Here is a 57,268-nt window from a genome sequence, read left to right as displayed (position 1 = left end):
CCGGCGTGATGGAGAATCTGCTGCGCGCCGTCCTCGCCGCAGCAGGCCGCGCCGTGCGCCGACAGCGACCGCGATGAGGCCGCTGAGGCCGGTCCCCTACCGGCTGTACCGCGCCGCGCGGAAGCTGCTTCTACGGGCCGTCATCAATCTTGTCTCCGCCGCCGCTGCAGCCGCAATCATCGGTGTTCTGCTGCCGCGCCCCCAACCCGACAGCGGCGACAAGTCGACAACGTTAAAAATAATCGAATTCATCACCTCAGGACTGCTCTGGATTATCGCCACCACATCGATGCTTGTCCTCGTCGGCGTGGCTGTCCTGCAGGCCTACGCTTCCATCGCCGGCGTAGCGCCTCCGGGCGCGGGACGCGACCGGAACAATCCACTCTGATTGACCTTCCCGTACTGCCGACCACATCGGCTCCCTATCGCCGCCAGTGGCCGGACACGGCCTTGGCTGACGCGAAGACGTCCGAATAGCCATGCCCCTGCATAGGCGGTCGTCAGCAAAGACGTCGAGCAGGCGTGCAGCGGATGGGCGGCATGCTGGCGGGTCGACGCGCCTGCGATCCTCTTCCCATCCGGCACGGCCGTCGCGCCGCTCCCCGAAATTAAAGCAGCTACGTGGTGTCGTAATCGTTCATTCCTGAATGAACGATAAGCGGGCTATCCGGGGACCCGGGAAACACACGCTTCAGCTCAGCTCGAGGTAATCCCGTCAACCCCCGTCAACCCCTGTCAACCCCATTACCTCTCCCCAAATCGCGGATTACCGGGCACGGTCGAATGGTGATCGGGAAACGATCGAATCTGTAAATGCCGGCTCCCTGGAATCGGCCACTGACCGCCAGATTCTGTCGGCGTACTCGCAGGTCCGACTCGCTCGATCACCCGGCCGCCGCTACGGCCGGGCCCGCACCAGCAGCCCCGTCACGCCTGGCAGGCGCGGCTGGCTCGCGGGTTCCAGCGACCAGTTCCTGGGAGAGACATGCCGCCAACCGCCGCGTCGGCACCGACCGGCGCACTCGAACTCGCCGAGACGACCCCGTCCTACCCTGCTGCGCTACCACCGCCGCCCGCGCTTGCGGACATCCGTGCCGCTGCTCATCAGCGCGTGGCGCCGCAGCCGAGGCCGGTACCACACGAGTTCAGGCCAGCCGAGCTCGCCGAACAGGCGTGGCGCGACGCGGCCGCGCTACCCACGGGCGCTCTGCTGGCGGTCTCCTCCGCCGACGGCGGCGTCGGCCGCTCCACCGTGGTGGCCGCGCTCGGCAGCCTGCTGGCGCTGGCCACCCCTGACCCGGTGGTCGCGGTCGACGCCAACCCCCGCCCGTGGGGCGGCCTGGGCGAACGCGTCGGCCCGGGGTCGGGAACCGTCTGGGACGCCGTACGTGAACTGCCCCGCCTGGGCAGCCGCACCGAAGTTGAACGGTGGACGCGCCGCGGCCCGAGTGGTCTGCTGGCCCTGGCCGGTGAAGTCGAGGTCACCTCGCACCGACACCCGCCGGCGCACCACGAGGCGCTGGCCGTCGCCGACACGCTGCGCACCCTGTATCCGCTGGTGCTGCTCGATCTGATGACGGCCGAGGCCCGCGGCGTCTGGCGAGCCCAGGCCGGCGCTTCAGCGGCGCTGCTGGTCGCCCGCGCGACCGCGGAAAGCATCCAGCACACCCTGCGTCTGATCGCCTACCAGCGCAGCGACCGCACACCGCAGGCGCCGGCCGCGCCGCTGCTCGTGGTCGTGTCCACCTCCCCGCGGACCTCCGGCGACGTGCGGGCGGTGCTGCGGCAAGCGGGCAGCGTGGCCGCCGCCGTACACGCCATCCCGTACGACCCGATGCTGGCCGACGCGGCACCGATCGACGCCCGGCGCCTCGCGAGGGCGACCCGCCGCGCGCTGCTGGAACTGGCCGCCGACATCCTGCACCGCTGCACGGCCCCGCTGACCGGCGTGATCGTGGGTGCGTCGTGACACCCGCGATGGCGTGGTTCGCGACGCAGGCCAGCACCATGCAGGTGCGGGCGGCGGGTGACCCGACGCCGACCTCGACCGGCTTCGACTGGAACCAGGTCCACCCCGATCCGGCCGCCGTCCCGAAGGCAGACCTGTTCTACAAGCTCGCCAATGCGGCCCTGTTCCTGGGCGTCGTAGCCGCCCTCTGCGGGCTGGTGGCCGGAGCGATCGCGTTCGGCGTGGGCCCGATTTTCGGCGCCCACATCATCAGCGACCGCGGCAAATCCATGATGTGGAAGGCCGGCCTGGTCGCGATCGTCGTGGGGTCGGCGACCAGCATCATCGCCTGGCTGCTGATCCAGTGAGCGCCCTGCTGGTACCGGCGCCACCCCGCCACCGCAACCGTGCCCGCCGCGTCCTGCGGACGCGGATTGTCGCCGGTGCACTCGCCGTCGTCGTGGCGCTCGCCCTGATCCTGACCTCCGGCGCACGCCGAGCCGCCGCGGCACCGGTCCCGGGGCCGAGCCCATCAGCGACGGCCGGCGCCGACTGCGCGGCAAAAGCCCCGGGCCACGTCGCGTGGTGTATGCCGTGGGCGGTCCACGTCGCCACCCCGCCGTCGGGCGCGAAGTCGCACTGGGTCACCGACTGCTCCAAGGCCACCGATGACAAGGACCGGGAGAGTTGCTGGGCCGCCTCGGTCAGCCTCGCGGGCACCCCGAAGGCGGGCACGCCATCGGTGCTGGGCGACGGCCCGAGCACCAACGGCCTGAAAGCACTCGTCAACTGCAACCAGCTATACAGTCCGGGCACCGACGGCCAGCAATCGCCGTGGATGACCAAGTACTACGCCTGCCTGAGCCAGGCAGCCGCGTGGGCGGCGCAGTCCTATGACCCGCGACCAACGGTGGACTGCGGCACGATCGACGTGCCCTGCCAGGTATCCAAAGGCGCCCAGGAAGGCATTCGGTCCGGGATCGAGGGCCTGATCGACCTGTGCGTGCAGGGCGTGGTTTTCCTGCTGTCCAAGATCGCGGAATGGGTGTTCAGCACCACGGCGATCGCCGCCCCTGACCAGGCGTTCTACTTCACCTACAACTCGGTCGCGGGCGTCCTGGTCCTGCTGATCTTCATCTTCTTCATCCTCTCGACGATCATCAACGGGCTGCGCGTCGGCACCGGGCCGGGTCCGCTGTCGACCCTCGGCGGTCTCGTGCGCGCGATCCTCGGCGTGACCTTCGCCGGCGGGATCGCCTACACGATCGTCGGCGCGTGGGACCAGGCCACCAACGCACTGCTGGACCACAACGCCGCGACCACCTTCGACGGCCGCCAGTGGAGCAACGCGTTCACCGCGCTGGCCGGCGACACCTCGACGATGTTCGTCGCGTTCGTGCTGTCGATCATGGCGTTGCTCGGGCTGATCCCGCTATTCGTGATGATGCTCTTCCGCGGCATCCTGGCGACCGGCGCGGCCCTGTTCGGCGCGTGGGCGATGGCCGGGCAGGCCATGAACGAGACCCGGCACTGGGGCCGCCGCTGGTTCTGGACCGTCAACGCCCTGGCCTCGTCGAAGTTCGCGATCGCGGCCCTGTGGGTCTACGGCAGCCGCGCGGCCGACGAATCCGATCTGTGGACGGGCCTGAAAGCCGTCCTGCTGATCTGGCTGATGCTGTTCTGCCCGTACATCCTGCTGCGGCTGACGGCGATGGTGGACGGCTACCTGTCCGACGTCAACGCGCACGGTCTGATCTCGTCGGCGGATCCGGTCGGGCTCGGCGGCTCCTTCATGGACGGCTGGAACGCCAACAGTCCTTCCGCGGACGGCGACGGAGGCTCCGGCGGCGAGGGACAAGGGCCGGGTTCGGGCGCCGCGTCGGTGATGTCGGCCAACAGCGCTGTCATGCCCACCACCCCCGGCAACCCGCTCGGCGAGGCCGCCGGTACCGACGACGGCCCGGAGACCGAGGCCGCCGACGCCGCGGCCACTGGCGCGGACGGCGGCAAGGTCGGCGACCCGAGCGCCACCACCGGCACGGACTCCACCAGTGGAACCGACGGCGAGCAGGGCGACTCCGGGGCCGGCCAGCCCAATGCGGACGAGGCCGACGGGGTCGAGCAGGGGCTGCGCAGCGCCCGGCACGACGTCGCCGCGGGCGAGCTGACCGCGCCGGGCGATACCAGCGGCGCCGACGGCAGTACACCGCTGGTGCCGCAGCCGGGCGTGGCGCCCGACAACCCGGCAACCGGTGGCGCGCCGCTCAGCAACGGTGCGCCCCCCAGCGGCGGCGCACCCAGTGGCGGTGGCGACTCGGCGGGGGCCGGTGACACCGGGGCCTCACCGCCGGCCGAGGGCGGCGGCAAGACCGCCGCGGCCGGCGAATCCGGCGCGAGCACCGGAGGGGCAGCCGCCGTCGCTGACATCCCGCCCGTGCCGCTGTGACCCGGCCCGACAACCCCGGCTTTCCACCCACACGCGTGAGGAGTTTTCGATGCAGTTCCAATTCCCGCCGAGGAGCAGCAAAGGCGCTGTGCTGGGGTTCGCCTGGTCCCAGATCTTCCTGGTTGTCGCCGGGATCATCGCCGCGGTGGCCGGCCTGAACCTGCTGGCCGCCGGGCACCGCGCGACGGCGATCACCGCGTTCGCCGCCTGCGTGCTGCTGATCGTCCTCGGGTTGCTGCGGCTCAAAGGCCGCCGCATCACCGAATGGCTGCCGGTTGTGGCGGGTGCGCTGCTGCAGACCCGGGCTGGGCAGCACCAGTACCGCGGTGGCCCGTACTCGGCGAATCCCGACTTCATGGACCTGCCCGGCCCGGCGGCTGGATATCGGTGGATGACCGGGATCGCCGCTGACGGCACCACCCAGGTCGGGTTGCTGCACCACCGCCGTGAGCGCACCGTCACGGCAGCCCTGTCCTGCTCCGGCGCGAACCTGATCCTGGCCGACCGGGACGTGCAGGACCGCCGGCTGACCGACTGGGCCTTGGTCCTGCAGATTTTGGGTTCGGAGTACGCCGACTCGGGCCTGGTGCGCTGGTCGCTGACCAGCCGGGCCGTCCCGGACACCGGCAACCGCGCCCAGCGCTACCTGCTCAACCGGGCCGTCGACACCGACAGTCTCGCCTACCAGTCGCTCGCGCAGCTCACCGCCGCCGCGGCCCCGGCCGCGCAACGCCACGAAACCCTGCTCACCGTCGTGTTCGACATCGCGAAACTGTCCGCCGAGATCAACGACGCGGGTGGCACCGACACCGCGATCGCCGCGGTCGTGCTCGACCGGCTGACCGGCATCGAGGCCACCGTCGCCGAAGCCGGGGTGACCACCGGCGGCTGGCTGTCCCCCCGCGCCTACGCGGCCGTCATCCGCACCCAGTGGGATCCCGACGACCAGGAGGCCGTCGACCTGCGTGGCGCCGCCCGCACCACGGGCGCGGGTGCGGCACCGGGTGTGGAGCCCCGGCTGGCCGGGCCGATCGCCGCCCGCACCGTCGGCTGGAACACCTACCAGCACGACTCCGCGTTCTCGCGCACCCTGTGGGTGGCGCAGATGCCCCGCCAGAGCGTGGCCGGCACCTGGCTCACCCCGCTCTACACCCGCACGACCTGCCGCCGCACCGTCACCCTGGTCGCCCAACCGGTCCCCGCCGCTCTCGCGCAGCTGGCGTCGCGCCGCGACAAGGTCGCCCGCGCCGGGGACGAGCTGACCCAGCGCAAACTGCGGCTGGTCCGCACCGCGCGGGAGGACGACGAGGCCCGGGCGGTCGAGCAGATCGACCGGGAACAGGCCCGCGGCCACGTCCGCTACCGCTACGCCCTGCTGGTCACCGTCACGGCACGCACGGCGAAGACCCTTGAACGTGACGTCGGCGCCGTCAAACGCCTGCTGTCGCGCGCCGGGTGCGAGGCCGTGAGTCTGGCCGGTGAACAGGACCAAGCGTTCCTGGCCGGGGCGCTGCCGCTGGCCCGCGGGCTGAAGCCGATGCGCGGGTGGTCGGCATGAGCGCCCCGCAGAAGTTGCGCCGGGAAGGGTCACTGGCCGACCGCATCGCCGAGAAAGCGGCCGAACGCGACGTCACCCACGCCCGCAAGAACCTCAAGCGTGAGCAACGCGCCTTGGCGCGGGTGCGGGAGAAGTACCTCGGGCTGCCCCCGGCCGGGTCGCGGGGCGGCTACGGCCGCGCCGCCGGCCGGGTCGTGCACCAGCTGCGGCTTCCGCCGCTGGTCACCACGACCGCCCAGCTGTGCTCCGTCTACCCGCTCGTCTCGGATCCCGGGCTTCCGGTCGACGGGCCGCTGATCGGCACCGAGGTCTACAGCAGGTCGGCGTTCACTTTCAGCCTGCACGAGCTGTACCGCGCCAAAGTGGTGACCGCCCCCAACCTCGTCGTGACCGGGGAGATCGGCACGGCGAAAAGCTCGCTGCTCAAGACGCTCGCCTTCCGGGGTGTCCCGTTCGGTACCCGTTTCTACGTCACCGACCTCAAGGGCGAGTACGACCAGCTCGCCGACCTGTCGGGCATCACACCGGTGCAGGTCGGGCCCGGGCTCGGGGTCGTCATGAACCCCCTGGCCGGGATCCGCCGCAACCAGGCCCAGAGCGAACAGCAATGGCTGGAGCTGCAACGCTCGCGGCGGCTGCTGCTGCTCGAAGGTCTCCTGGAGATCCAGCTCGCCGACCAGCTCAGCGAGGCCGAGCGCTCCCTGGTCGAATACGCCGTCGACGCGGTCACCCGCACCGACGATGCCAGCGCCACACGGATGGCCACCCCCACCCTGTCATCGGTGCTGGCCGCCATGGGCCGGCCCGATCTGTGGCAGCACCGCCTCGAGCACCTCTCCTACCCGGTCGACACGTTCGTCTCCGATTCACGGCGCGTACGCCTGGCCCTGGAACGGCTCATCTCCGGCGCCCTGGGCGGCATCTTCGACGGACCGGCCTCCTCCAGCGCGCGCCTCGACTTCGACCAGCCGGGCGCGATCCTGGACCTGCGCACGATCCGCGCCAGCGATCAGATGACCGCGATGGCAATGACCTGCGCCCAAAGCTGGCTGGAGGCCGAACTCTCGCACCCCGACGCCCCGCCGAGGGTATGCATCTACGACGAGTTCGCCCTGATCGCCCGCCACCTGCCTCTGGTACGGCGCATGCGTGAGCAGCTGAAACTCGCCCGCGCTCTCGGTATCGCGAACGTCTTGGCGTTCCACCGGTTCTCGGACCTGGCCGCGTCGGGGTCGGCGGACTCCGAGCAGGTGCGCATCGCCCGGGGTTTGATCGAGGACTCCGGGGTGCGCGTCTCCTACCGGCAGGCCACCGGCAGCGTCGAGCAGGCCCGCGAGTTCCTGGGCACTTCCGACGTGGAGACCGACCTGCTGCGCTTTCTACACCAGGGCGTCGGCCTGTGGAAGATCGGCACCCGCAGCTACGTCGTCAAACACCAGCTGTCACAGGTCGAGACGGCGATGGTGCACACCGACAGCCGGATGGAAACCCCCGACGACCCGGATGTGTTGTCGGCGCAGGCGTACGAATCGCGGCTCGAAGCCCTCGCCGACGGGCAGGCCGCGTGATGCGCCGGCCCCCGCTGTCGTCGCCGGGGCACCACCTGCCCCGCGAAGGCGTCACCCGCGCCGACATCGCCGTCCGGGTCGCCCTGCTCGCGGTTTTCGCGCTGCTGTTCGTGTTCGCGGTCGGGTCGCTGTGGCTGGCCGGGCAGCTGTCCGGGCTGATCACCGGGCACGGCTGGCCCGCCGCCAGCCCGGCCGACGCGCTGCGGATCGCGTTCGGCGTCGTCGCGCACCACCGGCATCCGGCGGACGCCTGGCCGAGCGCGGCGCGCGCCGACATCGCCGTGGGCTGGCTGCTGCCGCTGTGGGCGCTGCTGTTCGCGTCCTCCACTCTCAGCGTCGCCGCCGCCGCGCTGCGGGTGGCTCGCACGCGGATCCGCCGCCCCGGGTTCGCCAGCCGCGCCCAGGTCGACGCCCTGCTGTCCGCAGACGCCGTCCGGGCCCGGGTGGACGTGGTCCGGCCCGGCCTGACGGTCCGCGACGGCGACACCGAGGTCACCCGCAGCAGCAAGACGGCCCGCCGCAGCGATCCACTCGAGGTCGGCCGGTTCCTCGGCACGCAGACCGTCAGCCGGCAACCGCTGTATCTGGCGAACGAATACACGCTGCTGGCCGCGGCACCCCCGAGGGTTGGCGGTAAAACCACCCGGCACGTGATCCCCCGGGTGGCCGACGCGCGCGGCGCGGTCCTGACCACGTCCACCCGGCTGGACGTCGCCGAGGTCACCTACACCCGGCGTTCGCAGCTCGGCCCGACCTACATCTTCGAACCACAGGGCGAGATCCCCGGGGTGCCGCGGATGCGCTGGTCACCGATCGAGGGCGCCGACGATCAGATCGTCGCCATGCTGCGCGCCCAGGGCTTCGCCAGTGGCTCCGGCATCGGCGACGAGAGCGTGGAGAACGGCCGCTGGTTCCGCGACCAGGCCGCCACGATCCTGCGGGCGCTGCTGCACGCCGCCGCGCTGGACGAGCACGCGACCATGACTGACGTCCTGGCGTGGTCGCAGGCCCCGGCCAACTCCCGGCCCGAGCGGATTCTGCGCCATCACGGCGTGGCCAGCTGGGCGGACCGGCTCGCCCGGCACCGCGAAACCACCGGCCGGGCCCGCGACACCGTCCAAAGCGTGGTCGCTGGCGCCCTTGACGCCTTCAACGATCCGCGCGTGCTGGCCGCGTGCAGCCCGCCGCGGGGGACGCAGTTCCGGCCGGTCGACTGGCTCCGCGAGTCCGGCACCTTATATCTGGTCGGCACCCGCGACGCTCAGGCCCTGATCGCCCCGCTGCTCGCGGCGGTGTCCGAGGACATCCTCTACCAGGCCAAGAAGCTTGCGTTGACGGCGCCGGGCGGCCGCATCGAACCCGCTCTGTACTGCGTGCTGGACGAGGTCGCGAACATCGCGCCGCTGCCGAGCCTGTCGTCGCTGATGAACGAGGGCGGCGGCTCCGGTATCTCGGTCGACGTCTTCACCCAGAACTTGCACCAGTTGCTGGAGCGGTGGGGCGACAAAGGCGGCCGCTCGATCTCGGATTCGGCGTCCGCCCGGCTGATCGTCGGCGGGTCCACCGACGCCGCCGCACTGCGCGACATGCAGGCGCTGATCGGGCAGGTCCGCGAAGTTTCCTCCAGCAACTCGTGGGGCGGCGGCCGGGCATCGGTGTCGGAAAGCACGCGCCGGGAGCATCTGCTGGACCTGGCCGACTTGCGGACGCTGCCCGAAGGCCGCGCGATCGCGCTGGTCGGGACGCTGCCGCCGGTCGAGCTTGACGTGCCGTCCTGGTGGCAGCGGCCCGACGCCGGTGAACTGCAAGAGGGCCGCGAAGCGTTCCAGGCGATGATCGCGAAGGCGGCCTGACATGGACGACTTCGCCTTCACGCTGCCGGAGGATGCCCCGCCGGATATGGCCGCCGTCGCCGAACTGGGCGCCGGGCTGCGCCGGCTCACCGAAGCCGTCGACGAACTGCACCGGCTGCACCTCGACCTTGCCGAGCAGGTCGCCGCCCAGGCCAAAACTGGTGGGCGGCCGCGCAAGGCCCCGGCGAGCGTGCCGTGGCCGCTGCGCTGGCGAGAGCTGGACCGCCCGGCCGGCGCCGACGTGTGGGGCTGGCTGATCGACTGGACCGGCTGGATGGTCGAGCGCTACCAACTCGCCGAGGAAATCCCGCCCTGCTGGCCGCAGCATCCGCCCCTGATCGAAGAGCTGACCGCACTCGCGGCGGCGTGGCACGACGCCTACGACGAGGCAGCCCCGGCGGACGCACCGCTGGTGTGGCACGAACGCCTCGGCCGTGCCCGGATCCGGCTGCGCGACTTCGACGACCTGACCCGGTGCCGCACCGGCGTGCACACCGACCGCAGCCACGAACTGGTCTGGCCCAGCCAGTGGCTCACCGACGCCCAGGAAACCGCCACCGCCGACCTGGCCGCCCGCCACCAGCCGAATCCCGGCCACGCCACCGGCGGCGCCGAGCGCGAGCAACCAGGCGACGGCGCTGAAGGTCAGGAGTGGTCGCCGTGACGCAGCCCGCAGAGATCACCTCCCGCGCCGACTGGGCGCTGCTGACGCAGAACCTGCGCGAGTTCAACGAGCAGATCGACGCCCTCTACCTGCGCATCACCGATCCCGGCGATGACGCGGAGCCCAGCGACGGCGAGACCGAAGACCCGGGCGCGGAGCCCGAGACGTCGGCCACCGCGCAGCCCGCCCCGGACGACGTGCAGCCGCAAGACCCGCAGCACGACGCCACCCCATCTGAGACGGAGGAACCCGTGTCCGACCCTGACCAGGCCACCGATCCCTTTACGGAAGCCGAAAACGCCGAGCTGGAGCGCCGCCAGCAGTTGCTGGATGCCGACGCCTACGACGACGAGGTCGAACAGGACATCGAGGATCAGCGTCGCCTGGACTACGAGAGCGACGGCGACCTCGACGGCGACTACGACCCCGACCTGGGGGTGGACGGCTGATGACCAGCCTCGCCCTCACCGACACCACGTCCGCCAGCGACGACGCCGACGCGTACGAACACACCCTGCGCGAGCTCCGCGAGCGCACCGAAGCCCTCACCGATGCGCTCGACGGCGCCGACGTGCGCCGCGGGCCGATCGGCCGAAACGCCGCGCTGCGCGACCTGCACACCCGACTACGCGGGATGGCCGCGCTCGCCAACCACGCCCTCGGCGGCTGGCCCGACACCCAGGACCCGCAGTGAAGCGCCACGCCCTGATCGCGGTCGTCCTCGCCAGTGTGGTGGCGGCGGCCGGCTGCGCGCCGCACCCGCGTCCTGGGCAGGGCCCGGTCAGCTGGCCGCCCGCGCCGCCGGCCAGCGCGGACACCGGCAACGGCCCGAACGCGCCCATAACAATCAGCCCCTCGAAAGCGGCCACGGACACGGTGCTGCGCTTCGTGCACGCCTGGGCCCGTCCCGGCCTCGACCAGCAGGTCTGGTACGCGGGAGTCCGCGGTCTTGCCAACTCGGCCTACGCCCGGATGCTGGCCACCGTCGACCCGGCGAACGTCCCGGCCCACCTGGTCACCGGCGGGCTAGTAGTGCGTGCGTCGACCCCGCAAGAGCTGATCGCCGACGTCCCCACCGACGCCGGAACCGTCCGTGTCACGGCCGTCGCGGCCGGCGGCCGGTGGCTGGTGGCCACCGTGAGCGGGATCGGCCTGCGATGAAACCGAAGACCTGGCTCACCGTGATCGCCGTCGTCGTCGCCATGTTCTGCGGGCTGCCGCTGCTCACCGTGATCGCCGACACCGGCGCCGCGGATGCGTGTACGCCGACCGCGGGTGGCGGCAGCGGCCAGGTCGTGCTGCTCGATCACCCGGGCCCGGTCGGGAAGTGGAACGGCAGCCAGACCGACAACGCCGCGATCATCGTCGCCGTCGGCCAACGCCGCCAGATCCCGGCACGCGGCTGGGTCATTGCGGTCGCCACGGCGATGACCGAATCCCGGCTCATCAACTCCAGCACTGTCACCGACCACGACTCGGTCGGGCTCTTCCAGCAACGCCCCAGCAAGGGGTGGGGAACGCCAGCCCAACTCGTCGACCCCGTCTACGCCTCGACGAAGTTTTATGCCGCCCTGACCCAGGTGAAGAACTGGCAGACGCTGCCCTTGACCGAGGCCGCTCAGGCCGTGCAGAAATCGGCATTCCCGGACCGATATGCCGATTATGAAACCGACGCCCAGCAGGTCGTGACCGCCGTCGCTTCAGGAAATTCGACCGCGATTATCGGCGACAGCGACCAGTGTGAGAGCGTCTGCCCGGCGACCGCCACCCCGTCGAGCAGCCCCGACGATTCCTGTGTCGGAATAGGCGCTGTTTTCCAGCGCGCTAAAACGTGGTTGACGGCCTGGAACGGCGGCCCGGTTCCCTACCTGTCCAGCAACGTACCGGGCGACCTGTTCCACGGCTACCGCCGCGACTGCTCCGGCTACGTGTCCATGGCTCTGGGACTACCCGGACCAGGGCTGACCACGGTCAACCTCGCCGACCGATCAACACATATTTCCAAGGCGCAGCTACGCCCCGGCGACCTCATGATCAACCCCGATACAGACCTGCGCGGGCATGTCGTCCTATTCGCCGGCTGGGTGGACGCCTCAATGAACCGCTACTACGGCTACGAGCAAACCGGCGACGGCGGAACGCACTACCGATCCATTCCCTTCCCGTATTTCGGCACGTATTCGATGAGCCCGTATCGGTTCGGTTCGACATGACCAAAAGCATTCCTACGCCACCAGAAATATATCGCAACCCCGCGCACGGCGAATCCCCGAACGCAACCCTTCACCCGCTCGTGTGCCATCGGCGAGAAGCACTCAAACCGCCGTCAGCAAACCCCCCGACCACGACGACAACCGATCACTTTTCGAGCACCAAGGGAGCAGCACATGAACTTGTCCACGCCCACGGCGCAGCCCACACCCCCTGTGCAGTCCACACGCATCTCGCGTGCCGGGCGGCCGATCATCGCCAGCTTCCTGCTGGCCCTGCTCGTGGTGCTCGCCGTGGCGAGCCCGGCAGGCGCCCATCCGCGCCCATCCCCAGATCCCGGGGCCGGGTGCCAGCGCCGCGACGTCTCAGTGACGCTCACCGGCAGCCCGACCGCGCCGCGCTACCGCGTCGCCGGCTGGCTGTGCCAGCCCCGCCATGCCACGCGCACCGTTCAGCTGCTGATTTCCGGCTTCACCTACGACCACGCCTACTGGCTCGGCGCGAGCACGCCGACCAACTGGACGGCCGCCGCGCTCGCGCACGGCGACGCCGTATACATGATCGACCCCGTCGGCGTCGGCGCCAGCGACCATCCCCCGGCCGAGCAGGTCACCACCAGCAGCCAAGCCGAGACCGTGCACCAGATCACCGCCGCGCTGCACGACGGCACCCTCGGCCGATACCGCAGCGTGGTCGGCGTCGGGCACTCCTACGGCTCGATCATCCTCGCCGCCGAAGCCGCCCAGCATCGCGATCTCGACGCGCTCGTGCTCACCAGCAAACTGCCCCAGTACAACCAGCCCGGGCTCACCGCCTTCCACGACGCCCTCTACCCGGCCGCCGACGACCCGACATTCGCCCACGCGAACCTGCCCGACGGCTACGTCACCACCCCACCCGGCACCAGGCCGGGCTTCTTCCTCGACCCGGACACCGCCGTACCGCAAGCCGCGGCCTGGGAAGAATCCCATAAGGACGTCGGCACCACCGGCGAACTGGGCACGATGACCGCCGCCGCGTACGCCGCCGACAGCCGGCACATCACCGTCCCGGTCCTGCTCATCGACGGCAGCCACGACTCGCTGTTCTGCAACACCACCGAGCTATGCGACACCGGCGCCCAACTGTGCCAGCGCGTGCAAACCATCTACGCGCCGAGCACACGAGTTGCCGCGATGACCGTGCCCGGTGCCGGGCACGCCATCAACCTGCACCGCGGCGCCTCGACCGTCCTCGCCGCCGCCGACAGGTGGATCACCCGAACCGTGACCGGCACCGGCGCGCGACCGGCCGTCACCGCCTGCCCCCACCCCTAAGCCCGCCGCTGGGCCGTGTGGAGGCGCACCGCCGTCGCGCTGTGCACGACCCAAGAACAAACACGACCTCGCCGGGGCCACCCAGACCCTCACGCAGGTCGCAGTCCCGGGCCCGGCGCCCGCCGATGGGCGCCCTGCCGCACAGCCCTTCTTTCGACGAGGAACCCATGCACAACGACCCGATCACCGCCGAGGTGATGGAGATCAGCCGTCAGCTCGACGACGCCGCGCGTATCTCCATCGGTTTTCCCGGCGCATCCGATATCGACTACCGGCCGCTCACCGAGCTCCTCACCAAGCCGATCAACAACATCGGCGACCCCTACACCGGCAGCGACGTACCCAACAACACCCTGAAACAGGAACGTCAGGTCGTCGAACTGCTGGCCGACCTGTTCCGCGCACCCGCCGACGACCGGTGGGGCTACGTCACCAGCGGCGGCACGGAAAGCAACGCTGCTGCCCTGACCATCGCCCGGTCCCTCTACCCGGACGCCGTCTGCTACTACTCCGACTCAGCCCACTACTCGCTGGACAAGATTCGCCGACAGCTGGCGCTGCCGGCGGTCCGGATCCGCAGCACCTCCCGCGGCGAGATCGACTACGACGACCTGCGTACCCAACTCGGCCTGCGCCGCGACCGGCCCGCCATCGTCATCGCCACCATCGGCACGACGATGACCGAGGCGGTCGACGACGTCGGGCGCATCACCGCGATCCTCGACGACCTCGCGATCCGCGACCGCTTCGTGCACGCCGACGCGGCACTCGCCGGCATCCCACTCGCCCTCCTCGATCCCACCGACCGGCCGGGGATCGACTTCGCCGACGGCGCCGACTCGATGTGCATCTCCGGCCACAAGTTCCTGGCCGCACCGTCGCCGTGCAGCGTCGTGATCACCAAAGCCTCACACCGGGCCCGCGCCGCCCAGCCGGTCGGCTACATCGGCAGCCTCGACACCACCATCGGCGGCTCCCGATCGGGGCACGCCCCGCTGATCCTCTGGTACGCGCTCAACACGCTGAGGATCGACGGGCTGCGTGCCCGCGCCGAGCGGACCCGGGGACTCGCCGGCCACGTCTGCGATCAGCTGCGGCACCTCGGCTGGGAGGCCTACCGGCAGCCGAACGCCTTCACCGTCGTCCTGCGGACGCCGCCCGATGCCGTCCGCAGCCGGTGGGCGATGGCCTCGCATCGGGGGTGGAGCCACGTCATCCCTATGCCGGGCACACCGATCGCGTCGATCAACGACTTCCTCGAGGACATGGCCAGCGCGATCCGAGCCGGCGACGGCCAGCAGCTCGCACTGGCCGGGAGCACCCGATGACCAGCACGGCCGCCCCACGCACGAACCGTGCCGGACCCGCGAAACGGGCCGCCGTCACCCGGCAACCCCGACGCGTGCGGACCTGCGCCGGCAGTCCGCAACCGCCCACCAACAGTCCCGATCAACACCAAGGAGCGACGACCATGCCCACCTTTTCGTCTCCGTCCCGAGCCCGCACGACAACTCGAGTTCGCCGCAGCGCCAGCCGGCACTTGACAACGATGCTGCTCGCGGTAGTCGCCGCGGTCGCGGTGATGCTCGTCGGTGTCCCGGGCGCCGAAGCGATGCCGGACACCGGCGGCCCCGCCTGTGTTCGCCACGACACGACGGCCACCCTCACCCCCGGCCTGGCCAGCCCGCGCTATCGGATCGCCGGCTGGCTCTGCACACCCCCGCACCCCAACGGCACGGTGCAGGTGCTGCTGTCCGGCTACACCTACGACCACACCTACTGGACCACCCCCGACCCCGCCGCCGACTGGGTCTCTGCAGCGCTCGGCTCCGGGCAGTCGGTCTACATGATCGACCGCGTCGGCGTCGGCGCCAGCGGCAAACCGCCCGCCGACCAGATCACCGCCGACACCGAAGCCACCGTCACCCACCAGATCGTCACCGGCCTACGCGACGGCACCATCGGCCACTACCGCACAGTCGTCGGGGTCGGACACTCCTACGGCTCCATCGTCTGGATGGCCGAAGCCGCCTCCCATCACGACGTCGACGCGCTGGTCCTGACCGGCATCCTGCACGGCCTGTCACCCGATCAGATCACCGCCTTCGCCAACGACCTGCACCCCGCCGCCGACGACCCGAAGTTCGCCAACACGGCGCTGCCCGCCGGCTACCTCACCACGCAGCCCGGCACCCGGGCCGGCTTCTTCCTCGATGCGCAGACCGCATTGCCCGGCGCGGCCGCCTGGGACGAGGCCAGCAAATCGACCGGCACCAGCGGCGAGCTGACCTTCACCCCCGAAACGGAAACCGGCTACAGCAAGCACATCCGCGTACCCGTGCTGACGATCGTCGGCGCCGACGACGCCCTGCTGTGCACCACCGACCTGCCCTGCGGCACCGGCGCGCAGCTATGCCAGCGCGAACGCCCCGACTACGCCGCGACCACACCGCTGGCGATGGCGTCGATCCCCGAAACCGGCCACTCGATCACCCTGCATCGCACTGCGCCGATCGCCGAAGCGATCGCCAACCAGTGGATCACCCACCCCGCCGGCCGCACCCCGGGCGTCACCACCTGCCGCAGTTGAGCGAACCCACCCGCCCCGGCACGGAACGAGGAACAGATGTTCACCCAGCACCCAGCACGCCACCACGGCGACAACGACCCGCGCACCGATGCCCTCGCCACCTACGGCGGCGTCCATCTACCCACGCCCGAGCACCCCGCGCACGGCGACCACCACCGCAACCCGCATCGCCCCAAGCCCAGACAGCACCGGCTGCGGCCACCGACCAGCACACCGCCGACCGCGACCGCGAGGCACCGGTGAACGACCACCACCCAGAGGCTCCAGCTGACGTCCAGGGCTCACGGGTCGACAGCATCCCGAGCGTCGACCTCGACACCCTCGCGCTGCTGGTCCGCGCCGCGAACCTCGTTCGCCGGCACCTCGACACCTACGTGCTCTACAACGTGCACCTGAACTGGACCAGCTGGGACGTGCTGACCATCATCAACGACCAGCCCGGCATCTCCACCCGCGAGCTCGCCGACATCGCCGTCATCTCCAAGTCCGGCACCACACAGGTCTGCGACCTGCTGGTCGAACGCGCGCTGATCTACCGCACCCGCGAAACCGGCGACCGGCGGCTGACCCAGCTCTACCCGACCTCCCGCGGGTCCCGGCTGGTCACCGACCTCATCCCGCAGATCAGCGACGCCTACCACCAGTACATCGCGACCGGCCGGGCCCCCGTCGGGGACACCTTCCGAACGGCGCTGCGCGAACTCTTCCTGTCGCCATCGAGCACCACACGAATCCCGATGGACACGACGTGATTCACCACTCGGCGCGCTACCGCGCACCCCCGCGGCACCGCCGCGCTTCACCGGCACAAATCCGATCGGCCACCCCGGCAACTCACCCTCGAAAGGAACCCACGATGCACAGCAGAAGCAACACCACCTCCGGCTCGGTAAGACTGCGGACCGCAGTCTGCGTCCTGGCCGCTGCCTGCGCGTTCCTCGTCGCCGCGTGCGGCACAAGCCCGCGAGCCACGCCGACGCCATCTGCGTCGGCACATCCGCCGTCGATCGCACCGCCCTCGACCGCGACCAGCGCCTCCAGCACGCACAATTACACCTACCGAAGCACGACCAAGGGCTGCGATCTGATCCAGCTCGACAGCCTCTCGGCCGCGCTCGGCGACGACGCCGGCAACCTCGCCAATCCGCACTACGAGAAGACCTCTTTCGCCAGCTTCGCCCGCTGCGACCGGCAGTACGGAGCGCCCGGCTCCCGCAGCCTGGTCGACATTCAAGTCATGGTCGGCAACCCGGGCACCGCCAGCGCGGTCGCCGCGTTCTGGAACGGGATGCGTAGGGCGGACGCGAAGGACCACACCCTCACCACCGATCCCGAGCTGGCCGCGCAGGGCGCCTACGGCTGGACCGACAACCAGATCGGCCCGCACCTGACGGTGTACGACGGCAATCTCTACCTGCGGATCTCAATCAACCAGATCACCCGCCAGAGCGTGCCGCCGACCCAGGTCACCGAGCTACTCAACGAGGTCGCCCGTAACGCCATGTCCACGATGGCCAGCTAACTCACCTCGCGCTTTGCAGGAAACAGGTCCCGGTCGCCGATGCGGCGGCCGGGACACCTCATGACCATCCGGGATCCAGCGGCTTATGGCCGTGATCTGGACCGGGTCACGAGTCAGCCTGCCGGAGCCCTTTGCTCGTCACCCCGACCCTTCGAGAGCGCGCCCGTCGTGCTCGGGAGTTCCTGATGACAATTCACCTGCGCACTGTGGCTCAGCCGCAGCAACGACTGTTCAGCGCCCGGCTGGCAGCCTCGACGCTGTTCGCCATCGTCGGAGCCGCCACCGGAACCTGGACCGCGCGGATGCCCACCATCGAACAACACCTCAACCTCAGCCACGGACAACTCAGCATCGCCCTGCTAGCCCTCGCCCTGGGCGGCCTGGCCGGAATGGGCCTCACCGGCCGGCTAATCGACCGGTACGGCACGCAACGCGTCCTAACGCCCGCCGCGCTTGTGCTCGGGCCCGCGCTCGCCGCGCTCATATACGCACCGACCTTTGTTGCCTTGGTCGCCGGCCTGTTGCTGTTCGGTCTAGCCCACGGCACTACCAACGTCGCGATGAACGCGTATGCGGTCTCGTGCGAGACCGCATACGCCAGGCCGATCATGAGCTCGATCCACGCCTGGTTCAGCATCGGCGGCCTGCTCGCTGCCGCCTCCGGAGCAGGCTTTTCCGCGGCCGACCCCACGGCGACCGGCACGTTCACGCTCGCCGGGGTCCTCGGCCTTGTGCTCGCCGCCGGCGCGCTGCTCTCGGCGCGGCACGCGCACATCGACGGAGCGGGCAATGCAAGCATGCGCGCCTCTGGGCGTGCGCCGGGGGGCACGGCTTCGATCCCGTTCTGGAGGATTGCCGGGCTCGGGCTGATCGCCTTCTGCAGCTTGCTGTCCGAGGGCGCCGCCGCGGACTGGAGCAGCGTCTACGTGCACGACAGCCTGCACGGCTCGCTCAGCATTTCGGCCAGCGCGTACGCCGTCTTCGCGCTCGCGATGACCGCGGGCCGGCTTACCGCCGACCGTCTCGTGGCCCGCTTCGGCCCCGCGTCCCTGATTCGTATCTGCGGGTTGCTGGCTGGCGGTGGATTCGCCGCCGGAGTCCTGACCGGCATACCGCTGGCGGCAGTCGCCGGATTCGGGTTCCTCGGCGCGGGCCTGTCGTGCGTGGTGCCGCAAACCTACTCTGCTGCCGGGCATCTGGACGCCGACAACGCGGGCGGCGTGCTCTCGCGGGTCGCGGCGCTCGGCTACTCGGGTTTCGTGATCGGGCCCGTGCTGATCGGCGCTCTCGCTGCTCACGTGGGTCTCGCCGCCGCTATGTTGCTGCTGCCCCTGCTCACGCTCGTCGTCGCGGTTGCGGGCGGCCTTGTGCGATCGGCGCATGAGCGGCCTGGTGAGCAGGCCCCCGCTGCCTGACGATAGCGACCGACTGAAGGTGACCGACTGTCTGGCTACGCGGATGCCTAGATCTTGCGGGAGGGCAGCCTGTTCACGTCCGCGGCGAGGAAGCCCCAGCCGATGGCCAGATCGTTGAGGCTGTCGGCCACCAGGTGTCGGCGGGTTTCCCGGTCCGGGTCGAATGGGCCGACGATGCGCAACGCCGTCTGCGTCCGGGAGACATCGCGCGGGCCGTCGCCGAACGAGGCGAAATCGAGGACGTCCGGGAGACTCAGCTGACGCGCTGTGCCTTCGTCACCGTCGTCGCGCGCGGCCGTTCCGGCGTTGATGTAGAAGACGACGAACGGGGGCGCCGCGTACGGCAGCCTTGTGAAGTCGGGCTCGAGCGCCTCGGGCAGCACGACGATGGCGTCCCACATCGCGACCAAAGCGCCAACGAGGTCGGCGATCGGCAGACGGGAACGCGATGCTTGCGGATTGTCGGCGTCGTGCGGCTGCTGGAGGTGTCGGAGATTGATTCCTAGGTCGACGGTGGCCAGGACCGACGACGGGGAACGCCAGTTGCCGGTTTGCAGCACCGAGTTCGCGGTCATCACCGGCGCCCCGTCGGGCGTGGTGGTCTGTGCGCGGACGTGGGAGCTGATGGCCGAGTGATTGCTGTCGGATCCGCTGGCCAGGTTCCACGCCGGCGCATCGGCCGCCGCTGCGTGGCGGTGTACGAGGCTGGACATGTGCGCGGCGAGCCCGGATTCCGTGAGCAGGTCGCGATGCCGTCGCCGGACCGCGACGGGGAGCGACTGGGGCCCGTACGTCCAGTTTTGCCAAGCGACGTCGAGGACGGCGCGCAGGTACAGCTCGGTGAGTTCGCCGGTGGCGAAGTTGTTGTGGTGCGTCTCGAAGTCACGGCGGGTGTGCGGCCGCCACAGCAACCGCCCGCCGGGTGACACCTGGGCCAGACGGCCAGGTCCCCATCGTCCGCCTTCCAGCTCGACCGTCTGCGCGTCGCCGCGGATCAGCAAGGGGGTGTCCGCCGAGGCCGAGGGCAGGCCGACGTTGCTGATACTCGTCTCCGTATCGGCGGCGTTGCCCGCCTCGCGCAGGTCTTCCCAGACGTCACCCGGAACGACGGCGCTGCGCCCGTTCGGCAATACGGTTAGAACTGGGCCGGGCGCACTGTCGCGGCCGGCGAGCGGTTGGATCAGGCCGGGTCCGACTACGGTGACCGGTTGCGTCGGATACCCGAGCAGGGGCTGTCCGCCTCCGGCCGCGTACGCGGTAGTGAACTGTTGGCGTTGCCGTCCACCGCCTTCACCGACCTCGGGATGGGACGGCGGCGGGGGCGCAGGCATTGCGGCGGCGACTGCCGTGTTCAACGCTTCGATGATGTCCGCTCGTGGGCCGCTCTCGGCATTCCAGCCGGTCGAGAGCAGTCGCTGAAGGCCGTCGTGGGTCAGCCAGACCGTCGCATCGGCGTCCCGGATGGGGACACCGACCGTCGTCGGGGTCTTCTTGCCGTCGGGGCCGGGGACGACGAACGGCTTGGCGGTCTCGGGTTGCGCCGGAATGTCGATAACCAGCACCCCGCGCTCGTCATCGACGGCGTAGAAGTCGACGGTCAGACCACGAATGAGTGGTCGCACCCGGTCGCGGACCAGTTTGCGGTACCGATCGACGTCGACCAAGCGCGCCGGCACGGGTTTCAGCGCGTCGATGATCTCGCGACCGTTCTCGACCCGCGTGCCGAATCCGACGAGAAGTAGACCGCCCTGGCCGTTCGCGAACGCGGCCACATCTTTAATCAACTCACCGGCGCCAGCGGGATCATCGAGCTGGTATATGCCGGACTTCACGTCCAGGACGGCGGACTCGGGGGTTCCCACAAACCGGTCCCAGCTGCGGGCCGATACCCATTCTCGCGCCGTCGCCGCCGGGCTGTTGTTCATGGGACCAGTGTGGTCGCACTACGTGACCTTCGACAGGGCGGGGGCCGTTGCGTGAGCACGGCACGGCCCTCCTGTCGCGGAGAGGTTGGCCGGCAGGAAGCGACAGCCTTTGTACCGGTCTCCCCAGGACACCGAGTGTTCGGCAGTTGACCCGGAAATCGTGCGTGACTTCCGGGATCGCTCTTCTACTATCGGCGGGCACGGCACCGGTGATGGGGGCGGTCATGGTTCAGGGCGACGATGCGATGCGGCCGGCGTTGACGGCGCAGCAGGCCGACATATACCGGCGTTTGACACGTCTGGTCAGCCCTGGAGCGGCCGAGTTCTGGCGGGAAGCATGCGAGCGGATGACGGAGACGCCCGTACGCCCGACGACCAGCCACATGGTCGGTCACGCCCTGCGGGAGGTCGACAGCGCCATCCGGGCTGTCCTGGAAGAGCGCGCCATGACGCAGGTCGACCAGGCCGAGATCAGGAAAGCCAACAAGGCCCAGGAAAGCGGGAACCTGAAGATCTCGGCGATCTGCGACGACCTGCAGATTCCCGCGTCGGACCCGCTGAGGGCGTTTTGGCTCGGCCAGAACCCGGAAATGCCTATCGGCCTGCACCGGCGCGCTCACCGCAACGGCCTTGACTACCCCCGCCCGGTGGATGCCGACTTCCGGGCCTTCTTCCTTCAGATGGAGGCGTTGTTCGACCTGATTCTCGAGCGCTTCGAGCGGCGCTACCGCGCGGTCTTCGACGACCTCGACCTTCTCTTGGCCGAGCAGCACCCCACCGAGGACGACGCTGAGCGGCTCGCGCAGAACTTTCCCGCCAACGAGACCGCACGACGATACTTCTTCACCCACGCCTCGCCTGCGTGGCTCAGCGTCCTGCGCGCGAAGGACTTCTTTGGTAGCCCACCGCCGCCGCTCACCGACCCGGACGGCCAGGTGCTGGCCCTGAATCGATGGCCCGAATCGGAATACCTGGTTCGGATGGCCGCCGTAGACCCGGCTGCGACCACCGAGGCCGCGCTCGACGTCCCGCCGACGGACAACAGCTACGTGATCTGGGACCTGGTTAAGGTGGCACTGATTCTGCCGCCCGACTTCGGTGCACAGCTCGTGCCGACAATCGTGAGGTCCGTGCCCGGGCCGTACGGCGTGATCGCCGCCGACCAGATCGGCGAACTCGCCGTGCGCCTTGCCCGCGCGGATTATGTCGACGCGGCAGACCAACTCGTCCGCAGCGTCCTCAGAGACGTGCCCGGACGCGGGCACGAGCCGATCCGCGTCTACGACTACGTCAGTGTGGTCCGCGGAGCGCTGCCGACGGTCGCGGCGCTGGTCGGGCTGCCCGCGCTGTCGTTCACCCTCGGGCTGGTTGACAGCGCGGTCACCGTCTACGGCGACGACGGAGAGGATCAGTCACGAGTCTGGCGGCCGTCCCTGCTGACCGACGAGAACGAGCCGTACGGACCCGCCGCCCGTGATGCCCTGCTGGACGCGGCTCTCTCGATCGCCGATCAACTCCTGACCGTCAGCGCAGCGACCCTCGAGGAGGTTCTCGGCCTGCTGGAGCAGCATAGGGCGCTGATCTTCCGCCGCATGGCGTTGCACCTGGTACGGAAGCACGGCCACGGCGAGCCGGGAACCGTGCGCCGGTACCTCTTCGAGCGTGGCCTGCTCGCGGACGACGGCGCCGCGTACGAGTTTCAGCTGCTGCTTGCAGACGCTCATGACCGACTGCAGACGCACGAGGTGCAGCAACTCGTCGCCGCCATCCTGGCTGGCCCGGACCTCGAACAGTGGCGAGCCCAGTACACCCGAACGGGTGACGATCCGGATCTCGATGCCCGGCTGCGTGACCGCGCCGACCGGTGGATTCGTGATCGGCTGGCACCTCTGGAGCCCGTCCTCGACGCCGACGCTCGCAGCCGATACGAGCAACTGATCGCCGAGTACGGACCAGCACCCGATCTGGCGGTCGCGCCGCTGCGGATGACCTTCGGATGGAGCAGCGGGGATTCCCCGGTCGACGCGAGCGACCTTGAGTCCATGTCGCCGATCGACCTTGTCACCTTCCTCGCGAGCTGGCAGCCGCCGCAGGACTGGCGCGAACTCGACCGGTCATCCATCAGGCCTGCCCTGAGCGCATCCATCGCCGCAGTCGCCGAGCAGCGCTCGCGGGACGCCACCGCGTTCATCGGCGTCGAGCCTGCGCACGCTGCCGCGATCCTCGAAGGCTTCGCCGTCGCGGCCAAGGACCACCGAGTACTCGACTGGCCGACGCTGATCGACCTTCTTGCCTGGGTCGACGCCCAGGCCGTCGCGGAACTGTCCGCCGGCCGAACCAGCCGCGACGACCGGCAATGGCGCTCGGCGCGCTACAACGTCCTGCATCTGCTCGGACTCGGGCTGCGGTACCCCGAGGGCGGCATACCGGCCGCATGCGAGCCCGCGCTCATGGCGGTCGTCGGATCCGCCCTCGACGACCCCGATCCCGACCCTCAGACCGAGCGGGACGACTCATCGGCTGCGCTCGACGCCGTACGTTCGACAGCTCTGCACACCGCACTAAGGATCGGCGTTTGGAAGTCTCAGATCGACTCGAACGCCACGCCGGCCGGCGTTCTGAGCCTCGTCGAACAGCACTGCGGCACCGCCGACGACTCCGCCGCCGTGCAGGAGACGCTGGGGCGCACGATCCCGCTGATGTACCACCTCGACGCCGGGTGGACGCTGCAGCACCTGCCGGACATCCTGCCTCTGTCGGCCGGACGGGAGAAGGCGTGGATGGCGGCGTGGCGCGGCTACATCGGCAACCAGCCGCCGCCTGACGACCTGTGGGAGATGCTGCTGCCGCACTACGACCACGCCGTCACCGAGCTCTCCCCGAGCGACGACGAGTGGTCGATCTTCCGCGCGAGCCAACTCGCGGTCCACCTCGGCCAACGGTATTGGTTCGGGCGTATCGGCCTTGACGACGCTGACCAGCTCTTGCGCCGTTTCTACCGGCAGGCGCCTCCACGCGCGGCGACGGTCATCCTCGAGAGCGTCGGTAGGGCTCTCGCCGCAGCCGTACCGCTGGATGCCGAGCGCCGTGACCGCCTGAAGGCACTGTGGGGATTCCGGCTCGCCAGTGTGGATCCGGCCGCAGCTCTCGACGAGCTGGAAAGCGTCGACGTCTGGTACCTCAGCGACGCGTTCGACCCGGCGTGGGCGCTCGCCCAACTGCACACGGTGATGTCCAGGAATACGGCCTTCCATCCGAGCGCTCGCGTGCTGAGCAAGATGAGGGAACACGCTGCGCAGGACGCCGCGGCGTGCCTCGACATCTTCGAGTTGTGGCTCGACCACGACCCGGACTACTGGGATTACGCCCGCAGCCTCGACGACATGCACGCCATCCTTCGAGCAGCCTCGAACGCTGGCGAGCAGGAACGAACCCGGGTGGAACACATCGTTAGCCGGTTCGCGGCCCGAGGAATCACGCAATTGCGCTCCGCGGTGTAACGTCCTCCGGCGCTCACGCCGCCGCGGCGACCCGCGGCGGCCCTTTCAGCCGAGGTCCGGATCGGGGTTCAGGTCGTCGCGCGGGTCGACGTCCTCGGCACCGGCGTACCGCGCGCGGACGGTGTCAGCGTGCTCGGCGAGCCGCTGCGGAACCGGCCGCTGGTGCGGCCGGGGCTGGGTGGCGTCGACTGCGCGGACCTTGTCGGTGGTGGCGCGGACGGCGTCGCCGAGCGCCTGGACGTCCTGGCGGAGTTGCTGCTGGCGGCGGACGAGTTCGGCGTTTGCGGCGAGGCCGGCATAGCGTGTGGGCAACTGCTCGCGGTACCAGGTGCCCCAGGTGTGGTGCTGTTGCTCCAGCGGGGTGAGCGTGTTACGGGCCTCGGCGAGGCGTTCGCGGGCCTGATCAAGAGTTTCTTCAAGTGTCTCGAGGCGGTCGGCAGCGCGGTTCGCTGCGGTGGTCGCGGCGGTGTGCTGGGCGACCGCGCGGGTGCGCAGCGGGCCGACGTGCCACCAGCGAGGTGTGCTGGCGTCGGCGAGCTTCGCCTTGGTGGTGGCGTCCTGCTGCGCGCTCGCGAGCGCGAGCCGGGTGTCGGTGACGTGTTGCTCGGCGACGATGACCTGAAGATGCGCGACGCGGAGTTTCCCGCCGGCATAGTCGGGTGCCTGCCGATCAGCCGCACGTTGCAGACTCACGACTTCGCGCAGGTCCGTCTCGGTGGCGGCCCGTAGTTGGCCGGTGAGGGTGGCGACGCCGATGACGGTCTGCGCGCGCCACCAGGCTCCCCACCGTTGCGGGTCGGCGCCGATGACCGGTTCGGGGCCGATGGGGTCGGCGTCGGTGTGGGCGTAGCGGTCGCGGTAGGCGGCGACGACCGCGGCGCCGGCGAGCCATTGCCGGCGTCCGGGTTCGTCGTCGGGCACCGGGCCGAGGGCGGTGGTCCAGGCGGGTCGATGGTCGGCGGCGAGTTCGGCGAGGGCGGTGATCCGGGTGTCGCAGATCGCGGCGACCTGGTCGAGGGCGTCGCCGATGTCGCCGTCGGCTTCGGGGAGGCGGGCGGTGTAGGAGGCGCTCTGGGCCGGGCTGAGGGCGACGGCCGGGTCGGGCTGTAGGTCGTGGTAGGCCCGGTCGATGCGGTAGGTGAGAACGGCGGCGACCCCGTTCGCGGTGTCGAGTTCGCGGGGTGTGATGACCGCGGCGAGGACTTGTTCGGGGTCGTAGCCGGCGGCGGCGAGGTTCTGCAGGCGGGTGAGCAGAGCGGGCAGCGCCGGGTCGGAGGCGAGGTTGGCGGCGACGTCGGGGTCGGCGATGGTGCGGGCGATGGCCACGTACTTGTCGGTGTTGGCGCGGGCGGTGAGGTCGTCGTAGACGGGCGCCCAGTAGTGCAAGCTGTCGTGGTCGGCCCACAGAGTGTGGCGGGTTTCGGTGGCCGAACGGTCGGTGGTGTCGGCGCGCAGGATGTCGGCGAGCACGGCGATCCCGGCCGCGCGCGGCGCCTGCGGGTGCCCTTCGGGTGGTTCGTCTTCGACGACGACGCCGATTTCGTTGAAGTGCCGGCCGCGGGTGGCCATGACATAGAGCCGCGCGCGGCTGGTGCGTTCGTCGACGATCGCGCGGCCGATGTCGACGGTGCGCCCTTGGGCGGAGTCGACGGTGGCGGCGTACGCGAGCCGCACGTGCTCGGCGACATAGCGCTCGGGCAGTGTCTTGGTCGCGTCGGTGACGGTGTTGGTGACGTCCAGGTCCCCGTTGTCGTGCAGGTGGGTGACGCGCCATTGGTCGCGGTTGGCGACGAACCGGTCCCCGGCGATCAGCTTGCGGTTGTTGCGTCGGGTCACGATCGTGTCGCCGACCCCGGCCCGGGTGCCGTCGGCGAGTTCGACGGTAGGCCCGTCGGCGACGATCCCGGCGCCGATGAGCCGGCGCCGGGCCAGGGCGGCGATGTCGGCCGCTTCGGCTTCGGTTTCGACCATGATCAGCGAGTCGCGGCCGGCGAGGATGTCACCGGTCCAGGCGGTGACGATCTCGTTGATGAGGTCGGCTCGATGTCCGGGAAGGATTCGCTGGTGCCGGTCGTATTCGGCCAGGATGGTGGTGTCCCCGGCTCGCAGCCGTAGTGAGGCGGGGCCTTCCCAGGTCTCGGTGAACCTTGCGATCTCGGTGAGTTCGGTGGTGTGGCCGAGTGAGGTGAGGTAGCGGAAGATGCCGCCGGGTCCGACCGCGCTCACCTGCTCAGGGTCGCCGACCATGATCATTTTCCCGTTGACGGCGTCCAGGAGTCGGGTGAGGCGGACGAGGTCGTGGGTGGAGACCTGGGATGCTTCGTCGATGATGACCCACTGGCCGGGTCGGAACTGCCAGTTCTCGGCCCGGGTTCCTGCTGGGGGCGCGTCTTGGGCGTGCAGCCACATGGCGATGTTCTCGGTGCGGATACCCGGCAGGCCGCCTTCTTTTGTGGCGGCGGCGAGGACGTACGCGGCGTTCTGCCCGACGGTCAGCCCGATCACCGGGATCGCCGCTTGTTGGGCGGCGAGGCCGACGGCCCGCTGGAGGTAGGTTTTTCCGCTGCCGGCGGGGCCGACGATGCCGGTGACCCTGCGGTCGTCACCGGCGGCGAAGTGCAGGGCGGCGCGTTTCTCCGCGCGCAGGTCGAGCCGGTCGGCGACCTCGTCCAACAGGTCACTCGGGGCGGCGCTCGCGCCGCGGCGGCTGGCGTAGGCGATGACCTCGTGCTCGGCGGCCAGGACCGCGCGCGTGGACAGTTTGAGGTCGCGGTGGCGGCTGTAGATGCTCTGCCGGTCGCTGCCCCGCACGAGGGTTTCGCCCCACTCGACGAGCGCGGGCGGGGTCAGGACCCGCAGTCCGGCGTGCCGTTGCTGGACGGCATCGGCGGCCAGCTGCTGTACCTGCGCCCAGTCGACTTGCGTTCCGGTGGTGGGGTCGACGTGCAGGATGCGGCCCAGGGCGAGTTCGAGGTGGTCGAGTCCGAAGACCGCCCGCTGCTCGGTGACGTCCGCGACCGCGCGTTCGACGGCCAGGTGCGGCACCCGCCGGATCGCCTCGGCGACGACCGCGTCTTTGCGGTCACCGACGACGCCCGCGGCCAGCGCAGCCCGGTGCAGGTCCCCGACTTCCAGTGCGCGAGCGCCGTCGAGTTCGGCGCCTGCCCGAGTGATGATGCGCTGCGCGGCGCGACCGGTGTCATCGACCGCCTGCCCGCGGACGATCTGTGCGACCTCGGCGGCGGTGTCGAGGCCGGCCGCTAGGTCTTCGCGCCGCCACCGGTGGACGGCCTGTTCGGTGGACTCGCCGGTCTGCGGGGCGGGGCGGGTCCGCAGGGTGGAGACCTGGGCCATGCGCCGCCACGGCGCAGCGGCTACGCGCGGCCGCCCGCCGGCCGGATCGGCGACGCGGTCCTCGAGGTCGGTTTCGATCGCCGCGCGGCGTTTCGCGTACTGCCGCAGGGCCCGGGTGCTGATGCCGACGACTTCCCGGATGGCGCTAGCGCCGCGGGCCAAAAACGTCACGCCGAGCCGACGGCCGAGCTCGGCTTCCACGGCGCGTTCGTAGGCCGCCCGCGCCCCAATGCTGGCCTGGTAAAAGGCGCGACTGTCCAGCGAGAGCCAGTGCTCACGCCCGTCTCTGATCACCCGGACTTTGGAAGAGACGATGATGTGCGAGTGCAGCTGCGGGTCTCGTTCCCGGGACATGCGGTGGTCGTAGACCATGACAGCGAGCCCGTCGGTGTCGACCTGTACGAGGCCGTTGGCGCCAAGCCGGGTGAAGGCGCCGTGCTCGCGCAGATGCGCGATGGCGGCCCGGACCCCGGCGTGGTGGGCCGCCATCACCTCCGCTTTGACCTGCTCGTTCCCGAACGCCCACAACAACGAGACGCCTTTGACAGGCGAGACGGTGACGTCCAGCCCGGCCAAGGGCCGGCGCTCGGGCGCGGTCCAGATCCGCAGCCACGCGCGGGCGACCTGCTCGTACGTGGCGTCATCCGGCAGCGCAGCCCACGCCTTCTCGACCGCGGCTTGGCGTGCGGCATCGTCCATCGGCCGGTACCGGCGCCACATCAGCCCAAGCTGTTTACCGGTGGCCGGATGCTGCCCGGCGCCGATCAGCCGCTTGATCTGCTCGTTGGACACCGTGCCGCTCACGCCGAATAGGGCGGTGCTGTCGCCGGCCCACCAGCCCGGCGCCTCGCCGCGCGCCGCCGGATCGGCGTGATAGGCGGCCACAGAAGCGTCCGCGGCCGGCCGGAACTGGTGGCCGTCGGCGGCGACCTGCCGGGTCAGATACTCGATGCCGAGCCCCGGCGCAATGCGCGTAACCGAGAGCATGCACCGAACAATACGACGCTTCCACCCCCTTTCCGGCCGCCATGAATGCCAGGGGGTGTGCTAGGGGTGAAGCTGATAGAGGCCCGGCTAGCTATTTATGCAGGTGGTAACCGATAGGGCCACGACTGAATGGTTCCAAGGCTGTTCTGAGCCTCTTTGTGAACGATTGCTAGAGGGGGTTTCAGGAGGGGCGGGCGGCGTTAGTTTGGTGGTTATGGCGAGTGATTCGACGAACGTGGCGATTGAGCAGATGCGGCGGCGGCACGCCGCGCAGGAATCGGCGTTGCGGGCGGTGGCCGTGGCGCGGGGCGGGGTGGAGAAGGCGCAGGATCGGCGAGCGGCGGAGCTCGAACGTTTGGATGCGGCCGTGAGTGAGGCGCAGGGCGGCCACGATGAGGCGCTCGCGGTGTTGGCGGAGTTGGTCCCGGCTGCCGAGGTCGCCGATTACGCGGGTGAGAGCGTCGCGCGGGTGCGGGAGGCGCAGAAGCGGGCGGATGCTGCGGCGGTCTCGGCCCGGGTGGCGGAGCTGACGGAGGGCTTGGCGAAACGGCGCGGGCCGGGCCGTCCGCGCGGGTTGGGTCGTGGGGGCGCGGCCGTGGTGGAGTCTCGGCCAGATGCGGCGTCAGCGGGTGGGGGCCTGGCGGCCGGTCCGTCGAGCCGGATCGTTGCGGAAGGGCTGACGGAGCGGCCGAGTGGTTCAGGGGCGTAGGGCGATGGCCGTGATGAGCAGAGCGACGGCGGCGAGTGCGACGAGGATGCCGACAGCTGCGGCGATGTGCCCGGCTCGGACGGCGCGTCGTCCTGCGCGGTCGTTGTTGATCAGGGGCATGGCGGGTGTCCTTTCTGTCGGGACGGTGTCAGCGTATCGGCGAGATCGGGTGCTGGGTGAGGTGCCGGAGGTCGTCGGCGGCGAGGTCGAGGGCGGCGAGGTGGTAGAGCTGAAGGTCGAGAGCGGCGCGCGCGGATGCGATGTGCTGGTGTTCGAGTCGTGTGAGGCGACCGGCGGCGGTGCGGATGGCTACGGCGCGGCGCTCGTTGCTGGTTTGGGGCCGCTTGAGATAACTGCCGATGATGGCGTTGAGGATCTGGCAGAAGTAGTCGTTGGTGGCGTCGGACAGTTCTCGTGATCCGGTGCGGGAAAAATAGAGCCTGGGGCGGGTGCGGGCGAGGTATTCGGCAGGGTTGATTGCCGGTATTTCGCCGTGCAGGGTGACGCCGTTGATGACGGGAAGTTCGGTGCGGGTTTCGCTGCGGCAGTCGGTTTGGGGTCCGGGAATTCCGAGGCGGATACGGATCGCTGTGGGAATGGCTTCGAGATCGTTGGCGAAGGTCGGGACGATGGTGAGCGCGCCGGCGGCGCGCACTCCGGCGAAGCGGTAGGTGATCGTGGCGTTGGCGGCGGCGCGTTCGCGAATGTCGATGGGGCGTCGTCCGGGTATCGGCAGCCGGGACCAGACGGTGGCGTGGTCGAGCGTGGTCGCGGTGGCGATTCGGTTCATGGTGGAGCTCCGTGGTTTTGACGTGAGGGTGTGTGGCCGATGGCGGCCGGCGGCGCAGAAAGGGCGAGCGGGGCGGTCCGTGGATCGGGTGCTCGATGCGCCCGAGACGCGACCTTCGGCGACGGCGCGTCCAGGCTGGCCAGGGCTGGCCGTTCCGGCCCGCGTGAGGCGGGCCGGAACGGCGGTTAGCTGGCGCTCAGGAGATTCGCTCGATGACGCGCAAGACCTGCCGGTCGTACAGGTAGAGGGACCGGCCGGAGAGCGTGAGGGCGTCGAATCCGGGGCGGCCGGGCTCTAGGTTGCCGTATCGGCGGGTGACTTTCACCGAGGTCCATGAGGTGAGGTTGAGTCGGACGGCGACGGTGTCGCCGACCTTGAACCGCACGTTGGGGTTCCACGTGGCGTCGTAGGTGTTGCTGAGCCGGTGGGCGTGCATCTCGGTGAGGCTGACGGTCTCGGGTCCGTCGTAGCAGGTGAACACGATCGGGCCGTGGAACATCTGGCGGTGCGCGCCGAGGCTCCACAGCATTCGGCTGCCGTAGACGTTGGGTTCCATGGTGTACATGCCCTCGTCGTTGAGCCATGCGTCCAGCCCGGCTCCGAGGTCGACGTGGTCAACGGGTCCGCGCACGTGCTTGCGCAGGATGGACAGCGTGTCGATGTCGGGGTCACTGGAGTGGGTTCCGGCATGGTAATAGCCGTGCTCGTCGACCACGCCGATGCGCAGCACGCGAGGCGGGACGACGTCGCCGGTGTGGCGGCTGGCGTACAGGGTCTCCGCGATGCCGGGGGCGACGGTGGTGACGTGCGGGCGGACGGCGTCGATGACGGAGCGGGCGGCGGCGGGCCCGTCGCTGGCTTTCTCGATGTGGTCGACGTAGATGGGGCTGGACTCGGTGCGGCCGAACACGTAGCCGTAGAACGTGTCGGTGGTCTGCTCATAGCCGACCGCGATAGCGCGGTTTCCGACTCCGGGGAGGTCGTACCTCACGTTGTCCCTTTCGGGTTGGTGGTTTGGAGTTGTCCGGCCGGGGCTTGCCTTCCCCTCCCGGACAACAACTAAGATACCCTATTCTTGACAGGGTGTCTACCTTGGCCCCCGTTGACCGGGGGCATCAATCAAGATCTTTTTGGGGCGCCGTTTCGCTCGGGCGGGGTCATCGGCCTCGGGCTTTGCGCTGGGCTCGCTCGATGTTCTCCCGTCGTTGAACGGCCATCAGTTGGGCTAGGACGTCGTGGGCGGGGTCGAGCTGGCCGTTGGTCGACCCGTGTACGCCGCCGGTGCTGGTGAAGGCGTCGCGGCGGATCTGGCGATAGGCGGGGAGTGTTTCCACATCGGCTCGCCAGAGTTCGGTGGGCTGGGAGCGTCGGCGCATCACCGTGTAGAGGCGGGCGTCGGCGTCGACGGCGAGCACGCAACGGACCTCGTCCTCGCGGAGTCTCGGGTTGTGGTTGGCGGATTCGTGCTGGTGCTCGGGAGCTTTGATCCACCCTTCCCACCGCCAGGCCCATGCGATTTGTGGGATGGCAGGGTCGAATCCGGCTGTGCGTCGCTGTTGCCGCCACCATCCGCCGTGGTCGGTCGCGCGGGCGGTCAGTGCTCGCAGTGCGTGGGTGGGGTGGGCCTGTGTCCAGAACGATTCGGGCAGGGCCAGCGGGTGAAGGGTCATCGTCTGGCGGGCGATGACGGCCCGTGCCGGGATGTGGGGCTGCGTGGCGCTGATGGCCGCGAGGATCGGCGGCCGGTCCCAGCCGAGCGTTTCGGCCTCGGACTCCCACGTCTTGAGCATGTGAAGCACGTTCGCGCTTTCGGCCACGCTCAGCAGGGTGCGCTCTCCGGCGAGTTCGATGAGTTCGGCCAGTTCCCGCTCGTCGAGTTGCTCGCGGGTTGTGGGGTGAAGGGTGAAGCCGGGGCAGTCGGGTTGGCTGGTGAAGGGTAGGTGTTCGTGTTCGCAGGTGCCGCAGAGTTGTGGGACTTCGGCGAAGTGGTCGGGGCTGGCGAACATGGTTGGTTTCCTTCTGCGATCGGGCGGCGCGGGCTGAGTGCTACGCCCGCCCTGGCGGGCGGGCGTAGCGGGTTCAGCGCGTCGTGGCGTCGCGGAAGGTGCGGCGGCCGGTGGTGCTGGGGTCGGGCATGGTCATGCCGGGCATCCATGCGACTTCGGTCATGTCGCCGTTGTCCTTGGCGTGGTACATGGCGTGGTCGGCGCGGCGCAGGAGTTCGGCGGGGTCGTCGATGTCGTCGGCTACGGCAACGCCGATGCTGATGTTGACCGGGATGATCTTGTTGGCATAGGTGAACGGGGTTTCGTCGATGGCGCGCAGGGCTGCGCGGGCGATGAGCTGGGCGACGAAGAGCCCGGTGCGGTCGATGATGATGAGGAATTCGTCGCCGGAGTAGCGGGCGACCATGTAGGGCTCGACGGCTTCGGTGAGGCGGGCGGCGACGTAGCGCAGGGCGGCGTCGCCGGCGCGGTGGCCGTGGGTGTCGTTGATGATTTTGAAGTTGTCGACGTCGATGAACGCGATGCTCGCGCCCATGCCGTGCGACATGAGGGCGGACAGCCGGTTGTCGGCGGCGTCGCGGTTGGGGATGCCGGTGAGCTTGTCGGTGGTGCTGCGGTGCAGGAGCGCGGCGATGGTGAAGCGCTGCCGGACGAAGATGGCGTATCCGGCCGTGAGGGTCGCGGCTTGCAGGAGGATTGCGGCTGCGAGCAGGACGTTAAAGGCCACTGCGGTCCCCTTTCGGGTTGGTGGTTTGGGTTGTCTCGGTTGGGGCTTGCCTTCCCCTCCCGGACAACTACTAAGATACCCTATATTGGGTTGGATGTCTACCCCGGACCCCCGTTCACCGGCACATCCGTCAAGATCCTTTTGCCCGGCGGTGACCGCAAGCCGCGCGACCAGCCACACCCGTCCGCACAGCTTCAGCGTCCTGCCCTTTTTCGGACGGCGGGGGGCGAACTCGTTCGCCCGGTTCCGGGCGACGGCAGTCCAATCCGGGCCGGGGGTTTCGACCAAAAGATCATGCGTAGTTCAGCATGATGTTTTGGGAGCCCGGACCGGATTTGACGGCCGGCGAACGGAACCTACACTCCCGGGCGTCAGCCCCCGGTGGCCGGAAAAGGGAAGGGCAGCGCGGCCGAAGGCCGCACCGCTCCGGCCCCCCGAGGGGCCGGCATCAGCCGGAGGCTGGTACGCCGGCCGCAGGCCGGAACAACAGCCCAGCCATTTACGCAGAATGAAGGGTCCGGCCGGTCCGTTCTGGACGCGCCAGCGGCCAGGGCCGGCCGGGCCCGGCCTCGGCGGGAGCAGCGGCCTGCACCATGCAGCTAGGTACGACAAACGAAGTTGACCCTACGAAGTTGATCTTTTGCTTGTTGGCTTGGTGGGTCGACGGGCTGTCAGCCTATTTGCTGGTTGGGTTGGAGGCGTGGGCCCAGAGGGTGGCTCGTTTCCATCGGCGTGGTGGACCTTGTTCGTCGGGGTTGTCGCGCAGTGTTCGGGGCAGGTTGGCGACGCGTTTGTAGCCGAGGATGCGGGCGGCTTCGGTGGCGACGACGAGTTCGTCGGGTGGCCCTGAGCGGTCGATGGTTCGGGTGGCGCCGCGGGGGCGTCCGGTGCGGCCGGTGCGTTGTTCGGCGGCTTGCCATACGGTGCGGCGTGGCCAGCGTAGGCGCGGTCGGCCGCTGGGCATGGTCGCGTTGTGTTCGGGTTTGTTGAGAGCGAGCAGGGTGTCGAGCAGGCTGGAGTTGTTGATGCTGACGGCTGTGTTGTAGCCGGCGATGCGTGCGGCTTCGGCCTTGGTGACCAGGTCGTCGGGATCTCCGGTGTAGTCGATTTCCGTGAGCTTTTTCTGCTGCTGCTGATGGGCGGCCTGGAATGCGTCGATGTCGGCGGCGTCGTACCAGCGGCCTTCGACCGGTTCGGGGAATCCGTTGTCGGGGGCGTCGGCGATGAAGGCGTCGACGCGGCTGATGTGGGTTCCGAGCCGGTCGGCGACGCCGTCGCGGTCGAGCATGAGCTGCTCGCCGATGGTGGTGGTGTGGCGGGCCATGACGGTGTTGGCGTAGTGCCAGAGGGTTTCGCGTTTCCAGCCGCGGCGTTTGACGGTGCCGTCGTCGTTGCGTTCGATTTGGTCGGCGATGTCGAGCAGGCCGTGGGGTAGGCGGTTGGGTTTGGGGTGCCCGATGACGCGGGCGGCCTCGGTGGAGCCGACGATCTCGGCGGGGTCGCCGGTGAGGTCGACGGGCCAGCGGGGGGCGGCTGCGGGTGCGGGCATGCTCCGATAGTGCCGTACGGCAGGGGGCGGCCGCGACCTGGTTCGGCGTCGTGTCGCCGGCCTCGCCCGGCCGGCTGCTGGTGGCGCAGGTGGAACGGGTGGTGGCGGCGTCGGGTCTGCTGGGTCGGCCGGTGGGGCGGTCTCGGGAGGTGGGGTGGTGGCCTTGGGGGCTGATATTCTCACGGTTCACGTCTTCCTTTCCGGAAACGTGGTTTGGGGTCGGCCGGCGGTCTTGCCAGAACGTTCCTTGCGGGACGTACTCCCTTCGGGGTGTCCGCCGGCCGATTTATTGGTGGGGTCAGGTTCCGGTGAGTTGGTGCCAGGCGCGGGCGAACTGGGGTCGCTCTTTGTCCCTGGCTAGGGCTGGGGCGGTGGTGAGGTAGCGCTCGAGCGTCGGGTAGCGGTCGCCGGGATGCTGGTGCCACGCGCGTGGGATGGCGTGCTGGTCGGTGATGACCGGGAGCCGGTCCATGGCGGCGTGATCCTGGAGGGCGTGCTCGATGTCGGCGCGTTCGGTGGTGGTCAGGCGGCGGACGCTGCGCCAGGCGTGGCCTTTACGCTGCGGGTCTGCGGACGCGGCGTGGAAGATTCGACGGACGTCGTAGACGGCCCAGGGCATCGTGTCGAGCTGGTGCTCAGCCGTGCGGGCGGCCTCGTGCAGCTGAGGGTGGTCGGCGACGATCTGGTATGCGGCGCGGGTGCCGAACAGGACCTGACGCGGGTTGAGCGCGAGGGCCAGGCGCTCGAGGATGAGGGCTTGGACGGCACCGTCGGGCAGGGCGGCCCAGCGCGCGACGAGCGCGCCGAGTCCGGTGCGTGAATGTTGGTACGGGCAGTACCGGCAGCAGCTGCGCGGCCAGGTGATTCCGTACGTGTCGTGGAGGTGGGCGGCCGCGTGCGGGCGTAGCCATTGCCAGCGGTGCAGCGGGTAGTCGCGGTGCCGGTTGTGCGTGGCGGGGTGGATGTCGGCGGCGATCCGGCGGGTCTCGTCGTGGCGGTATCCCTTGACGTGCAGGTATGGGGTGTCGGCGAGTTCGGTGGCGAGCCACCGGTCGATGACGTCGCCTTTCGCGCGTTGGGAACATGCACGTCGGGCGACGGGTGGCAGGGTGCCGCTGGCGGCGAGTTCGTCGGACAGCGCCCACGGGCCGCGCATGTGCATGGCGGCGGGCGTGCGGCTGTCGTTGAGCACGGTGATTCCGGCCGAGGTGGCTTGGCCGGCGCGAGACAGTTGGACGTAGCGCAGCCGATGTTTGCGCATGAGGGGTAGAACGTGGCGGTTCATGGCGTCGGCGGTGTCGTCGTGCTCGTCGCCGGTCATCGCGCTGATCGTGATCAACTGGTCGAGGTCGAAGGTGCGGGTGTCCGGTTCGTGCATGAAGCGGGTCAAGAGACTGACGCTGTCGACGCCCATGCCCAGGTTGAGCACGACGGGACCGTTCCATCGTTGTGGCGCGTTCATCGTGGGCCTGCGACGGCGGTGATCGGGTCGATGCTCTTCGGGTAGGGCAGGGTGGGCTGGCCGAGTTGGGAGGTCAGGCTGCGGTCGAGGCGCCAGGCGTATTTGTGTTTGCCGGGGTGGCGGATGATGGTGGCGCCGATGGCCGGCAACGCGCGGGCGAGCCAGGCCGCGGGGGTCTCGCCGGCGTCCGGGTCGGGGGCGCCGAGCTGGCGGAGGCGGGCGGCGACACCGCGGGCGCCGGGTTCGGAGCCCGCGAGTTTGGAGATGGCTCGGCCGGGCAGGCTGGTGCCGTCGGGTAGCAGGATCTGCGGGCTCGGGGTGGAGCGGCCGAGGTAGACGGCGTTGTGTCCTTGGTAGGACCAGCCGACGTGACCGGGGAGCACGAGCGTGCCGTCTGCGCGTCGGCGTGGGACCGGGTCGGCGAAGGCGACCACGCCGCGGACGCCGTGTTGGCGGGCGAGGCGGAACACGCGGGCGAGGAACCACGACTCGGCGTTGGCTGCGACGGGGTCGAGGAGTAGGAATCTGCCGAGGTCGGCTGCCTCGCGATACGGGGTCAGGCGTGGAAAGGGTTTGGCCACGACGGCGACGTGCTGGGGTACCGACAGGACGGCGACGCCGACGAGCCGCCCGGCCCGCGTGTTGGCGCTGGGGTGCGGGTCCGGGTAGTCGTCGAGCTGTGGCGTGCGGTCGATCAGTCCGAAGCAGTGCATGGCGGCCGGCCAAGAGGCGGCGTAGTGGTGGTCGAGGATCAGGTGCCGGGCGGCGTGTTTGCCGTCGCGGGTGTCAAGCTCGACGACGGCGAAGCGGTCGGGGTCGAACGGCTGGCCGTCGCGGTGCTGCCAGGTGTGGTGGTGGTTGCGCCACCGCTGGTGCCACCGATCGTCCGGCGGCAAGGTCGGCGGCGCCGGCGTGCTGGGAACGGCACCGGTTGGTGTCACGGTGGTGGCTGGGGCGAGGAACGCGGGGGCGGTCACCACGACCACGTCCCGGCCGGCAGCGCGCGGCCGCCGGCGATCGTGTCGCCGGGTGCGGCGCCGGCAGCGGCTTCGGCCAGCGCATCGCGGATCGACATTCGTGGCCGAAGTGGCGTACCGATGGTGTTTTCGAGCTGCTGGTAGGTGTGGGCGAGGTCGGGGCGGAGTTGGCAGGCGCGCACGATGTCGGCGCGGGCGGCCAGGGGGCAGATCGAGCAGGAGAGTCTGCGCATCCCGTGGTCATAGGCGCTGTGGTGCGGGACCCCGCTGGTGTGGATGCGTTGCCAGACCTGGTCGGTGGTCAGGGCGTGGATGGGGAGCCAAGTGTCGACGTGGCGGCGGGTGAGGTTCGAGGCGCCGGGGTCGGGGCCGAGCGTGGGGTGTTGGGCGCGGTGGTGAGATTCTTCGGCGCGCAGGCCGAGGACGTTGAGGATGCGGGCGGGCCGGTCCAGGCCGAGCTGGCGGACATGTTGGGTCATGAATCGGCGCGACGGCTGGCGTTTCATCGCCGAGGTGCAGTAGCGGGCCAGGGAGGAGGGCCAGCGGCCGCGGTCGCGGATGAGGTCGAGCAGCCCGTTCTGCTCGCGGCGCCGCACGACCAGGGGCAGGCCGTAGTTCTCGGCCTGGACGGCGGCCAGCTGCGGGACGCCGGGCCATTCGAGGTTGCCGAGGTCGGCGTGCAGCACGATGACGCGGTGCATGACCTGGGCGTGGTCGGCGGCGTGCGCGACGACGTCGAGGGCTGCTTGGGAGTCCTTGCCGGCGGAGGAGTTGACGATGATCGCGTCGTAGGCGGCCAGATCAGGCGTGGCCGTCAGCGGTGCTGGGTCTGGGCGGCGCGAGGCCGCCGGCGTGCTGGGCACAGCGGTGTCCTTTCCGGAGAGGCAGTGGTCTGGTGCTGCGCCCGGCGGCTTGCCTTCCGCCGGGCGCGGCGTTGTCGTGCAGGGCGGTGCGGGAGGAGATCGGCGTTCGCGGGGACGCGAATCACGTAGAGGTGTCGGCGTGCGGGGCGCTGCCGTTGACTGCATGGAGGTGCCGCGAGCCGCGATGTCAGCGCGGTGCTGGACGATCCTGGCGTCAGCGCGGGGCTCGTACGGCCTGCCGCGAGCTCGTCCGCGAGCGCAGTGACGGGTTACCGGGCGAGTTGGGCGGCCTGCAGTCCGGCAAGGTAGGCCTTGGCGTCGGCTGGTGTCCGGATGACGAAGTCCTGGCCGCCGTCACCGGCCGACATCCGGTAGCACTCCTGGGCCTCGTCGTAGGTCCAGGATTCGACTCCCAGCTGTCGCAGGGCCGAGGTCAGGTCGTCGTGGTCGGCCTGGGCCCACGCCGTGGTATCGGACTCGTTGAGATGCCGCAGCAGCGCCACCGCGGGGTAGAAGAATCCTTCCTCGCCGCGGCACGGGTCGAGCCGACAGCCGTTGTTGAAGTCGGGTGTGCCGTCGGCGGTGAAGTCGTGTGCCTCGATCAGCTCGTGACCGATCAGGGCGTACGCGTTGGTCGGCTGCCCGTTGGTGACGGTGACGATGTACTGCTCACCGGCCTTGATCGCGCCGATCCCGTCGACTTCGATGTCGCCGGTGATGGTGCGGTGGGTGGCGGCCGGCAGGTCAGGGTCGAGCGGCGCGAGTTCCGTCATCGGCCGTAGCTGCAGCTCGAGGAAGGGCTCGCTGGCTTGTTCCAGCGCCTGCATCCTCGAGTACGCGTTGCCGTCGGGGTCGGCGGCCGGGTACGGGCCGTACGGCACGATCCGTTCGGCGGGGTCGCCGACGAGCAGGATGTGCGGGTCGATCACCATGAGCGGCCTGCCGATGAGTTGCTCGTGGAGTACGGCGAGGAACGTGGCGAGGTCGGCGCGCCTGCTGACCAGCTCGGTCTGGCGAATACGAATCCCGGCCCTATCGTCGGCAACGACCCCTCCGTGTGCCAGGGCGTCGCCAGGGGCAAGAAGGTCTGCTTCCCAGCCACCGGCTTCGATGGTTTTCATGATCAGGTGCCTCAGTTTTCTGTGCTGTGCTCTCGCGGTCATACGCCGCTCGGCGGCCCGGCGGTTGCGAAGCTGGTGCTTGCTGGGCGGCGTCCGCGGGTGGCCGCGTTGGCGAAATGAACTCTGGGGTGAGGCGGGCGGCGGCGAGAGAACGTCGTCGTGCGCTCGCGGGTGATGCGATTGCGGTTGCGCAGGGCCCTGGGCCCCTGCTGATGAATTGCGGCCGTGAGCGGGACGGGCGGCAGCCCGGAGACCGCGTGCTCGATGCACGCCGGGATCCGGCTTCGGCACGCAGCCGGTACGGTGATCCGGCGAGCGCACGGGCGGTGTGTGATGAGCGTCTGGTACGCCGTGGCGTGCGGCCAGGCCCGGGGGCGGGCGCACCCCCCCGGGGTGAGGGTCAGCTCTGGGCGGTCGGCTGGAGGGTGACGGTGGCGAAGTGCCAACCGTTGCGGTCGCCGATGGCGTGCGAGGGCGGCTGGTCGTCGGCGTTGGTCCAGTCGGTGATCCGCTGGTACCCGAGGTCGGCCAGCGCGCGGTCGGCGGCGTCGATGCAGGTTCCGCCGTCGCGCTCGCTCCACACGACCTTCGCCCGCTTACGGCTGCGGGTGGTGCTGCGGCTGGTGTCGTCGAGGACGTACAGGGTGGTCGCGAAGTTCTCGACTTCGATGCGGGCCGTACGCCGGTCGGCGGGGGCTTCCGTGGCTGTTGCCTTGGGGTCGTGCATGCCGGTTCCTTTCGGTTGGTGGTTCGGGATCGTCCGGTCGGGGCTTGCCTTCCCCTCCCGCGCAACAACTAAAATACCATATTTATGGAGGGAGTGCCACCCGCCGGATCACGCTGTTTCCCGCAGCATTTCGCGGGCGTCAGCAGCCTGCGCGCGGTCCTGGCGATCAGTCCGTAGCCGGTGTCGTGGCGCAGGAACACCCGCCCGGACGGCCACGAGGCGGTCCATGCCCGGTCGGCGACTTGGGTGAGGGCGGCGGCCGGTGTGTTCTCCCCTTCGCGGGTCAGGGTCCAGTCGCGTCGCAGGATCAGCCCATGGCATACCTGGTCGCGGAACACGTACTTGATGCCGGTGCACGCGTGGTAGAGGACTACGTCGCCTTGGTCGTCGAGGGTCGAGTTGCGGCGCTGGTATGGGTCGCATTCGGGGTGTCCGCACAGGGCGGTGTAGGGGGTCGGGGTGCTCACGTCGTCACCTTGATGGTCGAGCCGTACGGCACGTGCATGCCGGTCGACTTGCGCTGGCTGTCTTCGACGTAGGCGAACGTGCCGCCTGCGTCGTCGCGACGGAACTCGGGCCGCGGGTGTTCGCGGTTGTGCCTCAGGCTCGTAAACGTGCCTTCGTAGTGGTACCGGTGTCCGTTGATCTCGCGGGCGAACAGGACCGGCATGCCGACGAACGGCGTGAGGTCGGTGTCGGGGCCGATGATGGTCACGATGCGTCCTCGGGTCGGGCGGCGGCGCTCGATGGGTGGTCCTGGTCGCCGGACTTCGCGGACGTGGGCGCGGCGTCGGCCGGCCGTGCCGTCGGGTCGTCGGTCTGCCGTTTCGTGGGCGGCTCGATCGCGACGATGTCGCCGGCGGGCGCCTGTGGCTCGTCGTCGGGTGCGCTGCCTTCGATGATGCTGCCCAGGCAGCCGTTCGGGCACCACGGCGGGTCTATCGTCCCGCCCCAGCTGCGTGGTGGGGGTGCCGGTTGTCGTGCGTGGGCGCATCGCTGGCCCTGGTCGTTGCGGTGGTCGTTGTAGCGGAACTGGGTGGGTGCGGTGTCGGGGTTGGTGAAGGTGACGCCGTAGGTGGCGAACAGTCGGGGGATGGCGTCCATGACGTCGCTGCTGAGCTCAACGCCTGGCGCTCCCTCGTCGTCGTATTCGAGCGTGTAGAAGATGCGGCGCAGCAGTGCGCGCTGCTCGGTGCTGGTGAGCCGGGCGAACTGCATCTCCGCCAGTTCGGTGAAGTCGGGCATTGCCGGGTTCCTCTCGGGACTGGGCGTGTTGTCGCGCCTGAGGGCCGAGCGCCCGGTTGGGCGCTCGGCAACGTACTGGTCAGGAGCAGTCGAGGCCGCAGCCCGTGCACACGAGGATCTGGCCGTTCATCAGCCATGCGGTGTCGTAGTCGCTGTCGCAGTCCTCGGGCCGCGACCGGGGCCAGTCACCCTCGACGACGGGGCGGCCGGGCCACACGTATTCGTGGTCTTCGGTGCCGTGGTACGCGGCCGGGGTGGGCCTGTAGCTGATGCCGTCGATGATGGCCGGGACGTAGGGGTCGGCGTGGTTGACGGGCATGGGTTGTCCTCCCGGGTCGGTGGTTTGGGTCGTCCGGTCGGGGCTTGCCTACCCTCCCGTACAGCTACTAAGATACCATGTTTTGGCGGGAGTGGATAGGCCTGGGCAACTATCGATCCGTGTTTTTGCTGGTGGGTGGGGCTGCCGACCGGTGGGGTTGGCAAGCGGTCGGCAGCCCTTTAACCACCAGGGGAGGCTTTGTTCAGGCGGCGGCGGGCAGGGCGGTGAGTCGGCGCGCGGCGATGGCGGGTGGGTTGGCGGCAGGGATGCCGCAGTGGTCGCACGTGTCAGTTCCCCAGCGGTGGGGCGTGTCGGCTCCGGCGGCCGGGCACGGTCGGCGGCGGAGGTCGTCGATGTCGGCGCCGATGAGGCAGGCCGGGCAGTGGCCCCAGGTGGCGGTGGGCGGTCCGGTGAGCGGGGTGGCGCATCGGACGCATTCGAGGGCGGCTTGCCGGATTGCAGTGAGGACGGTCCGGGTGGTGACGGCGTGCGCGGCTGCGGCCAGTTTCCGCCACGCGTCGGTGCCGTAGAGGCGTGTCCATTCCTCGGCGGTGAGCCGCCGGCGTTGCTGGCCACGAGCGGCGTTGCGGTTGATGGTGAGGTGGTCCTCGACCTCGTCGGGAGTGATCAGTAGGTGGGCGCATCCGTAGTGCTCCGCGAGCGCTTTGATCAGGTCGAGGGCGTCGTCGGGTTGCAGGGTGGCGGGTAGCCGCACGCCCTGGGGTAGCCGGGCGGTGAGCGTTGACATGGCGTTTCTCCGGCGGGGTGGGTGGTCTGGTGGTCTCGGGGCGTGAGTGAGGCGCGCGGCAGCCCGCGGGGCGGGTGCTCGATGCACCGCGCCACGCGGCCTACGCGCGGCGCGGTCCCGAAGGCGGTTCGCACGGCGGGAAGCCCGGGGCGGGCGCGATCGCGCCCGCCCCGGGGGCCGGTCAGCGGCGCACCTGCATGAGCAGGCGGTGGGCCTGGCTCTTCTTGTCGTCGGCGGTGCCCTCCAGCACGGCCGTGGCGCGCGCGGCGAGGTTGTTACCGCGCAGGTTGCCGGTCGGGCGCATCCGCGTCTTCCAGTCGGCGTACTCGGTGATCGCGCGCTCGGCGGCGTAGGCGGTGCGGCCCAGCTTGTCGGTGTTGCTGGCCCACAGCTCGTTGAGCACGTTCATCCGGCGCTGGTGGTTGCCCTTGGTCTTGTCCGAGGCGAACTCGTCGGGAGCCGTCCACAGCTGGTCGACCACCTGGTGGAACTCCGAGAGCGCGAGTTCGGTGCGGGCCAGGGCCTCTTCCTCGGCGGCGAACTCGTCGTAATACTTGATCGACAGCTTGAGGGTGCGCCGGGCCTCCTCGATACGCTCGGCGGCGTTCTTGGTGTGCCTCACGCCCCAGCGGGCGTACGCGTCGCGGACGGCGAACCGCTCGGTGTTGCCGCACAGCGGCCGCCAGGGGGTCACGACGTTCTGGAACAGGCTCGACCCATCGTGGGAGTTGATCGCCACCACGAACGGGATGATCTCGTCGTTGATGCCCTCGGCGTCGATGGTGATCGTCTGCGGCAGGCGCATGGAGACGAACACCTTGCGGCCCTCGCGCAGCGCTCCGGCGGACTCCCAGATGACGCCGTAGTCGTCCACGAGGTCCTGAAGGAACTCGAACGCCTGCCGGTTCTGGATCACCTCGTAGCGGGCTCCGACGACCCCGAGGCCCGCATAGGTGTCGTCGCGGAAGTTGACGAACTGGTCGGGCAGCATGATCGGCGAACTTTCGGGCTCGGGCTGGAACAGCACCGGTCGCCGCTCCACCCGGAAGTTGATGCCCCCGAGGTCAAGCACCTCGTCGATGTCGCTGGTGCCGCCAGGCACGATGTTGCCCAGCCCGTGCCACGCCGGGGTGGTGCTATAGAGGGCGGCGCTGCCGGTGGTGGTGTCCAATCCGTGCTGCGGCAGGATCTGCCCGTTCTGCCGGAGCAAGACCTCACCGTCGTCCCAGCTTCCCGGCTCGGTCACCCGGAACCGGTCGTTGCCCAGCGGGGTGAGCTTGCCCTCGGCGATGCGCCGGTCAAAGTCGGCCGTGGCCTGCTGGGCTGCCTCGAACTGGGCGGCACGGGTCTGCGCGAACTGCTCGTTGACGTCGGGGTTGGCGACGATCGTCACGATGTCTTCCCTTTCGGGTTGGTGGTTTGGGTTGTCTGGTCGGGGCTTGCCTTCCCTTCCCGGACAACTACTAAGATACCCTATATTTGATTGAATGTCCACCCCGGATCTCCGTTCACCAGGACTTCCGTCAAGATCTTTTTACCTGGCGGTGAGCGTGAACCGCGCGACCAGCCGCAACCGTGCGCACAGCGTGGGCGTCCTGCCCTTTTTCGGACGGCGGGGGGCGAACTCGTTCGCCACGGCTCCGGGCGACGGCAGTCCAATTCGGCGCGGGGGTTTCGAGCAAAAGATCATGCGGGGTGTGCATGATGTTTTGTGAGCCCGCGGTGAATTTGACGGCCGGCGAACGGGGCCCACACTGCCGGGCGTCAGCCCCCGGTGGCCGGAAAAGGGAAGGACAGCGCGGCCGAAGGCCGCACCGCTCCGGCCCCCCAAGGGCCGGCACCAGCCGGAGGCTGGTCCACCGGCCGCAGGCCGGAACAACAGCCCAGCCACTCACGCAGAATGAAGGGTCCGGCCGGTCCGCTCTGGACGCGCCAGCGGCCAGGACAGGCCGGGCCCGGCCTCGGCGGGAGGCCGGGCCCGGCCTCGGCGGGAGTGCCCTGTGTCAACCGGTTGGCTGGGGTGGGGTGAGTAGGTTTTGCAGGGCGCGGTGATCGGCCGGGTTGTAGGGGGTGTTGGTGGTCCAGCATTTCCAGATGATGGTGATCCAGGCGCGGGCCAGGATGCGGACGGCGTGGTTGTGTTTCTTGCCCCGGGCGCGGGCTTGTTGGTAGAGATCAGCAGCCCATGGGTTGGCCAGGCGGCTGTCGCCGGCGAAGTTGCAGACCGCGTTGCGCAAGTGTTTGTCGACGGCCCAGCGGAACGCGACGATGCGGGTGTTGCCCGATTGCCGGGTCGACGGGGTGACCCCGGCCAGCCCGGCCAGAGCGGCTGCGGTAGGGAACCGGCCTCGGCAGTCACCGATCTCGGCCAGCAGCCACGCCGCCCGGACGGTCCCGGCCCGCGGCAGCGAGGTGAAGATCGCCGCGTCCGGGTGCTCGGCCAGAGCCGCGGCGATCTGCTCTTCGAGAACGCCGATCTGCTGGATGACCGTGTTCAGCGCGCTCAGATAGGCCTGAGTGACCCCGGCCAGGGCCTGCCCGGCCGGCCCCCGGACACCAGGCGCGGCCGACCGGAGTCGTTCGAGCAGCGTCGCGGCGGTTCTGACGTGGTAATGCCGCGCCTTCAACCACGGCGTCAATACGGCCTCGGACAGTGCGTCCACGGCGTCCTGAGTGCCGAACTCGGCGATGAACGCCCGCGACACCAGCGCGTCGAGCTCAGCGAACAGCCCCACCACGCCCGGCGTCACGCTCAGCAGATGCGCCCGCAGCTGGTTAGCGATCGCCAGCCGATGCCCGAGCAGGTCCTGCCGGGCCCGCACCAACGCCCGCAACGCCTGCGTGTCCGCCCGGTCACAGACCAGCGGGACCAGCCGACGCCGATCGGTGCGGACCACATCGGCCAGCACGAACGCATCGAACCGGTCGTCCTTGTTACCGGCCGACCCATACCGGCCCCGCAGGTTCTTGACCTGCGACGGCGCGATCACGAACACCGTCAGCCCTGCCGCCAGCAACGCCGTCACCAGGGGCCCGTCGCCCCGCTCGATTCCCGTCCCGGCCACCTGACGACCGGACAGCAATGTGATCAGCCCGGCGACACCGGCCTTGTCATGCGTGACCGTGACTCGCTCGACGACCTCACCCTCGTCATCGATCACACACACGACGTGACTGTTCTCAGCCCAGTCGACGCCCGCGAACATTCGCGACGACCCCGGCTCGTGTTGCACACTCAAAGCTGCTTGACCTCGCTGCTCGCATCAGCTGGACAAGCACCCAGGTCCCGGGGCATCACTGCCGGACGCTCATTGACGGGCGCTCAACGGCGCAGTAGCCCTGTCGCCAGTCGGGATGCCCCGGACCGCCAGGCCCCGCTAACACTCCCGCAAGCCCTCACACCAAGGGGGCAGCAACGGTGGGCGGTGACCCCACGGCCCAGATGCCACCCGGCCCTGACGGGCCGGGCAACACCAAGGGTCCACCAATGAGCAGCGGTCCGCACCATGCAGCTAGGTACGACAAACGAAGTTGACCCTACGACGTTGATCCTTCGTCGTTTGGCTGGTCGTGGCTGGATTCGGCTGGATGTCGTGGTGGTTGGTCGTCGGCCTCGATGGTGCTGTCCGCGCATCCTGCCGGACAGCGGGGGTCGTCGCGGCCGGTTTTGACGTGGACGTAGCTGAACGGGCACCAGTCGCCGATGTCGTTGGCGTGATAGTTCCATCGGCCGATGGTGTCGGCGGTGGCCGGGGTCGGATCGTCGTCGATGATGGCAAGCTCCCGAGGTTGGTGCGGGCGTGCTGCCGGTCGAGGGTCGGTGTGACCCTCGACCGGCAGATGATCAGGCCGCGACCGGCAGCGTCTGGTCGTCGGCGACCGGCTCCGGCTCGGCAGTTGGCTGGTCCTCGGCCTCGACCGGTTCCTGTGTGCTGGCATCCTCGGCGGCGCGCTCGTCAGCGGCGACCAGGGCGAGGGCCGGACGCGTTACCGCGCTGGTGGATCCGGCGGCGTCGATGATGAGTCGTTCGACCTTGCCGGGTTCGTAGCCGTTGAGCGTGCACCATTGCAGGTAGCGGGCGGCGCTCTCGTCCTTGCTGCGCCAGGTGGTGCGGGTGATGGCGCTCTCGTGGGCGGCCACGACCGACGCCAGCGTGATCATGGTGTAGCGGATCTCGCTGGTGCGGGCGGGTACCCGCTTGGCTCCCGGCCGCTTGGCCTTGCCGGGGGTGAGTAGGTCGTCGAGCAGCTTGCGGCCCTGGTTGATCCAGGTGCCGAGCAGGTAGCCGGGTTCGGCCAGTTCCTGGGCGATGAACTTCTTGCTGCCCTTGGGCTCGGCCGTGCCTGCGAGCAGGTTCGTCACCCACTCGCGGCGCACGGTGTTGGCGGCCTCCATCGCCCGGTTGTTCTCGATGACCTCGCGCCGCTCGGCCTTCTGCTCCTCGGTCATCGGACCGCTGCGAGTAAGGGTTCCGGTCGAGCTGGCGGGCGTGGTGTGCCCGTTGGCCTTCCAGTCCGCGCAGTAGGTGATCTCGACCATCCGTGTGCTGTAGGACGGGTGGTATACGGCGACGGTGTGGCCGGGGCATGCGGCGTGGTCATCGTCGCTGATGTATTTGCCGTCTTCGGTGAGCAGCATGTCGAGCCGCTTGATGGTCAGGTCGGTGGAGTCGACTCGATCGGTGAAGACCTTCACCCCGGCGGCGATCAGCTCGGCGCGGCGGTGCTCGACGGCCGCCTCTCGTTCTCTGGTCGCGCGAGCTTCCTCGACGGCGCGAGAGAAGGCGAACGGGCCTTTCTCGGCCTCGTCGAGCAGCTTGTCCACGGTCTCGGGTACGTCGGCGAACTTCGACAGTATCGCCTGTTGAGTCAGGTCAAGGCCGGACTGCTGGGCGCGCTGGCTGACCGCGCCGCTGAGCTTGGCGACCGCGCGGGCGGCCTTGACCCGCTCGATGCCGTAGCCGGTGCGGCGGTTGATCTCGTCGTCGTCCAGGCCGTAGAGGGCCAGTTGCTCGACGCCCTGAGCCAGCTGCTGGGCGGTGGGGTCGGTGCGGTGGATCTGACGCAGCATGGAGACGATCTGGTCGACGTTGCCGGCCAAGTCCTGGCGGATGATGGCCTGCACAAACTTCTGCTTGGCGTCGACCGCTGACCAGTAGCGCTGCTCGCCGTCGACGGCGAGGTAACGCGGCTTTCCTCGATGCGTGCCGTACGGGATGACGATCAGCGGCGCGAGCAACCCCCGGATGCCGTCTTCCTCGAGGTTCTGCACGATGCCCGGTAGTGCTTGGGCGTTGGTGCGGACGTTTTTCGGGTTGGGCAGAATCCTTGACACCCGCAGTGCCTTGTAGTCACCCGGCAGCTCGGGTACGTCGTCTTCGTCGTCCTCCTGCTCGGGCTCGGTGGGCGGCTGGTCGGCCGGGGTGGTGTCGGCCTGCGGCTGCTCGGGCTCGGTGGGCGGCTGGTCGGCCGGGGTGGTGTCGGCCTGCGGCTGCTCGGGCTCGGTGGGCGGCAGGTTGGCCGGGGTGGTGACTCGGCGAGCCTTTTTCCTCGTTGCGGTGTTCGTAGCCATGATGGCTTCCTTTCCGATCTAGCAGTTTGTGGTTTGGGCCGGTATCCCGGTCCGGGTTGCCTCCCGGACCGGGACCGGTGGTCGTCTTTGGTGCTGGCCGGTGGCCTCATTGGGCAATCGGTCGCTCAGGAGGTGTCCACCTGGGCGATGGTCAGTGTCTCTGTGGAGATGTCAAAGGACGATTTTGTGGATCCTGGGGGCGGGACGCTCGGTTCTGGCCAGGGGTGGTGCTCAGTACTGGCCGAACGTGTGGGCGTAGCCGCCGTCGTAGATCCAGCGGCAAATCTTGATGGTGTTTTCGGCCTGGTCGGTGACGGCACGCCACGGGACGTGGCCGTCGCGGTACGCCACGGCGCGGTTGGCGAGCGTGCGCCAGGCGGTGACGGCCGCCGCTCCGAATGCGGTGTGGATGCACTGCGGTCCGCTCAGCTTGTTCAGCAGGTTCAGGCCGTCGAGGTCGGCGATGTCGATGACATGGGTCCATGCGGTGACCTCGTCGTGCGCGAGGGTGTCGTTGAGCGGCAGGTGGCAGACGGTCACTTCGAGTGCGCGGAGAACGTGCTTGCGGGCGTCCTCGACCAGCTCGACTGCGCGGCGAAGTTCGCCGTCGCGGCTGGCGCTGAGCAGGCGCAGCAGGGCGGAGGCGATGCTGGGGCGGGCCTCGGTGGCGAAGATGCCGCCGTCGTGGGTGAAGAGGATCATCGACATCCCTTTCTGGTTGGTGGTTTGGTGTCTCGGTCGGGCCTTGCCTTTCCCTCCCGGACAACTACTAAGATACCCTATTCTTGGTTTGGTGTCCACCCCGGATCGCCTTACTGCCAGGGAAAGCACCAATGCTTTCGGGTCGACCGCAGTGCGAATCCGCTGGATTGCACGCGCGTGGCCATTTGGACCGATGGCTAAGCAGTTGAGGTGCCTCGTCGCACTGCGTATCGGTCGACGAGTTGCGCGTCGCGGGGCTCGACGATGTCCTCGGTGAACTGGCGCTCGCCCCAGTAGGGCAGCGTCATCACGTATGCCCGACCGGCGTAGTAGCGGGTGCCGTCGAGATCGGGAGGATAGGCGTCGCTGACGCGCTCGATCGATCCGATGGCTCCCGCGGCGAACCCTTGGGTAATGATGACTTCCAGTCCGACTGGATAATCGGTGGCGAAGTTGACGCCGATCGGGCACCCCGGGGCGCAGTAGGCGGTCGGGCAGCCGTCGTCGGCGATGACGATGCGGCCGTCGCCGTAGGTGGCGACTCCGCACGCGCTGCATCGCTGGTTGCGGTCGTCGCGGACCTCGACCACCGCAGCGGCGCGCAGAATCGCCAGACAGTCCACCGGACCGACGACCCATGGGTGCAGGTCTCGCAGCAACTCGACGGGGCTGGTGTATGACGCGACCTCGCCGGTGTCCGCGTCTGCGCGCCGGGCCTGGATCGCCGCGAGCGCGTCATTCACACGCATCTGTGCAGCCGGAACGACCCGTAGGGCGTGGGGCTGGAGCCGGTCGACATCGACCGGCTTGGTCTGACCCGCAACGGCGGCGCGATTGGTAAGGCGTCGGACGGCCCTCGGCCGGCCGTCTCGTGTGATCGACGTGATCACGGCAAGTTCCAGGACCAGCCCGCTCGTGGCGGAACCTGTGGACCCCTCGGCGTTGCGCATGAGGTGGAGGATCGCGAGATCCCCACGACGGGCCGTCTGCATGTGAACTCCCAGAACGAAGACTGATGGGAATCAGCGATTGACGCTGGCGGGGACCGAGTAACCGACCCCCGCCAGCCCGAGTCGTGTGCTAAGCGATGCGCGCAAGTGCGGTGATCACGCCTGGGCCGTCGGTGACCGGTCGCGCGGTTCCGTCGGCGATGAGCTGTCGGCCACCTGCGGACTTGGCGTCGTGCTCGGCTCCGGGGATCGCCAGAACCGGCCTCCTCATCGCGGCGGCTCGGCGCGCGCCAGCGAGGCACAGGCTGCGCAGCGGCGCCTCAATCACGACGGTCGCCGAAGTCAGGGCGGCCAGCGTCTCCATGCTGCCCAGCCGGGTAGACCGACTCTGCTCGCATCCGAGGGGTACAACGCTCACCAGCAGACCTTCAGCCGCAACGGCACTGTAGAAGTCGGGCCGGTTCAGGCCGCGGTCGAGGTCCAGGCCATGGGCCAGCACGACCATTCGGGGTGATCGGTCGGCCGCGATCGATGCGCCGTTAGTCGCGGCCTCGTCGATGCCGAACCGTCCGCCGTTCGCGACGGTCCAGCCGTTGGGGCCGTCGCCGAGTTGCCAACCGATCTGCCGGGCAAGCTGTTTGCCCGCATCATTGGCCGCCGCCGCGCCGGTGATCATGACCGACCGGCGAAGGACGTCGGACAGTCGTCCAGTTCCGCGCACCCACAGGCACAAAGGTGCACCCCGCAGCGCGTTGTCGTGGTTGAGGTCGGCGATCTGCTGCGGCCACTCATCGTCGCCTGGAACGACGGCTCGGATGCCGAGCCGGTCAGCTCGGTGGAGCATTGCGGACGCAGCCTCACGGTGGAGGGCAGCGATCGAGGCCGGAAGCTCGGCGAGCTTGACCGAGGGGCCTTCGCTCGTGACGGCCTCGAATGGCCACGCGTACGGAGCGAAGGTTGCAAGGGCGACGTACGCGACGCGCGTCTCGTAGTCGACCTGCGAGGAGTCATCGATGCTGTGGGGCACCGGGTGGTCCTTTCGGGTTGGTGGTTTGGGTTGTCTCGGTTGGGGCTTGCCTTCCCCTCCCGGACAACTACTAAGATACCCTATATTGGGTTGGATGTCTACCCCGGACCCCCGTTCACCGGCACATCCGTCAAGATCCTTTTGCCCGGCGGTGACCGCAAGCCGCGCGACCAGCCACACCCGTCCGCACAGCTTCAGCGTCCTGCCCTTTTTCGGACGGCGGGGGGCGAACTCGTTCGCCCGGTTCCGGGCGACGGCAGTCCAATCCGGGCCGGGGGTTTCGACCAAAAGATCATGCGTAGTTCAGCATGATGTTTTGGGAGCCCGGACCGGATTTGACGGCCGGCGAACGGAACCTACACTCCCGGGCGTCAGCCCCCGGTGGCCGGAAAAGGGAAGGGCAGCGCGGCCGAAGGCCGCACCGCTCCGGCCCCCCGAGGGGCCGGCATCAGCCGGAGGCTGGTACGCCGGCCGCAGGCCGGAACAACAGCCCAGCGTCGATGTCCGGGCCGCTGATTGACGGGTCTACGGCTCGTCGGAGTCGCGGCCGTCCGGGCGGTGAACTTTCATCCATGCCTCGACGTCGTCACGCGCCCACACCTTCCCTTGAGCAAGGTCGGCGACCGGTTTCGGGAAGTCCTGTCGACTGGTGATCTGGTATGCGCGCTGGCGACTCACACCGCCAAGCCGGATGCGGATCTCATGCGCCCCCACCAGAGAGGCGGCCTTCGGTGCCATGCGGCACATGCTAGTCTAAGGACTAGACCGTGTCACCAGGCTAGGTGTCGCCCGACTCGAGTACTTCCTTGGGCCGCCCAGCTTCCGAAGCTAGGCCGTCCGGTTCCGGCCTCGGCGTCAGTGGCCGGCGATCGGGCATCCAGGGATAGGATTCGCAGCCGTTATCTCGAGATCGACGTCAGCAACCCGTCAGCGTCGGCTACCGGGAGGACCTCGCGGCTGCCCGCGGTGTGCGCTACATCCGTAGGAGGAACCACGCCATGGCGGGCACCCTGTACTTCGGCCCCGGCCCTGGGGCGAGTTGGCCACTGACCATTACGGCGGTGGAGGCGGCCCTGCAGCAGCGGTTCCCGTCGGCACGGTTCGTGCATCGCACCATACCCACCAACCAGCAGCCGTACCTGCGGTTCGAGCTCGACCCGGGCGACGGCGAATTGCGCAAGGGCACGTTTGGTTCCAACGGGGTGCTGTCGTTGTCGGACGGCACGCCCGAGGTCTGGGCGGGCACGATCGCCTGGTACTTGTCGCTATTGCCGCCCGCAACCAGCGTGTATGCCCTCGTCGAGGAGAGCCCCACCGATCCCACCCCGGTCCCGGAGACGGTGAGCTCGCCCGAGGCGATCGTCGAGTTCCTGCACGCCATCGAAGCCTGACTCCGGACCCCGGGCTGGTCAGGCTTCCAAGCGTTCGCGTAGTGCCTGCCATACCTGGGCTGGCTCCGGTGCGGAGTTGATCTGGTCGGCCACGCGGTGCGCGGCGGCGCGGTAGGAAGGGTCGGCAAGTACCGCGGCGACGGCGTCACCTGCGGCTGCTGGGGTGCTGATGGTGATACCGGCTCCGGCCGCTGCGATCCGTTCAGCGTTCATCGGCTTCTCCGCGCCCCGCGGGAACATCACCATGGGGATGGCCCGGCTCAGGGCGGCCAGCACGGTTCCGGCGCCGCCCGCGGCCACCACGGCGGCCACGTCGTGCAGGAGGTCACCGATTGGCGTGAACGGCAGGAAGCGCACGTGGGCCCTGGTGTCGGTGAGCGGGTGGGTGACGCCGGGCGGGACCAGGGCGAGGACCTCTACCTCGAGGCCGGCGACGGCGTCGACCAGCGCGTCGAGTAAGTCGCGGTCGAGGATGACGGTGCCCAGTGTGATCAGCACCCGGGGCCGTCCCGCAGCGGGGATCGGCGCGCGGGATGCGGGGGTTGTGTAGGGCGGTAGCCGGATCGGTAGCCGGTCGGGTGGGGGTTTCCACTGCGGTTGTTGCAGCGCGGGCGGCCACGGGTCTACGAGCGCTAACCGGCTGACCTGTTCGAGACGCAGTTGGGTGTAGCGGGAGATCAGCCGGGCGTACATCGCGGTCGCCAGTGCCGGCGGGTTCACGGGCAGGCCGATGGCGTGCTGGATCAGCGGGACGTTGAGGGCGCTGGCCAGCATCGGGCCGATCGTGTCGTACTCGTCGGCGACGATGACGTCCGGGCCGGTCTCGTGGGCGTGGCGCAGGGCCTCGCCGAAGGTCAGGTCGGGGCGCGTCGCGGCGAACAGCTCCCCGACCGCGTCGTAGTCGGCCATCGAAGCGCCGCCGGTACGCCGGGCGTTCTCCTCCAGGAGGAAGTCGATGTCCGGTCCGTACACGCTGGTCGGCAAGGCCTGGGCCAGATGAGTCATCGACGCGGGCACGGTGATCACGGGCTGGTCGCCGGCGTCGGCGACCGCCCGGGCCAACGGCAGCAGCGGCAGCAGGTGACCGTAGATCGGCACGGCGGTGAACAGCACGCGGCGGCTGGTGCTCACCCTTGGTCCTGCTGCGTCGGCGGAATGTAGGAGGTGCTGTTGACGGCGAGGTTGACGCCGGCTTCGGTGAGCCGGGCGTGCATGAAGCCGTACGACGACTGCATGCGTTCAGCGATCTGGCGGATGGAGAGCCCGTCGTCCTCGTACAGCCTTTTCAGCTCGGCGAGCTCCTTCGCCTTCTGCTGAGGGTCGAGGTTGCGGAACCGTTCGACATAGGGTCCTTGTTGGCGCGGGGATTTCTCTCGGACTGGCGTAGACACAATGGTCTCCTGCTATCGGGATGGGCCATGTTCGGCGGAGAGGGAGTCGGGGTTGGTGATGCGGCGGAGACTTCCAGGCTTCGACCGACGAGTTCACGACAACCACTGGTTTCTATGCACTCACTGCGACGGTCGGACTTCCTGAGTGCCTCGGGACGGTTAGTGGTCTTGGACGGCAGGCCAGCCGTCGTGCCCGTGCTGATGACGGTCTGTTGGGCTGGTTTTGCAGGGGGTCGTCGGTGTCTGGGGATGTCGCGCGGCGCCATTGAGGGTGCAGGTGACGAGGTGATGGTCGGAGTCAGGCGCCTCTGCTGGACCGGTGGTCGCCGGGTAGACGCGATAACTGCCCGGGACGTACATGTCTTCGTTGTTGACCAGGATGAGGTCGATGGTCTCGCCGCGTCCGTCGTCGTCGACGACGGTCGGCGCGTACGCGATCTCGGCAGGGCTGCCGGTGGCATAGGCGAGGTCGGGGACCGCGCGGAACCCCATCGCTTGTAAATGCGCGATCGGGGCGCTCGCGGGCAGCCACACGTCGTTGACCTGGACGGCTTTATGGGATCGCAGTCGTGGGCTGGCGTACTCCCAGTTGCGTGTGGGATATCGGTCGCCGGGCGGTGTGCAGTTGAGGTCGCCGAGGATGACCGCGTTTTGGCGGTAGGCGGCGCCGTATCGGTCGAGCAGCCGTGCGCGTTCCAACCGTAGCTGCGGAGAGCTGGGGTGCAGGTGTTCGAGAAGAACGGCGAACCGGTCACCGGTCGCGCGGATTTCGATTTCGGCGAGGCCGCGCGCGTCGGGGTAGTCGGGGCGGCTGGTGCCGTCGTGCCAGCGGGCCAGCCGCAGGACGGTGGTGTCGAGGAAGAACGCGGGCGCGATGGGTCCGCGGTCGCTCCAGCTCAGCGTCCCGACGTAGGGCCGGCCGTAGACGTTTGACAGCACGGCGGCGGCGTCCAGCAGGCCGGCATAAGCGTTGTCGTCGTACTGCTTGGCCTCGCAGAGGCCAAAATAGGATGGTGGCGTGCTCAGTTGGGCGGCGATGCGTTCGAGCCGGTCGAAGTCGTAGCGGCCGGGCGCGAGCATCGCGCCGCTCTTGAGGTTCAGCAGAGCCATCGGCACGTGTGATGGCTGCTCTGCTCGGACAGCGGTGTCGGTGGGTTCCGGCTCAATGCCAACGGTCATCGTCGACTCCTGTGGGTTCGTCGAGGGAAGAGGTCTCGGGCGGTTCGCGGTCATCCGGGAACGTTCCGCAGGCGCCGGCTCACGTGGGCAATGACCGGCGGTATTCGAGCCATCGGCGGGTTGCCGCGCGCAGCGTTTCCCCGACCGCTGCCCGGCGGGGTAAGCGGGCCTGGGCGGTGGCGAAGAGACTGACCGCTCTTGCCGGCGCGTGTTGCCACGCCGGGATCCGGGCCACGATGTCTTCGGCTGCTGCGGGTGGGTGGCCGGCGGCGATCAGGTGAGTCACCCAGAATGCCGGGTCGAGCCAGGCGGCCCCGCGGGTCGCGGCGGACCAGCCCACCAGCCGCGCTTTGCCATCGGCGATGATGACGTTGGCAGGAGCGAGGTCGGTGTGCAGCAGCGTGGTGCCGGCGAAGTAGGCCAGGTCGGGATCGTTGATCCACTGCTGCAGGCGCAGCGGCGCCTCGTACAGGTCGACGGTGCTCGGGCAGGGCACGCGGGCGACCCGGGTCAAGAGTTCCGTCACGGCGGGCAGATCGTCGGAGCCGGGAGCGTAGTTCGCGGGCCTGCCGTCGAGAGCTTCGAAGATCAGAATGTCCCAGTCGCGTTGGAGATGAGCGACCAGCGCAGCCCCGACGGGGAGCACGAAAGGGGCCAGCGTGGCCTCGCGCAGTTGCCGGGACGCGTCGTGGCCGGCGGGTATCGCCTTGACGAAGAACCGGCCTTTGCGGGTGTGCACCAACGCGGTCACTGCGATGCTGGAGCCGGCAGCGGCCGTGGACACGGTGTCGGTCGAGCCGATCACCGCGGTGATCGCGTCCCGGATCGGGACCGGCAGATCGTCGTAAGAGCGTCGTGATTAGGCTCGCGACAAACGACACCAGCGGTTCGTGAGTTTTGACTCCGTTGATCGGCTCGGCTGGTGATCAATCTCCGTTAGTTTTGACCGCACTTTGGTCCGTTGCCGTGGGTTGGTCAGGATCGTTGGCGGTCTGTAGGCGGAGCCGGGTGAGCGCGAGCATGTCGATCAGCCAGCCGGGGACCGCCGCTGATGTCTCGGGCGCGGAGGACCGTGCCGAGCTCGTGGTGGACGGCTGGGCTGGCATGGCGAAGAAGTCCTCGCAGACGCCAAGGATCATCGGTAGTAGTTCGTCGTCGGGTTCTTCCGGATCCATGGGGGCGGTTGGTTAGGCCGGGGTCCGGGTGGCATTGCGGGCGCAGGTTCAGGCGAGGCGATAGAGCGTCCTCTGACCGTGGTGTCAGAACTGACGGACAAACCCCACGTCAGAGCCGCTCAGCACTACGTGGTCACGTGTCTCTTGCCAAAGAGGTTTGTCCGTGCCAGCGAAAGACGTGCAACACGAGGTTTGTGTCAGGCAACTTTGTCCGTGGTGGTTCGGCGTGATGGTGCGTTGTTCAGGCTTTGAATGAGTGGAGGCTGGCCAGGGCCAAGGTCTGTTCGGCGTCGAACTCTCTGAAGGTGCTGACTGGCCGGAAACCCAGACGGACCGCAAGCTTCAACGAGCGCGTGTTCGCACTCTGAGTCACGAGGATGACCGGCTCATCGGGCAGTTCATCCGCAGTAGCTCGTAACACTGCGGTGGTGGCCTCGAACGCCAGGCCTGCGCCCCATGCGTCGGGCCGCAACAGATAGCCCAGCTCCAGTTCTTCGCCGTAGTCGTTGACATGACCAGGCAGTTCAACCGCTCGGCGTTTGAGTTCCACAGTTCCGAGGAGATCGTCGGTGGCCTTGTCGGCGATGATGAAACCGCCGGGACGGGGGGTCGCGTTCGCTGCGCCGCCGATCTCGTCAAGGCGCTGCTCGACAGTCTCCCGGAGATGAGGGCCGCCGAGGTGGGCCCAGACCTGCGGGTCCGTCTGCAGCTCAATAAGCCGCTCTCGGTCGGCGTCACGTGCTTTGCGTAGCAGGACGCGATCCGTGGCGATCTCGGCGGCGGACAGCATCGACGACTCGCTCATGTGGCCCTTCCTCGCTGAACGCGACGAGATCCATCAGATCATGTCACGCCGCGGCAAAGCGCCGGATCCTCCAGCGGGCGGTTCCGTGGTGTCGAAACTCGCGGACACGAAATCCGCCGACGATCAAGCGGTATCAAAAGAGGTGTTGAAACGGTGTCCGAAGACCCGGAGATAACCAAGCGTCGCGCGTCCGGCATCGTCCACCTCCTCGAGGAGCGAAGTCACTTCCCTTTTGATCGCCGTGAGTCCGCGCCCCGGGTGGTCCGGCCCACCCCGTCGTGAGGGGGCGGGCCGGACCGGGGTTATGCGGTGCGTGCGGTCAGCGGGTGAGGTGCGGCTTCAGCCGGTCGAGCCGGGCACTGGCCTTCTTGTCCAGGGAGCGGACGGTGGGGCGGCAGAGGCAACCGCGGGTGTGGCCGGCGCGGATCGTGTCGGCGATCCAGGTCCGGAACGGCGGGTACGCGACGTTGGTGTAGATCATCGGTCCGTCGCACGGGTTGGCGTTCGGGTCTTGCGGGTCGCTGGTCTCCCGACTGCCGAGGCCAACCTCTTCCCACCTCGGGTGCCGGCCGGGGTGCCAGGTCAGGGCCGGGCTGCCGGAGTCGCCGAAGCAGGCTCCGGTGCTGGTGCAGGTTTCGCCGGGCCCGATGAGACCGCCTTGGCAGGCCGCGGCGGGCAGCACGGTGATGGTGCGCTGCTGGAGCATGGTCGGCAGCGGGTAGCCGGCCGGGACCGGGTATTGGGTCAGTCCCCAGCCGATGAGCCGCAGCGGCTCCGACGGGCGGGCCTGCCGGGCTCCGACGGGCATGAGCCCGGCCGGCACGGGCTGGGTGAGTTTGACCAGGGCCAGGTCGGAGACCGGTGTGCCCGCTGGCTGTTCCAGCCATTGCCAGTCCGGGTGCAGCCACACCTTCTCGGCGGTGGCGACGATCCCGGCGGTCCGGTCGTTGCTGCCGATGTGCACGGTGATCCGCTC

The 57,268-nt window shown here is 69.3% G+C and carries 55 protein-coding genes (1 of these 55 only partly in view); 23 read left to right on the top strand and 32 right to left on the bottom strand.

Annotated elements, in window-relative coordinates; all coding sequences use genetic code 11:
* The first annotated feature begins 73 nt into the window (after positions 1-73).
* The 19 genes from ACQP2F_RS33530 to ACQP2F_RS33440 all read left to right on the top strand — a co-directional run bounded on the left by ACQP2F_RS33530 (position 74) and on the right by ACQP2F_RS33440 (position 19,091).
* Entirely contained in the window at positions 74-388 is a 315-nt protein-coding gene (locus tag ACQP2F_RS33530) for a hypothetical protein (RefSeq protein ID WP_433294603.1), read from the top strand.
* A gap of 723 nt (positions 389-1,111) precedes the next feature.
* The gene (locus ACQP2F_RS33525; RefSeq protein WP_433294602.1) at positions 1,112-1,969 is read left to right on the top strand and encodes a MinD/ParA family ATP-binding protein; all 858 of its coding nucleotides are present in this window, start codon (positions 1,112-1,114) and stop codon (positions 1,967-1,969) included.
* Positions 1,966-2,316 carry a hypothetical protein gene (locus tag ACQP2F_RS33520; protein ID WP_433294600.1) on the top strand — a complete coding sequence of 117 codons (351 nt, stop codon included), beginning with the start codon at positions 1,966-1,968 and terminating at the stop codon, positions 2,314-2,316. Before ACQP2F_RS33525 ends, ACQP2F_RS33520 begins: the two co-directional genes overlap by 4 nt.
* Complete coding sequence (locus ACQP2F_RS33515; protein WP_433294598.1) at positions 2,313-4,394, top strand: hypothetical protein; 2,082 nt, start codon at positions 2,313-2,315, stop codon at positions 4,392-4,394. Before ACQP2F_RS33520 ends, ACQP2F_RS33515 begins: the two co-directional genes overlap by 4 nt.
* A gap of 49 nt (positions 4,395-4,443) precedes the next feature.
* The gene (locus ACQP2F_RS33510; protein ID WP_433294596.1) at positions 4,444-5,952 is read left to right on the top strand and encodes an SCO6880 family protein; all 1,509 of its coding nucleotides are present in this window, start codon (positions 4,444-4,446) and stop codon (positions 5,950-5,952) included.
* Positions 5,949-7,520: a hypothetical protein gene (locus ACQP2F_RS33505; RefSeq protein ID WP_433294595.1), complete on the top strand. Its 1,572-nt coding sequence runs from the start codon at positions 5,949-5,951 to the stop codon at positions 7,518-7,520. The genes ACQP2F_RS33510 and ACQP2F_RS33505 overlap by 4 nt, the downstream gene beginning before the upstream one ends.
* Positions 7,520-9,373: a type IV secretory system conjugative DNA transfer family protein gene (locus ACQP2F_RS33500; protein WP_433307690.1), complete on the top strand. Its 1,854-nt coding sequence runs from the start codon at positions 7,520-7,522 to the stop codon at positions 9,371-9,373. The genes ACQP2F_RS33505 and ACQP2F_RS33500 overlap by 1 nt, the downstream gene beginning before the upstream one ends.
* A 1-nt stretch (position 9,374) precedes the next feature.
* Positions 9,375-10,037, top strand: a complete 663-nt coding sequence (locus tag ACQP2F_RS33495; protein ID WP_433294593.1) for a hypothetical protein — start codon at positions 9,375-9,377, stop codon at positions 10,035-10,037.
* Positions 10,034-10,486 (top strand): hypothetical protein, encoded by a 453-nt coding sequence (locus tag ACQP2F_RS33490; RefSeq protein ID WP_433294591.1) that lies wholly within the window; start codon positions 10,034-10,036, stop codon positions 10,484-10,486. Before ACQP2F_RS33495 ends, ACQP2F_RS33490 begins: the two co-directional genes overlap by 4 nt.
* Positions 10,486-10,731 (top strand): hypothetical protein, encoded by a 246-nt coding sequence (locus tag ACQP2F_RS33485; protein WP_433294589.1) that lies wholly within the window; start codon positions 10,486-10,488, stop codon positions 10,729-10,731. The genes ACQP2F_RS33490 and ACQP2F_RS33485 overlap by 1 nt, the downstream gene beginning before the upstream one ends.
* On the top strand, positions 10,728-11,198 hold the full coding sequence (locus ACQP2F_RS33480; protein ID WP_433294587.1) for a hypothetical protein: 471 nt from the start codon (positions 10,728-10,730) through the stop codon (positions 11,196-11,198). The genes ACQP2F_RS33485 and ACQP2F_RS33480 overlap by 4 nt, the downstream gene beginning before the upstream one ends.
* Complete coding sequence (locus tag ACQP2F_RS33475) at positions 11,195-12,250, top strand: NlpC/P60 family protein (RefSeq protein WP_433294585.1); 1,056 nt, start codon at positions 11,195-11,197, stop codon at positions 12,248-12,250. Before ACQP2F_RS33480 ends, ACQP2F_RS33475 begins: the two co-directional genes overlap by 4 nt.
* Before the next feature lie 174 nt (positions 12,251-12,424).
* Positions 12,425-13,564, top strand: a complete 1,140-nt coding sequence (locus ACQP2F_RS33470; RefSeq protein WP_433294583.1) for an alpha/beta hydrolase — start codon at positions 12,425-12,427, stop codon at positions 13,562-13,564.
* Between the two features lie 167 nt (positions 13,565-13,731).
* The gene (locus ACQP2F_RS33465) at positions 13,732-14,892 is read left to right on the top strand and encodes a histidine decarboxylase (RefSeq protein WP_433294581.1); all 1,161 of its coding nucleotides are present in this window, start codon (positions 13,732-13,734) and stop codon (positions 14,890-14,892) included.
* 221 nt (positions 14,893-15,113) lie between these two features.
* Positions 15,114-16,154: an alpha/beta fold hydrolase gene (locus ACQP2F_RS33460; protein WP_433294579.1), complete on the top strand. Its 1,041-nt coding sequence runs from the start codon at positions 15,114-15,116 to the stop codon at positions 16,152-16,154.
* A 36-nt stretch (positions 16,155-16,190) separates the two neighbouring features.
* On the top strand, positions 16,191-16,397 hold the full coding sequence (locus tag ACQP2F_RS33455; protein WP_433294577.1) for a hypothetical protein: 207 nt from the start codon (positions 16,191-16,193) through the stop codon (positions 16,395-16,397).
* Positions 16,394-16,906, top strand: a complete 513-nt coding sequence (locus tag ACQP2F_RS33450; RefSeq protein WP_433294575.1) for a MarR family winged helix-turn-helix transcriptional regulator — start codon at positions 16,394-16,396, stop codon at positions 16,904-16,906. Before ACQP2F_RS33455 ends, ACQP2F_RS33450 begins: the two co-directional genes overlap by 4 nt.
* A gap of 104 nt (positions 16,907-17,010) precedes the next feature.
* Complete coding sequence (locus tag ACQP2F_RS33445; protein ID WP_433294573.1) at positions 17,011-17,676, top strand: hypothetical protein; 666 nt, start codon at positions 17,011-17,013, stop codon at positions 17,674-17,676.
* A gap of 185 nt (positions 17,677-17,861) precedes the next feature.
* The gene (locus ACQP2F_RS33440) at positions 17,862-19,091 is read left to right on the top strand and encodes an MFS transporter (RefSeq protein WP_433294571.1); all 1,230 of its coding nucleotides are present in this window, start codon (positions 17,862-17,864) and stop codon (positions 19,089-19,091) included.
* A gap of 47 nt (positions 19,092-19,138) precedes the next feature.
* Here ACQP2F_RS33440 and ACQP2F_RS33435 read toward each other — a convergent pair whose 3' ends face one another.
* On the bottom strand, positions 19,139-21,016 hold the full coding sequence (locus ACQP2F_RS33435) for a hypothetical protein (protein ID WP_433294569.1): 1,878 nt from the start codon (positions 21,014-21,016) through the stop codon (positions 19,139-19,141).
* 164 nt (positions 21,017-21,180) lie between these two features.
* Here ACQP2F_RS33435 and ACQP2F_RS33430 point away from each other — a divergent pair, with 164 nt between their 5' ends.
* Positions 21,181-24,516, top strand: a complete 3,336-nt coding sequence (locus ACQP2F_RS33430) for a hypothetical protein (RefSeq protein WP_433294567.1) — start codon at positions 21,181-21,183, stop codon at positions 24,514-24,516.
* Between the two features lie 45 nt (positions 24,517-24,561).
* Here ACQP2F_RS33430 and mobF read toward each other — a convergent pair whose 3' ends face one another.
* Entirely contained in the window at positions 24,562-28,857 is a 4,296-nt protein-coding gene (gene mobF, locus ACQP2F_RS33425; protein ID WP_433294564.1) for a MobF family relaxase, read from the bottom strand.
* Positions 28,858-29,071: 214 nt separating this feature from the next.
* Between mobF and ACQP2F_RS33420 the strand changes: the two genes are divergently transcribed.
* The gene (locus tag ACQP2F_RS33420) at positions 29,072-29,566 is read left to right on the top strand and encodes a hypothetical protein (RefSeq protein WP_433294562.1); all 495 of its coding nucleotides are present in this window, start codon (positions 29,072-29,074) and stop codon (positions 29,564-29,566) included.
* Here the strand turns inward: ACQP2F_RS33420 and ACQP2F_RS33415 are convergent.
* The 10 genes from ACQP2F_RS33415 to ACQP2F_RS33370 all read right to left on the bottom strand — a co-directional run bounded on the left by ACQP2F_RS33415 (position 29,555) and on the right by ACQP2F_RS33370 (position 38,872).
* The gene (locus ACQP2F_RS33415; RefSeq protein WP_433294560.1) at positions 29,555-29,686 is read right to left on the bottom strand and encodes a hypothetical protein; all 132 of its coding nucleotides are present in this window, start codon (positions 29,684-29,686) and stop codon (positions 29,555-29,557) included. The two genes, ACQP2F_RS33420 and ACQP2F_RS33415, sit on opposite strands and share 12 nt — an antisense overlap.
* Before the next feature lie 28 nt (positions 29,687-29,714).
* Positions 29,715-30,356, bottom strand: a complete 642-nt coding sequence (locus ACQP2F_RS33410; protein ID WP_433294558.1) for a hypothetical protein — start codon at positions 30,354-30,356, stop codon at positions 29,715-29,717.
* Between the two features lie 196 nt (positions 30,357-30,552).
* Positions 30,553-31,347 carry a DUF3846 domain-containing protein gene (locus tag ACQP2F_RS33405; protein ID WP_433294556.1) on the bottom strand — a complete coding sequence of 265 codons (795 nt, stop codon included), beginning with the start codon at positions 31,345-31,347 and terminating at the stop codon, positions 30,553-30,555.
* Positions 31,348-31,513: 166 nt separating this feature from the next.
* A complete protein-coding gene (locus ACQP2F_RS33400; protein ID WP_433294554.1) occupies positions 31,514-32,362 on the bottom strand; it encodes a hypothetical protein in 849 nt (282 codons plus the stop codon).
* A 73-nt stretch (positions 32,363-32,435) separates the two neighbouring features.
* Entirely contained in the window at positions 32,436-33,377 is a 942-nt protein-coding gene (locus tag ACQP2F_RS33395) for a GGDEF domain-containing protein (protein ID WP_433294552.1), read from the bottom strand.
* A 388-nt stretch (positions 33,378-33,765) separates the two neighbouring features.
* Entirely contained in the window at positions 33,766-34,638 is an 873-nt protein-coding gene (locus tag ACQP2F_RS33390; protein WP_433294550.1) for a hypothetical protein, read from the bottom strand.
* 298 nt (positions 34,639-34,936) lie between these two features.
* Positions 34,937-36,067: a hypothetical protein gene (locus ACQP2F_RS33385; RefSeq protein WP_433294548.1), complete on the bottom strand. Its 1,131-nt coding sequence runs from the start codon at positions 36,065-36,067 to the stop codon at positions 34,937-34,939.
* Between the two features lie 29 nt (positions 36,068-36,096).
* Positions 36,097-37,077 carry a hypothetical protein gene (locus ACQP2F_RS33380; RefSeq protein WP_433294546.1) on the bottom strand — a complete coding sequence of 327 codons (981 nt, stop codon included), beginning with the start codon at positions 37,075-37,077 and terminating at the stop codon, positions 36,097-36,099.
* Positions 37,074-37,940, bottom strand: a complete 867-nt coding sequence (locus tag ACQP2F_RS33375; RefSeq protein WP_433294544.1) for a phosphoadenosine phosphosulfate reductase family protein — start codon at positions 37,938-37,940, stop codon at positions 37,074-37,076. The genes ACQP2F_RS33380 and ACQP2F_RS33375 overlap by 4 nt, the downstream gene beginning before the upstream one ends.
* Before the next feature lie 269 nt (positions 37,941-38,209).
* Positions 38,210-38,872 carry a hypothetical protein gene (locus tag ACQP2F_RS33370; protein WP_433294541.1) on the bottom strand — a complete coding sequence of 221 codons (663 nt, stop codon included), beginning with the start codon at positions 38,870-38,872 and terminating at the stop codon, positions 38,210-38,212.
* A 24-nt stretch (positions 38,873-38,896) separates the two neighbouring features.
* Here ACQP2F_RS33370 and ACQP2F_RS33365 point away from each other — a divergent pair, with 24 nt between their 5' ends.
* Entirely contained in the window at positions 38,897-39,181 is a 285-nt protein-coding gene (locus ACQP2F_RS33365; RefSeq protein ID WP_433294539.1) for a hypothetical protein, read from the top strand.
* A gap of 280 nt (positions 39,182-39,461) precedes the next feature.
* Here the strand turns inward: ACQP2F_RS33365 and ACQP2F_RS33360 are convergent, their stop codons facing one another.
* The 13 genes from ACQP2F_RS33360 to ACQP2F_RS33300 form a co-directional block, all read right to left on the bottom strand.
* Positions 39,462-39,788, bottom strand: coding sequence for a hypothetical protein (locus tag ACQP2F_RS33360; RefSeq protein ID WP_433294538.1), 327 nt, complete (start codon positions 39,786-39,788; stop codon positions 39,462-39,464).
* 68 nt (positions 39,789-39,856) lie between these two features.
* Entirely contained in the window at positions 39,857-40,255 is a 399-nt protein-coding gene (locus tag ACQP2F_RS33355; RefSeq protein WP_433294536.1) for a hypothetical protein, read from the bottom strand.
* Positions 40,252-40,503: a hypothetical protein gene (locus ACQP2F_RS33350; RefSeq protein WP_433294534.1), complete on the bottom strand. Its 252-nt coding sequence runs from the start codon at positions 40,501-40,503 to the stop codon at positions 40,252-40,254. The genes ACQP2F_RS33355 and ACQP2F_RS33350 overlap by 4 nt, the downstream gene beginning before the upstream one ends.
* On the bottom strand, positions 40,500-41,033 hold the full coding sequence (locus ACQP2F_RS33345; RefSeq protein ID WP_433294532.1) for a hypothetical protein: 534 nt from the start codon (positions 41,031-41,033) through the stop codon (positions 40,500-40,502). Before ACQP2F_RS33345 ends, ACQP2F_RS33350 begins: the two co-directional genes overlap by 4 nt.
* Positions 41,034-41,112: 79 nt before the next feature.
* Positions 41,113-41,352 carry a hypothetical protein gene (locus tag ACQP2F_RS33340; protein WP_433294530.1) on the bottom strand — a complete coding sequence of 80 codons (240 nt, stop codon included), beginning with the start codon at positions 41,350-41,352 and terminating at the stop codon, positions 41,113-41,115.
* A 202-nt stretch (positions 41,353-41,554) separates the two neighbouring features.
* Entirely contained in the window at positions 41,555-42,100 is a 546-nt protein-coding gene (locus tag ACQP2F_RS33335) for a hypothetical protein (protein ID WP_433294527.1), read from the bottom strand.
* 181 nt (positions 42,101-42,281) lie between these two features.
* Positions 42,282-43,493, bottom strand: coding sequence for a DUF932 domain-containing protein (locus tag ACQP2F_RS33330; RefSeq protein WP_433294525.1), 1,212 nt, complete (start codon positions 43,491-43,493; stop codon positions 42,282-42,284).
* Between the two features lie 610 nt (positions 43,494-44,103).
* Complete coding sequence (locus ACQP2F_RS33325; protein WP_433294523.1) at positions 44,104-45,267, bottom strand: IS110 family transposase; 1,164 nt, start codon at positions 45,265-45,267, stop codon at positions 44,104-44,106.
* Positions 45,268-45,944: 677 nt separating this feature from the next.
* Positions 45,945-47,672 carry a ParB N-terminal domain-containing protein gene (locus ACQP2F_RS33320; protein WP_433294521.1) on the bottom strand — a complete coding sequence of 576 codons (1,728 nt, stop codon included), beginning with the start codon at positions 47,670-47,672 and terminating at the stop codon, positions 45,945-45,947.
* 231 nt (positions 47,673-47,903) lie between these two features.
* Positions 47,904-48,374 carry a hypothetical protein gene (locus tag ACQP2F_RS33315; protein WP_433294519.1) on the bottom strand — a complete coding sequence of 157 codons (471 nt, stop codon included), beginning with the start codon at positions 48,372-48,374 and terminating at the stop codon, positions 47,904-47,906.
* 197 nt (positions 48,375-48,571) lie between these two features.
* A complete protein-coding gene (locus ACQP2F_RS33310; protein ID WP_433294517.1) occupies positions 48,572-49,324 on the bottom strand; it encodes a hypothetical protein in 753 nt (250 codons plus the stop codon).
* A 130-nt stretch (positions 49,325-49,454) separates the two neighbouring features.
* Positions 49,455-50,351: a DNA-processing protein DprA gene (locus ACQP2F_RS33305; protein ID WP_433294515.1), complete on the bottom strand. Its 897-nt coding sequence runs from the start codon at positions 50,349-50,351 to the stop codon at positions 49,455-49,457.
* Positions 50,352-50,876: 525 nt separating this feature from the next.
* Positions 50,877-51,089: a helix-turn-helix transcriptional regulator gene (locus ACQP2F_RS33300; RefSeq protein ID WP_433294513.1), complete on the bottom strand. Its 213-nt coding sequence runs from the start codon at positions 51,087-51,089 to the stop codon at positions 50,877-50,879.
* Positions 51,090-51,349: 260 nt separating this feature from the next.
* Here ACQP2F_RS33300 and ACQP2F_RS33295 point away from each other — a divergent pair, with 260 nt between their 5' ends.
* The gene (locus tag ACQP2F_RS33295) at positions 51,350-51,742 is read left to right on the top strand and encodes a hypothetical protein (protein WP_433294511.1); all 393 of its coding nucleotides are present in this window, start codon (positions 51,350-51,352) and stop codon (positions 51,740-51,742) included.
* A gap of 18 nt (positions 51,743-51,760) precedes the next feature.
* Here ACQP2F_RS33295 and ACQP2F_RS33290 read toward each other — a convergent pair whose 3' ends face one another.
* The 7 genes from ACQP2F_RS33290 to ACQP2F_RS33260 all read right to left on the bottom strand — a co-directional run.
* Positions 51,761-52,873 carry a glycosyltransferase gene (locus ACQP2F_RS33290; protein WP_433294510.1) on the bottom strand — a complete coding sequence of 371 codons (1,113 nt, stop codon included), beginning with the start codon at positions 52,871-52,873 and terminating at the stop codon, positions 51,761-51,763.
* Positions 52,870-53,133, bottom strand: coding sequence for a helix-turn-helix domain-containing protein (locus ACQP2F_RS33285; RefSeq protein ID WP_433294507.1), 264 nt, complete (start codon positions 53,131-53,133; stop codon positions 52,870-52,872). The genes ACQP2F_RS33290 and ACQP2F_RS33285 overlap by 4 nt, the downstream gene beginning before the upstream one ends.
* Before the next feature lie 159 nt (positions 53,134-53,292).
* Positions 53,293-54,312 (bottom strand): endonuclease/exonuclease/phosphatase family protein, encoded by a 1,020-nt coding sequence (locus tag ACQP2F_RS33280; RefSeq protein WP_433294505.1) that lies wholly within the window; start codon positions 54,310-54,312, stop codon positions 53,293-53,295.
* 79 nt (positions 54,313-54,391) lie between these two features.
* On the bottom strand, positions 54,392-55,117 hold the full coding sequence (locus tag ACQP2F_RS33275; RefSeq protein ID WP_433294503.1) for a hypothetical protein: 726 nt from the start codon (positions 55,115-55,117) through the stop codon (positions 54,392-54,394).
* Positions 55,118-55,238: 121 nt separating this feature from the next.
* On the bottom strand, positions 55,239-55,487 hold the full coding sequence (locus ACQP2F_RS33270; RefSeq protein WP_433294501.1) for a hypothetical protein: 249 nt from the start codon (positions 55,485-55,487) through the stop codon (positions 55,239-55,241).
* Between the two features lie 241 nt (positions 55,488-55,728).
* On the bottom strand, positions 55,729-56,292 hold the full coding sequence (locus ACQP2F_RS33265; protein ID WP_433294499.1) for a GNAT family N-acetyltransferase: 564 nt from the start codon (positions 56,290-56,292) through the stop codon (positions 55,729-55,731).
* A gap of 319 nt (positions 56,293-56,611) precedes the next feature.
* On the bottom strand, positions 56,612-57,268 hold the 3' portion of the coding sequence (locus ACQP2F_RS33260; RefSeq protein WP_433294497.1) for a S1 family peptidase. The gene runs 261 nt beyond the window's last position; 657 of the gene's 918 nt are visible here — the last part of the coding sequence; the start codon falls outside the window, past its right edge; its stop codon occupies positions 56,612-56,614.

This window comes from Actinoplanes sp. CA-030573, from assembly GCF_050951115.1.
Taxonomy (GTDB): Bacteria; Actinomycetota; Actinomycetes; order Mycobacteriales; family Micromonosporaceae; genus Actinoplanes.
Note: the sequence above shows the minus strand (reverse complement) of the source record. Positions and strands in the feature narration are given on the sequence as shown.

Coding starts and splice junctions, on each gene's coding strand:
- ACQP2F_RS33530 (WP_433294603.1), top strand. CDS start 74: ATGAGGCCGCTGAGGCCGGTCCCCTACCGGCTGTACCGCGCCGCGCGG.
- ACQP2F_RS33510 (WP_433294596.1), top strand. CDS start 4,444: ATGCAGTTCCAATTCCCGCCGAGGAGCAGCAAAGGCGCTGTGCTGGGG.
- ACQP2F_RS33505 (WP_433294595.1), top strand. CDS start 5,949: ATGAGCGCCCCGCAGAAGTTGCGCCGGGAAGGGTCACTGGCCGACCGC.
- ACQP2F_RS33500 (WP_433307690.1), top strand. CDS start 7,520: ATGCGCCGGCCCCCGCTGTCGTCGCCGGGGCACCACCTGCCCCGCGAA.
- ACQP2F_RS33495 (WP_433294593.1), top strand. CDS start 9,375: ATGGACGACTTCGCCTTCACGCTGCCGGAGGATGCCCCGCCGGATATG.
- ACQP2F_RS33485 (WP_433294589.1), top strand. CDS start 10,486: ATGACCAGCCTCGCCCTCACCGACACCACGTCCGCCAGCGACGACGCC.
- ACQP2F_RS33475 (WP_433294585.1), top strand. CDS start 11,195: ATGAAACCGAAGACCTGGCTCACCGTGATCGCCGTCGTCGTCGCCATG.
- ACQP2F_RS33470 (WP_433294583.1), top strand. CDS start 12,425: ATGAACTTGTCCACGCCCACGGCGCAGCCCACACCCCCTGTGCAGTCC.
- ACQP2F_RS33465 (WP_433294581.1), top strand. CDS start 13,732: ATGCACAACGACCCGATCACCGCCGAGGTGATGGAGATCAGCCGTCAG.
- ACQP2F_RS33460 (WP_433294579.1), top strand. CDS start 15,114: ATGCTGCTCGCGGTAGTCGCCGCGGTCGCGGTGATGCTCGTCGGTGTC.
- ACQP2F_RS33455 (WP_433294577.1), top strand. CDS start 16,191: ATGTTCACCCAGCACCCAGCACGCCACCACGGCGACAACGACCCGCGC.
- ACQP2F_RS33445 (WP_433294573.1), top strand. CDS start 17,011: ATGCACAGCAGAAGCAACACCACCTCCGGCTCGGTAAGACTGCGGACC.
- ACQP2F_RS33440 (WP_433294571.1), top strand. CDS start 17,862: ATGACAATTCACCTGCGCACTGTGGCTCAGCCGCAGCAACGACTGTTC.
- ACQP2F_RS33435 (WP_433294569.1), bottom strand. CDS start 21,016: ATGAACAACAGCCCGGCGGCGACGGCGCGAGAATGGGTATCGGCCCGC.
- mobF (WP_433294564.1), bottom strand. CDS start 28,857: ATGCTCTCGGTTACGCGCATTGCGCCGGGGCTCGGCATCGAGTATCTG.
- ACQP2F_RS33420 (WP_433294562.1), top strand. CDS start 29,072: ATGGCGAGTGATTCGACGAACGTGGCGATTGAGCAGATGCGGCGGCGG.
- ACQP2F_RS33415 (WP_433294560.1), bottom strand. CDS start 29,686: ATGCCCCTGATCAACAACGACCGCGCAGGACGACGCGCCGTCCGAGCC.
- ACQP2F_RS33410 (WP_433294558.1), bottom strand. CDS start 30,356: ATGAACCGAATCGCCACCGCGACCACGCTCGACCACGCCACCGTCTGG.
- ACQP2F_RS33400 (WP_433294554.1), bottom strand. CDS start 32,362: ATGTTCGCCAGCCCCGACCACTTCGCCGAAGTCCCACAACTCTGCGGC.
- ACQP2F_RS33390 (WP_433294550.1), bottom strand. CDS start 34,638: ATGCCCGCACCCGCAGCCGCCCCCCGCTGGCCCGTCGACCTCACCGGC.
- ACQP2F_RS33370 (WP_433294541.1), bottom strand. CDS start 38,872: ATGGTGATCGACCCGCACATCCTGCTCGTCGGCGACCCCGCCGAACGG.
- ACQP2F_RS33360 (WP_433294538.1), bottom strand. CDS start 39,788: ATGCACGACCCCAAGGCAACAGCCACGGAAGCCCCCGCCGACCGGCGT.
- ACQP2F_RS33345 (WP_433294532.1), bottom strand. CDS start 41,033: ATGCCCGACTTCACCGAACTGGCGGAGATGCAGTTCGCCCGGCTCACC.
- ACQP2F_RS33340 (WP_433294530.1), bottom strand. CDS start 41,352: ATGCCCGTCAACCACGCCGACCCCTACGTCCCGGCCATCATCGACGGC.
- ACQP2F_RS33335 (WP_433294527.1), bottom strand. CDS start 42,100: ATGTCAACGCTCACCGCCCGGCTACCCCAGGGCGTGCGGCTACCCGCC.
- ACQP2F_RS33320 (WP_433294521.1), bottom strand. CDS start 47,672: ATGGCTACGAACACCGCAACGAGGAAAAAGGCTCGCCGAGTCACCACC.
- ACQP2F_RS33315 (WP_433294519.1), bottom strand. CDS start 48,374: ATGATCCTCTTCACCCACGACGGCGGCATCTTCGCCACCGAGGCCCGC.
- ACQP2F_RS33310 (WP_433294517.1), bottom strand. CDS start 49,324: ATGCGCAACGCCGAGGGGTCCACAGGTTCCGCCACGAGCGGGCTGGTC.
- ACQP2F_RS33300 (WP_433294513.1), bottom strand. CDS start 51,089: ATGGCACCGAAGGCCGCCTCTCTGGTGGGGGCGCATGAGATCCGCATC.
- ACQP2F_RS33295 (WP_433294511.1), top strand. CDS start 51,350: ATGGCGGGCACCCTGTACTTCGGCCCCGGCCCTGGGGCGAGTTGGCCA.
- ACQP2F_RS33280 (WP_433294505.1), bottom strand. CDS start 54,312: ATGACCGTTGGCATTGAGCCGGAACCCACCGACACCGCTGTCCGAGCA.
- ACQP2F_RS33270 (WP_433294501.1), bottom strand. CDS start 55,487: ATGGATCCGGAAGAACCCGACGACGAACTACTACCGATGATCCTTGGC.
- ACQP2F_RS33265 (WP_433294499.1), bottom strand. CDS start 56,292: ATGAGCGAGTCGTCGATGCTGTCCGCCGCCGAGATCGCCACGGATCGC.